We start from the raw sequence: 57,671 nt of genomic DNA on the forward strand, positions 1-57,671 counted from the left end.
GATCTGCCGTTTGCGCTGCCGACGGCGGTGGCGGGCTTAACCCTCGCGTCGCTTTTCTCCGTGAACGGGCTGTACGGCGAGTGGCTGGCGAAATTTGACATCAAAGTGACCTACACCTGGCTCGGTATCGCGGTGGCGATGGCCTTTACCAGCATCCCGTTTGTGGTCCGTACCGTGCAGCCAGTGCTGGAAGAGTTAGGTCCGGAATACGAAGAAGCGGCGGAAACGCTGGGCGCCACGCGCTGGCAGAGCTTCCGCAAGGTGGTTTTGCCTGAACTGTCACCGGCGCTGATGGCGGGCGTCGCGCTGTCGTTTACCCGCAGCCTAGGTGAGTTTGGCGCGGTGATTTTTATCGCCGGGAACATCGCCTGGAAAACAGAAGTCACCTCGCTGATGATTTTCATCCGTTTGCAGGAGTTTGATTATCCGGCGGCGAGCGCGATTGCTTCGGTGATCCTGGCGGCCTCGCTGCTGCTGCTGTACTCGATTAACACTCTGCAAAGTCGCTTTGGTCGACGTGTGGTAGGTCACTGATGGCGGAAGTTACGCAATTGAAGCGATACGATGCACCCCGTATTAACTGGGGCAAATGGTTTCTGATTGGGGCGGGCGTGCTGGTTTCCGCCCTCATTCTCGTCGTGCCGACGATCTATATCTTCGTTCAGGCGTTCAGCAAGGGCCTGATGCCCGCGCTGGAAAACCTGGCGAACCCGGATATGCTGCATGCCATCTGGCTGACCGTGCTGATTGCGTTGATCACCGTGCCGGTGAACCTCGTGTTCGGTACCCTGTTGGCCTGGCTGGTGACGCGCTTCAACTTTCCGGGACGTCAGCTGCTGCTGACCCTGCTGGATATTCCTTTCGCCGTATCGCCGGTGGTGGCGGGTCTGGTGTACCTGCTCTTTTACGGCTCCAACGGTCCGCTGGGCGGCTGGCTGGACGAGCATAACCTGCAAATCATGTTCGCCTGGCCGGGCATGGTGCTGGTCACCATCTTCGTGACCTGTCCGTTTGTGGTGCGTGAGCTGGTGCCGGTGATGTTAAGCCAGGGGAGCAACGAAGACGAAGCGGCGGTACTGCTGGGCGCGTCAGGCTGGCAGATGTTCCGTCGCGTGACGCTGCCGAACATTCGCTGGGCGCTGCTTTACGGCGTGGTGCTGACCAACGCCCGTGCGATTGGTGAGTTTGGTGCCGTGTCCGTCGTCTCCGGCTCCATCCGGGGTGAAACCCTGTCGCTGCCGCTCCAGATTGAGCTGCTGCAGCAGGACTACAACACCATCGGCTCGTTTACTGCCGCAGCGTTGCTGACGCTGATGGCCATTTTGACCCTGTTTTTGAAGAGTGTGGTGCAGTGGCGTTTAGAAAATCAGGAAAAACGTCAGCATCAGGAGGGAAATCATGAGCATTGAGATTGCCAATATTAAGAAGTCTTTTGGTCGCACCCAGGTGCTGAATGATATCTCGCTGGATATCCCTTCCGGACAAATGGTGGCGCTGCTGGGGCCGTCCGGCTCGGGCAAAACCACGCTGCTGCGTATTATCGCCGGGCTTGAGCATCAGACCAGCGGGCACATCCGCTTCCACGGCACCGACGTGAGCCGCCTGCACGCCCGCGATCGTAAAGTAGGTTTTGTATTCCAGCATTACGCGCTGTTCCGCCACATGACCGTGTTCGATAACATCGCGTTTGGCCTGACCGTGCTGCCGCGTCGCGAGCGCCCGGATGCGGCAACCATTAAAGCGAAAGTGACAAAACTGCTGGAGATGGTGCAGCTGGCGCATCTGGCGGACCGTTTCCCGGCCCAGCTGTCCGGCGGGCAGAAACAGCGCGTGGCGCTGGCGCGCGCGCTGGCCGTTGAGCCGCAAATTCTGCTGCTGGATGAACCCTTCGGCGCGCTGGATGCGCAGGTGCGTAAAGAGCTGCGTCGCTGGCTGCGTCAGCTGCATGAGGAGCTGAAATTCACCAGCGTCTTCGTGACCCACGACCAGGAAGAGGCGATGGAAGTTGCGGATCGCGTGGTGGTCATGAGCCAGGGCAACATTGAGCAGGTTGACGAGCCTGAACAGCTGTGGCGTGAACCGGCGACCCGCTTCGTGCTGGAGTTTATGGGCGAAGTGAACCGTCTGCAGGGCACTATTCGCGGCGGCCAGTTCCACGTTGGCGCGCATCGCTGGCCGCTGGGCTATACCTCCGCGCATCAGGGGCCGGTCGATCTGTTCCTGCGTCCGTGGGAAGTGGACGTGAGTCGCCGAACCAGCCTGGATTCACCGCTGCCGGTGCAGGTCCTGGAAGCTAGCCCTAAAGGTCACTACACCCAATTGGTGGTACAGCCGCTGGGCTGGTATACCGAGCCGCTGACCGTGGTCATGCGCGACGACGTGCCGCCGCACCGGGGCGAGCGTCTGTTTGTCGGGCTGCAGCATGCCCGTATTTATCACGGGAAGGAGCGTATTGAGACGCGCGAGGATATTGCTCTGGCGGAGTCAGCCTGATAGGTTAATGCGTATGTTTTTCGCCCGGTGGCGTAATGCTTACCGGGCTTTTTATTGAGCAAAAATCGTGAATACACTCGAACACACCATCGGCAACACTCCTCTGGTCAAACTTCAGCGCATGGGGCCGAACAACGGCAGCGAAATCTGGGTCAAACTCGAAGGCAATAACCCGGCGGGATCGGTAAAAGACCGTGCGGCGCTGTCGATGATTGTCCAGGCCGAAAAACGCGGAGAAATTAAGCCAGGAGACGTGCTGATTGAGGCTACCAGCGGCAACACCGGTATCGCCCTGGCGATGATTGCGGCGCTGAAAGGCTACCGCATGAAGCTGCTGATGCCGGACAACATGAGCCAGGAGCGCCGTGCCGCGATGCGTGCCTACGGGGCAGAGCTGATTCTGGTGACCAAAGAGCAGGGGATGGAAGGCGCACGCGACTTAGCGCTGGAGATGGCCGAGCGCGGCGAAGGTAAGCTGCTGGATCAGTTCAATAACCCGGACAACCCGTACGCGCACTACACCACCACCGGCCCTGAAATCTGGCAGCAGACCGACGGGCGTATCACCCATTTTGTCTCCAGCATGGGCACCACCGGCACCATTACCGGGGTATCGCGTTTTCTGCGCGAGCAGGAAAAAGCCGTCACCATCGTTGGCCTGCAGCCGGAAGAGGGGAGCAGCATTCCGGGCATTCGCCGCTGGCCGGCGGAATATATGCCGGGCATCTTTAATGCGCAGCTGGTGGATCGGGTGCTGGATATTCATCAGCGCGAGGCGGAGAATACCATGCGTGAGCTGGCCGTGCGTGAAGGCATATTCTGTGGGGTCAGTTCGGGTGGTGCTGTAGCAGGGGCAATCCGCGTTGCAAATGAAAACCCTGGCGCGGTTGTCGTGGCGATTATCTGCGATCGCGGCGATCGTTACCTGTCTACCGGCGTCTTTGGTGAAGAGAGTTATTCGCAGGGGGCGGGGATTTAAGCGTCATGGAGATGATTTTATTCCGGGATAACACCCGGGCGCAGCAAACCGATATTGTCGCGGTTCAGTCGCAGGTGGTTTACGGCAGCGTGGGGAACAGCATTGCGGTACCGAATATTCGTACCCACAGGCTGAACGTCACCGCCGTGCCGACGGTGCTGTTTAGCAACACGCCGCACTATGACACCTTCTACGGCGGCGTGATCCCCGACGAGTGGTTCAGCGGTTATCTTAAGGCGCTGGAAGAGCGCGAGATCCTGCGCGAGCTTAAGGCGGTGACTACCGGCTATATGGGCAGCGCCAGCCAGATCGTCCTGCTGGCGCAGTGGTTGAAGGCGGTCAAAGCGCAGCATCCTGACCTGCTCGTGCTGGTCGACCCGGTTATCGGCGATATCGACAGCGGTATGTACGTGAAGCCCGAAATCCCGCAGGCGTATCGGGAGCATCTGCTGCCGCTGGCGCAGGGGATTACGCCAAACGTCTATGAACTGGAAGTGTTAAGCGGCAAACCGTGCCGTACGCCGGAAAGCGCCATCGCTGCGGCGCAGGGACTGCTCTCAGATAGCCTGAAATGGGTGGCGATCACCAGCGCACCGGTGGCCGATGACCCGGAAAACATCCACGTGGTGCTGGTGACGAATGAAGGCGTGACCGTCAGCGCGCATCCGCGCGTAGAAACCGATCTGAAAGGGACGGGCGACCTGTTCTGTTCAGAGCTGGTGAGCGGAATTGTTGAGGGGAAAACCGTTGCTGATGCCATTCACATGGCCGGCGATCGGGTGACCGACGTGATGCTTTATACCCAGTCGAAAGGCTACGACGAGCTTATCCTCCCGGCATAAACAAAAATGGCGCCCGAAGGCGCCATTTTTCTGTGCGGCAAGAATTACTTCTTGATGCGGATAACCGGGGTTTCACCCACGGTGACGCTGCCAGACAGTTTGATCAGTTCTTTGATTTCGTCCATGTTGGAGATAACAACCGGCGTCAGGGTAGACTTGGCTTTTTCTTCCAGCAGTGGCAGATCGAATTCAATTACCGGGTCGCCAACTTTAACACGCTGGCCTTCTTCCGCGATACGTTTGAAGCCTTCGCCTTTCAGTTCAACGGTGTCGATACCGAAGTGAACGAACAGTTCGATACCGCTATCAGATTCGATAGAGAACGCATGGTTGGTTTCAAAAATTTTACCGATGGTGCCGTCAACTGGAGCAACCATTTTGTTGCCAGTTGGTTTGATAGCAATGCCATCACCAACGATTTTCTCAGCAAACACTACATCCGGCACGTCTTCGATGTTGACGATCTCGCCGGAGAGCGGAGCAACAATCTCAATAGTTCCGGAGTCTTTCTTATCATCAGAAACCAGAGATTTCAGTTTATCGAACAAACCCATGATCTTCTCCTAAGCAGTAATTTGGGCCGCATCTCGTGGATTAGCAGATTGTTTTTTCTTCAATGAACTTGTTAACCAGCGTCATTAACTCGTCCGTTGTCGGTTGAGCAAGAGCCTGCTCTGCTAACACCTTCGCATCTTCGAAGTTCGTGTTACGGATAATCTTCTTAATGCGCGGGATGGAAATGGCGCTCATAGAGAATTCGTCCAGACCCATACCCAGCAACAGAAGTGTAGCACGTTCGTCGCCTGCAAGCTCACCACACATGCCAGTCCATTTACCTTCTGCATGAGAAGCATCAATAACTTGCTTGATCAAGTTCAGTACGGACGGTGACATTGGTTGGTAGAGATGTGAAATCATATCATTACCACGGTCAACTGCCAGGGTGTACTGCGTTAAATCATTGGTACCGATACTAAAGAAATCAACTTCTTTGGCTAAATGACGCGCAATGGTCGCCGCCGCAGGTGTTTCCACCATCACGCCGATCTCGATTGACTCGTCAAACGCTTTACCTTCGTCGCGCAGTTCCTGTTTGTAGATTTCGATCTCTTTCTTCAGTGCACGCACTTCTTCAACAGAGATGATCATCGGGAACATGATGCGCAGTTTACCGAACGCAGAGGCACGCAGGATCGCGCGAACCTGGTCACGCAGGATCTCTTTACGATCCATCGCGATACGGATTGCACGCCAGCCCAGGAACGGGTTCTCTTCTTTCGGGAAGTTCATGTACGGCAGCTCTTTGTCGCCACCGATGTCCATGGTACGGACGATAACCGCCTGAGAGCCACAGGCTTCAGCCACGGCTTTATAGGCAGCAAACTGCTCTTCTTCCGTTGGCAGCGCGTCGCGGTCCATGAACAGGAATTCTGTACGATAGAGACCGACGCCTTCCGCACCGTTGCGCTCAGCGCCATCAACGTCGCGGACGGTACCGATGTTTGCGCACACTTCTACCTGATGGCCGTCCAGGGTGATGGCTGGCAGGTCTTTCAGCTTAGCGAGTTCCGCTTTTTCAGTCGCAACCTGCTCCTGAACCGCGCGCAGTTTATCGATCTCTTCATTGGTTGGATTGACGTAAACCAGATTGTTTACGGCATCCAGAATCAGATAGTCGCCGTTTTTCACCTGAGAGGTGACGCTACCGGTACCCACGATGGCAGGCAGTTCCAGAGAGCGCGCCATGATAGAGGTGTGGGAGGTACGGCCACCCGCGTCGGTGATGAAACCGAGGACCTTTTTCAGGTTCAGCTGTGCGGTTTCAGACGGGGTGAGGTCAGCGGCAACCAGGATGACTTCATCCTGAATCGCGCTCAGGTCGATAATGGCCAGACCCAGGATGTTGCGCAGCAGGCGCTTACCGATGTCACGTACGTCAGCCGCACGCTCTTTCAGATATTCATCATCCAGTTCTTCCAGGGCAGTTGCCTGACCTTCGATAACTTCATGTGCAGCCGCGTCGGCCGTCATGCCTTTATCTTTAATCAGGGCTATGATTTCCTGCTCCAGCTCCTCATCTTCGAGCAGCATGATGTGCCCTTCGAAGATGGCTTCTTTTTCTTCACCGAAAGTTTCGCCAGCTTTAGTTTTGATTGCTTCCAGTTGCGCAGATGCCTTGGCACGACCGCTCAGAAAACGTTCAACTTCCTGATCAACCTTGTCGGCAGAAATTTTTTTCCGGTCGATGACGATCTCGTCTTCTTTCAGCAGCAGTGCTTTGCCGAAAGCGATACCCGGGGATGCTAAAATGCCTGAAATCATAACCCTACCTTACTTGTGACTGATATTTAAAAGAACCCGGAAACTTACTCGAGCTCAGCCATCAGTTTTACCAGATGCTCAACTGCTTTCTGCTCGTCTTCACCTTCTGCAGAGATGGTGACAACGGTGCCCTGAGTCAGGCCCAGAGTCTGCAGTTTGAACAGGCTTTTTGCGCTCGCGCTTTTGCCGTTGGAAGTCACAGTGATTTCAGAAGTGAAGCCTTTTGCTTCTTTAACAAACTGAGCAGCAGGGCGGGTGTGCAGACCGTTCGGAGCGGTAATGGTAACTTCTTGCTGGAACATTGTATTTCCCCAACTTATAGGTTTAGTGTTGTGGAACTAAAGTCTAGCCTGGCGACTGAACTTTAGCCTGTATTGTTAGCGCTGACGTTTCGATCGTCATTAAACATTATGCAGCGAAAGCAAGACTTGAACCAAATCATAAAATCGATTCAGCAAGGCTATTTCATTCACCGATTAATTTCACGCATCAAAATAATTGCTGGTTTAAATACCAGACCCAACGGGGTGAAGCAATGCCAGGAGGGGTAAAAGTTTGAAGCAGGCCACAAAAAAGCACCTGAAAAGGTGCTTTTTTACGCGTTATTAACATGCTGGCACTACTGTTGCAGTTCTTTTTCGGTAAACAGATCGGCAAACAGTGCGGTGCTCAGGTAACGCTCGCCCGAAGAAGGAAGGATAACCACAATATTCTTGTTGGTAAAGGCTTCATCTTCCAGAAGCTTGAGCGCTGCCGCAACGGCCGCACCGGAAGAAATACCCGCCAGAATGCCTTCTTCATCCATCAGGCGACGTGCGGTAGAGATGGCTTCTTCGTTAGTGATGGTCACCACTTTATCGATCAGCTTCAGATCCAGGTTGCCCGGAATGAAGCCTGCGCCAATACCCTGAATTTTATGCGGGCCTGGTTTAAGCTCTTCACCCGCCAGAGCCTGGGTGATAACCGGTGAGTCTGTTGGCTCAACGGCAACGGTGATCAGGTCTTTTTTACCTTTTGTGCCTTTAATATAGCGTGACACGCCGGTCAGCGTACCGCCGGTACCCACGCCGGAGATAAAGACGTCAACCTGGCCGTCGGTATCTTCCCAGATTTCCGGACCGGTGGTCTTCTCGTGAATTTCCGGGTTAGCCGGGTTGCTGAACTGCTGCAGCAGCAGATATTTCGCCGGATCGCTGGCCACAATCTCTTCAGCTTTCTGAATGGCGCCCTTCATGCCCTTCGCGCCCTCGGTCAGCACCAGGTTTGCGCCCAGCGCTTTGAGCAGCTTACGACGCTCGATGCTCATGGTTTCTGGCATGGTCAGCGTCAGCTTGTAGCCACGCGCGGCAGCCACATAGGCCAGAGCGATACCGGTATTACCGCTGGTCGGTTCCACCAGCTCAACGCCAGGCTTCAGTACGCCACGTTTTTCAGCATCCCAAATCATGTTTGCACCGATACGGCATTTTACGCTGAAGCTCGGGTTACGTGATTCGACCTTCGCCAGAATGCGTCCATTACCGATACGGTTCAGTCGAACCAGGGGCGTATGACCGATAGTCAGCGAGTTGTCTTCATAAATCTTACTCATGGCCTGTCCTTAACTGTATGAAATTGGGATACCGACCCAGCATACCTGCTAAGCAGGTAGGGGGAAGTAAGGAATTCGCATATCTATATACTGCAAGGAAATAATGGGGATCAGTATGGAATAAGGGGCGGCATAAGCCACCCCTGCTTTACACATTTTTGCATTATTTCCATAACGCGTGCTTAGCACGGTAGCAGTCGACCCACATCGCCGTCGCGCCACAGACGGCGACGGGCATGATGAACAGATTCAGGAAGGGAATCATGGTGAACAGGCTGGTCAGTGCGCCAAACTGCATATTGGCGACCTTCTGGCTGCGCAGGGCGGTGCGCATCTCTTTAAACGGCACCTTGTGGTTATCGAACGGATAATCGCAGTATTGAATAGCCAGCATCCAGGCACTGAACAGGAACCACAGCACCGGCGCCACCGTCTGGCCGATGCCTGGCACAAAATAAAGGATAAGCAGCACGACCGCGCGGGGCAGGTACCAGGCAAACTTCTGCCACTCGCGCTTCATGATGCGTGGCAGGTCTTTCATGATCCCCAGCACGCCCGTGTCCGGCGGCGTCGCGCCGGTAAGCCGCGCTTCAAGCTGTTCCGCCAGCAGACCGTTAAACGGCGCGGCTATCCAGTTGGCAATCGTCGAAAAGAAGTATCCAAACACCAGCAGCACGGAGATCACCGCTACCGGCCAGAGTAGGTAGTTAAGCCACTGCAGCCAGTCCGGCACGTAACTCATCAGCGACGGGATCCAGCTCTCCAGCTTTGTGAACAGCCACCAGAACGCGCCGCCCATCAGAATAATGTTGATCAACAGCGGCAGAATGACGAAGCGTCGAATCCCCGGCAGGGAGACCAGTTTCCAGCCCTGAGAAAAATACCAGACGCCGCTGCGCGGGGGAGAAGAAGATGTTGAAACCATAGCCAGGCTGTACTCCTTTTTACACAACCAGTGGAATTGCCCGCCTATATTATCCACTTATGGAGCAATGACCAGTTCGGAAATGTTCGAAAAACCAGCAAAAAGCACGATTTCCTTCATCTTTATGCTGTGAATGCTCTGCACACACTTGCACTTGACGTAAACGGCAAATACTCTTAGTGAGTAAATGTTTGCCGTGGTGGCAAGGTGTTAGAACAACAGAGAATATAATGATGCAGGATTTGCGTCTGATATTAATCATTGTTGGCGCGATCGCCATAATCGCTTTACTGGTACATGGTTTCTGGACCAGCCGTAAAGAGCGTTCCTCGATGTTTCGCGATCGCCCACTGAAGCGCATGAAGTCCAGTCGTGACGACGATGACAGTGAAGATGACATCGACGGCAGCGACGACGACGGCGTGGGTGAAGTTCGTGTTCATCGGGTCAATACTGCGCCCGGCGCAGGCCATGGGGAGCATGAAGCGCCTCGTCCTTCGCAGCACCAGTATCAACCGCCGTATGCTTCTGCACAGCCGCGCCAGCCAGCGCCGCAGCCAGTGGAAGAGCCGGTGCGCCAGCCGCCGCAACAGCCTGTTTATCAGCAGCCTGCAGCGCCACAGCCGGTTCAACAGCAACCGGTGCAGCAGCCCGTGCCGCAACAGCCTGCTCAGCCGGTACAACAACCGCAGCAGCCTGTTCACGTACAGCCTGCGCCTCAGCCTGCTCCGGCCCCGCACGTTGAGCCTGAGCCCGTTGTAGAGCCAGAGCCGGTTGTTGAAAAACCGCAGCGTAAAGAAGCGGTGATCATCATGAACGTGGCCGCGCATCACGGCAGCCATCTCAACGGTGACGTGTTGCTCAACAGTATTCAACAGGCAGGATTCAAGTTTGGCGATATGAACATTTTCCATCGCCATCTGAGCCCTGACGGTAGCGGTCCGGCGCTGTTCAGCCTGGCCAACATGGTTAACCCTGGCACCTTTGATCCGGAAATGACCGGTGATTTCGTGACCCCGGGCGTCACTATCTTTATGCAGGTGCCTTCTTACGGCGACGAACTGCAAAACTTTAAGCTGATGCTGCAGTCCGCTCAGCACATTGCTGACGAAGTCGGCGGTGTGGTGCTCGACGATCAGCGTCGAATGATGACCCCGCAGAAGCTGCGCGAGTATCAGGACCGCATCCGCGAAGTTAAGGAAGCTAACGCGTAATCGTTGCGTTTACTTCGACTCCTCCTCAACCCCCGCCTGTCGGGGGTTTTTTCTCATTGATGGTGCGATATGGACTCAATCGAACAACAACTCACTGAACTGCGAACCACGCTTCGCCATCATGAATACCTCTATCATGTTATGGACGCGCCGGAAGTACCGGATGCCGAATATGACCGCCTGATGCGCGAGCTGCGCGAACTAGAGGCGCAGCATCCGGAGCTTATCACGCCGGATTCCCCCACCCAGCGCGTCGGCGCTGAGCCGCTGGGCGCTTTCAGCCAGGTGCGCCATGAGGTGCCGATGCTGTCGCTGGATAACGTCTTCGATGAAGAGAGCTTCCTTGCGTTTAACAAGCGCGTGCAGGATCGCCTGAAAAGCAGCGACTCCCTCACCTGGTGCTGCGAGCTCAAGCTGGATGGCCTGGCGGTCAGCCTTCTCTATGAAAACGGCGTGCTGGTGCGTGCCGCAACGCGTGGCGACGGTACGACGGGCGAAGACATCACTACCAACGTGCGTACCATCCGCGCGATCCCGCTGAAGCTGCAGGGTGACAACATTCCCGCGCGTCTGGAAGTGCGCGGCGAGGTGTTCCTGCCCCAGGCGGGCTTCGAGAAAATTAACGAAGAGGCGCGTCGCACGGGCGGTAAGGTGTTTGCTAACCCGCGTAATGCGGCGGCAGGCTCTCTGCGCCAGCTTGACCCGCGTATTACAGCGAAGCGACCGCTAACTTTCTTCTGCTACGGCGTCGGTATTCTGGAGGGCGGCGAGCTGCCGGATACGCACCTGGGACGTCTGCTGCAGTTTAAAGCGTGGGGCCTGCCGGTGAGCAACCGCGTTCAGCTCTGCGACTCGCCGGAAGCGGTGCTGGCGTTCTACCACAAGGTGGAAGAGGACCGTCCTACGCTCGGTTTTGATATAGATGGCGTCGTCATCAAGGTGAATTCACTGGCGCTGCAGGAGCAGCTGGGCTTTGTTGCTCGCGCGCCCCGCTGGGCGGTGGCGTTTAAGTTCCCTGCTCAGGAGCAGATGACCTTCGTTCGCGATGTGGAGTTCCAGGTTGGTCGTACAGGGGCGATTACCCCGGTCGCCCGTCTGGAGCCCGTGCAGGTTGCGGGCGTGCTGGTGAGTAACGCCACGCTGCATAACGCCGATGAAATAGAACGTCTGGGCTTGCGTATTGGTGACAAAGTGGTGATTCGCCGCGCCGGCGACGTTATCCCGCAGGTGGTTAACGTCGTGGAGTCAGAACGTCCTGCCGATACGCGCGAGATCGTCTTCCCGACCCACTGCCCGGTGTGCGGCTCCGACGTTGAGCGTGTGGAAGGTGAAGCGGTGGCGCGCTGTACGGGGGGCTTAATCTGTGGTGCGCAGCGTAAAGAATCGCTGAAACATTTCGTCTCCCGTCGGGCGATGGACGTCGACGGCATGGGCGACAAGATTATCGATCAGCTGGTTGAGAAAGAGTATGTCCACACGCCAGCGGATCTCTTCAGACTGACGGCAGGTAAACTGACCGGCCTGGATCGCATGGGGCCAAAGTCAGCCCAGAATGTGGTTAACGCGCTGGAAGCCGCCAAAGAGACGACCTTTGCCCGCTTCCTGTATGCGCTGGGCATTCGTGAAGTGGGTGAGGCGACGGCGGCGGGCCTGGCGGCGTACTTTGGTACGCTGGAGGCGCTGGAAAAGGCAAGCATCGACGAGCTGCAGAAAGTCCCTGACGTTGGCATTGTAGTCGCCACGCACGTCTTTAACTTCTTCGCCGAAGAGAGCAACCGTGAAGTCATCGGCAAGCTGCTGGAAGAGGGCATCAAGTGGCCCGCGCCGGTGGTGGTTAACGCCGAAGAGATCGACAGCCCGTTCGCCGGTAAAACGGTGGTCCTGACCGGCAGCCTGAGCCAGCTTTCACGCGACGATGCGAAAGCGCGCCTGGTGGCGCTGGGGGCCAAAGTGGCGGGCAGCGTGTCGAAGAAAACCGACCTGGTGATCGCCGGGGAAGCGGCGGGCTCTAAGCTGGCGAAAGCCCAGGAGCTCGGCATTGAGGTTATCGACGAAGCGGAAATGATGCGTCTGTTAGGAGAGTAACGTGGAGAAAGAACAGCTCGTTGAGATTGCCAATACGGAGATGCCGTTCGGTAAATACAAGGGCCGCAGGCTGATTGATTTGCCGGAGGAGTATCTGCTGTGGTTTGCCCGCAAGGATGAATTCCCGGCAGGGCGACTGGGCGAGCTGATGGCTATCACGTTACTGATCAAAACCGAGGGGCTGACCCAGCTGGTTCAGCCCCTGAAACGTCCTTAAGCCTTCGCGGCGCGGGTCTCTTCCTGCGCCAGCTTTTCGGTCTGGCGCTTGTAGCGACGCGCCAGCACCGCGCAGACCATCAGCTGGATCTGGTGGAAAATCATCAGCGGCAGCACCATCATCCCAATCACCGAGGTCGGGAACAGAATATTGGCCATCGGGATACCGTTAGCCAGGCTTTTCTTCGAACCGCAGAAGACAATGGTGATTTCATCCGCTTTGCTGAAGCCGCACCTGCGTGCCACAAAGACGTTTACCGCAATCACAATCGCCAACAGCACGAGGCTGACTACCACGATAAACAGCAGCGAGCCTGCGCCTACCTTATGCCAGATCCCGTTCACGACCGCTTCGCTGAAGGCGGAATAGACCACCAGCAGAATCGATGACTGGTCGGTTTTGGAGATCCATTTTTTGTGCTTCGCCACGAACGCCCCGGTCCATGGACGGGATAGATGTCCCAGGACAAACGGGAGCAGCAGCTGCAGGCAGATTTTTCCAACCTGCTCGAGATTGCCTTCCGCGCCGTGCATGTTCATCAGCAGGCCCACCAGCAGCGGGGAAACGAAAATCCCAAGCAGGCTGGATGCCGAGGCCGAGCAGACCGCGGCCGCAACGTTCCCTCCGGCGAGAGAGGTAAAGGCAATGGCGGACTGTACGGTAGCCGGCAGAATACAGAGATACAGGAAACCGGTGTAGAGCGCCGGGTCGACGTTAACCGGCGCCCACCAGGCAAACAGCACTCCGAGGATTGGGAACAGAATGAACGTGCTGCACATCACCCAGAGATGCAGCCGCCAGTGGCTACCGCCGGCAATAATCGCTTCGCGCGAGAGCTTTGCGCCATGCATAAAGAACAGCAGCGCGATGGCGGCCGTCGTCAGCCCTTCAAAAAACGGGACAAAGCTCCCGCGGGCGGGGAAGAACGAGGCCAGTAAAACGGTAACCACCAGGGTGAGCGTAAACGGATCAACAATACGAAATAGTTTCATAATGACTCCTGAAAACAGATGTCGCTATTGTGCTTTTTTCCATTTGAGAAATAAAATTGATTTATTGCATCCATTCATGAATAAAACAGATGAATTACTCCTTACGCCAGCTTCGTATTTTCGTCACCGTCGCCCACGCCCGCAGCTTTAGCCGGGCAGGGGAGACGATTGGCCTGAGCCAGTCGGCGGTCAGCCACAGCGTGAAAGAGCTGGAGAATCAGACCGGGGTGAAGTTGCTTGACCGCACCACGCGTGAAGTGGTGCTGACCGAAGCGGGGCAGCAGCTCGCCCTGCGTCTTGAACGATTGCTGGATGAGCTGAACAGCACGCTCAGAGACGTGGGGAGGCTGGGGCAGCAGCTTTCGGGGACCGTGCGCGTCGCGGCCAGCCAGACGATATCAGCGCACCTTATCCCGCAGTGTATTGCCGAGGGAAATCATCGCTACCCGGACATTGATTTTGTCCTGCATGACAGGCCGCAGCAGTGGGTGCTGGAAAGCATCCGCCAGGGCGATGTGGATTTTGGTATTGTTATCGATCCCGGCCAGGCGAGCGATCTGGCGTGCGAAAGCGTACTTTCCGAGCCATTCTTGCTGCTCTGCCGTGACGACGACCCGCTGGCCACGTTGCCGGAAGTCAGCTGGCAGTCCCTGACCGGCGCGAACCTGGTTTTACAGGATTATGCCTCGGGCAGCCGTCCGCTGATTGATTCCGCGCTGGTGAATCAGGGCGTAAAGGCAACGATCGTGCAGGAGATTGGGCACCCGGCAACGCTGTTTCCCATGGTGGAAGCAGGGATTGGCATCAGCGTGTTGCCCGCCCTGGCGCTTCCCCTGCCGCAGGGGAGTCGACTGGCCGTCAGGCGATTAACGCCCGTTGTTGAGCGAAAGCTGATGCTGGTGCGGCGAAAAAATCGTTCACTCTCGGGGGCGGCGCAGGCCATCTGGGAAGTGGTGCGCATCCAGGCACAGCGATTAACCGAGGCCCGCATACGCGACCCACTGTTTAATGCATCAGACGATTAGATGTAGATATCGATCTGATGATCGCCTGACGGGTTATTCACACCTTCGACCTTGCCCAGATTTAGATCCTGCTTCTTCTGGGCCTCTTCGGCCTGCTGGCGCTGCAGCGCGGCGAGTTGCGCCTGCAGCACTTTGATCTGGGTCTGAATAAGCTCCTGCTGCTTCTTCTTCTCATCAGCGCTGCCGGTGTTGTTCGCCAGTTCTTTTAGCTGCTGAGTCAGCTTATTGATCTTGTCAATAATACTGCTGATCTGGGAAGCGATGTCGTTGCTGCCAGAAGCACCACTCCCACCGCTGCTGGTTTGAATCATTTGGGTTGAAGCCTGAATGGTCGTCATAGTATTTCCTCGCGTTATAAAACAGAGGTATCGACACCAACGGGATTAGCTTGAGCAAAACTGCCATATCTGGCAGGGAGTTACATCTATACATAATCAGTATTATTGATGCGGTAAAAGTGTACTGGAAGGCGAAAGTAGACAAACTGCAGATAGCAAAAAAGCGCCTTTAGGGCGCTTTTTTACATTGGTGGGTCGTGCAGGATTCGAACCTGCGACCAATTGATTAAAAGTCAACTGCTCTACCAACTGAGCTAACGACCCGAAATGGTGGGCGATGACGGGCTCGAACCGCCGACCCCCTCCGTGTAAAGGAGATGCTCTACCAACTGAGCTAATCGCCCAATCTCAATTCTTATCTACACTGCGAGTCTACCGAAGTAGATGGTGGGTGATGACGGGCTCGAACCGCCGACCCCCTCCGTGTAAAGGAGATGCTCTACCAACTGAGCTAATCACCCCCGCTGTGTGGAGTCGCATTATAGGGAGAGTTGAAAATGAGTCAACGCATTTTCTAAAGTTTTTATTCGTTCGTCGTAAAATTAAACAAAACGATCGCGAAACGGGCAATGGCGCATGATTTCTAAACAAAAATCGCAAACTCGGTCACGATAAAGGGATCAACATTGAGGAATCCCCCCACAGTGATAGAATATTGCCCATCGTTTTTTCCCCAGGATTTGCCGATTACCGGCATCTTTATAACGTAAGGCCATTTCATGAAAATCAAAACTCGCTTCGCGCCGAGCCCGACAGGCTATCTGCACGTCGGTGGTGCACGTACCGCTCTCTATTCCTGGCTTTTCGCACGCCACAACAAAGGTGAGTTCGTGCTGCGTATTGAAGACACCGATCTTGAGCGCTCCACGCCAGAAGCAATTGAAGCCATTATGGATGGGATGAACTGGCTGAATCTGGAATGGGATGAAGGTCCTTATTTCCAGACCAAACGCTTTGACCGCTATAACGCTGTCATTGATGAGATGCTGGTCGCGGGCACGGCGTATAAATGCTACTGCTCTAAAGAGCGTCTGGATGAACTGCGTGAAGCGCAAATGGCTAACGGTGAAAAGCCGCGTTATGACGGCCGCTGCCGACACGACCATAGCGAGCATGCTGCAGATGAGCCTTGCGTGGTGCGTTTTGCTAACCCGCAAGAGGGATCGGTGATCTTTGACGACCAGATCCGTGGCCCAATTGAATTCAGCAACCAGGAGCTGGACGATCTGATCATCCGTCGTACCGACGGTTCCCCAACCTATAACTTCTGCGTTGTGGTTGACGACTGGGATATGGAAATTACCCACGTTGTCCGTGGTGAAGACCATATCAACAATACGCCGCGCCAGATCAACATCCTGAAGGCGCTGAACGCCCCTGTGCCAGTTTATGCGCACGTTTCCATGATCAACGGCGATGACGGGAAAAAACTGTCTAAACGTCACGGTGCGGTAAGCGTTATGCAGTATCGCGACGACGGGTACCTGCCGGAAGCGCTGCTGAACTATCTGGTGCGTCTGGGCTGGGCCCACGGTGACCAGGAGATCTTCAGTCGCGAAGAGATGATCGAACTGTTCTCTCTGAGCTCTGTTAGCAAATCAGCGAGCGCCTTTAATACCGATAAGCTCCTGTGGCTGAACCATCACTACATCAACACCATGCAGCCAGAATATGTGGCGACGTATCTGCAGTGGCATATTGAGCAGGCAAATATTGATACCCGCACTGGCCCTGAGCTGGCGGACCTGGTGAAACTCCTCGGCGAGCGCTGCAAAACGCTGAAAGAGATTGCCGAAAGCTGCCGCTACTTCTATGAAGAGTTTGAAGAGTTCGACGCGGACGCCGCGAAGAAACACCTCCGTCCGGTTGCCCGTCAGCCGCTGGAAGTGGTGCGCGACAAGCTGGCGGCCCTTACCGAGTGGACCGCTGAGAATGTGCATCAAGCGATTCAGGCGACGGCAGACGAGCTGGAAGTCGGTATGGGTAAAGTCGGCATGCCACTGCGCGTTGCGGTGACCGGGGCGGGGCAGTCTCCGGCGCTGGATGTGACGGTTCACGCGATCGGCAAGTCACGCAGCGTGGCGCGCATTAACAAGGCGCTGGACTTTATCGCTGAACGTGAAAATCAGCAGTAATTAGGCCCCAGATAAAAAACGGCAGGTTACCCTGCCGTTTTTTATGCCTCTTTTTCCGCGATACCGAGCCGCGTAAGAAAACCGTGAATGCCTTCTCGTTTCAATAACGCGTCCAGACGCTTCTGCTCTGACGCAGTCATACTCTCCAGCGTCTCAATAATGCCCGGAGACAGGTTTGAAGAGGGTTCACTGTATGACGCGGTGACCTCAGCGAGATGGTAAACCGCCTGATGGTTACGGATCGCCGGGAGGCTCATAATATGTTCCTTCACGCGCGCATCGACATGAATGAGCCGCGCGCGACCGCCTTTCACGCCGTTGAGCCCTTCAGTTTTCCACCCCTGCTGGCGTATCCAGCGATTAACCGTTTGTCTGGCAACGCCCAAACTCTCCGCCAGCTCTTCCGTGGTCATTTTGCTGCGTAATCTTTTCATATCAGTCCCGATCGCGTATCCCTAAACGTTGCAACAAGCCGGTAATCCCTTCCCGTAATAACAGTGATGTCATCTGCTTCTGCTCTTCCGGCGTCATTTCATTGGCCAACGTCAGGAGCAGCGTGTGAAGCGAACTGTCATGACTGACGCCTTCAGGCAGTTCGGACGTTTCACTTGCCCGACGTGCGCTGCGGATAAAGTCACGGACTTTTTCGTTCACATGTACCAGGCGAGCTTTCCCGCCCTGGACGCCTGGTTTTGGTGATGTAATCCAACCCTCTTTGCGTACCCATTTATTGATGGTCTGGCGGCTATAGCCAGTGAGGAGGGCTAACTCTTCTGGCGTCATTCGTTCCTTGATCATGCAATTTCCTGAATATCAGTGGGGTTAATTAACGGCTCATTTTATAGCACCGTTTTACGTGAAAACGTGACAGGCTTAACTCCTGACTGCGAGCAGGCTCGCAAAGTGATTCATTTGCATGAATTTTCGGCGATTGAATGGCTGGGATTGATTTTGCCGTTGACACTCCGCGGCGGAATTCATATTATGCCGCCCGTCAACATGACAGCTTTACGATGGGGCTATAGCTCAGCTGGGAGAGCGCTTGCATGGCATGCAAGAGGTCAGCGGTTCGATCCCGCTTAGCTCCACCAAACTCTGAACCCAACAGAGTGCGGTCAGTAAAGTCACATGTGGGGCTATAGCTCAGCTGGGAGAGCGCTTGCATGGCATGCAAGAGGTCAGCGGTTCGATCCCGCTTAGCTCCACCAAAATTGTAAACCCTCGTCAAAAGACGAGGGTTTTTTTTATGTGTTTGTAACACACTCTCCCGCATTTTGTTATCAAAAAGAAGGTATTCCCGTACCTCACCTCAATCGGCATCAATTAACCAGTCTAAAAATAGACTTGAACTTGATTCGCGCAATTAATAAACCTATTATCCATCCGGTCAATAATTCTCTCGGAAAATAACGCCCAGGTTAATGAATAGAAAAGCTTACAATAATGTAAAGATATTTATGATTGCTCTGGCTTTATGCCTGATTGCGGTACCTGTCTCCCGTTATCTCTCTCCCCGCGCAATTGTTAATGGTCACGACGTTTATTTAGCATGGTTACCTTTAAGCGTGATGCTGGCGGTAATCCTGCTATTTGGACGCAGGGCTATTCTTCCCATTTTGTTAGGTTTTACTGTCACTAATTTATTCTATGTAAATTTAGCACCGCTACAATATTTAGTATTACTGTTCTGTCAGACCTTTGCGTTGTTCGCGGCGTGCGGCCTTCTGCGTATCATGCTGGGTAAGCGTTGGCGTTACTGCATCCCTAACAAGCACATCGGATTACGGATATTCTGGCTCGGTTTTATGGTGCCAATAGGGATTAAGCTGTCAATGTATTTGGCAGGCTATTTGTTTGATTTTCCGGTGACAATTTCGACATTTTTCGGCGAAGGAACGGTAATTTATAACGTTGTGGATATACAAAGCCTGATATGTGCGGCATTGATTTTTACCATGATGTTCTATTACCCGTTAAGAATGATAATTAATCCTCGTTATGCAATGAGTTTCTGGCAACGAAGCGTGAAGCCCGTGTTTTTTCACAAGAATTCATTATATATTTTTGCCTGGCTGGTGCTTTTAAGTTTCATTCTCATCATTTTATGTGGTCCTTTTGAATCTCCCGTCATTGCGGGCTATTTGATGCCGCTGATTTTTATTCTTTTTACCTTAGCGATAAGCCGACTGACCTATGCGTTGATTTCTCTGCTCTGGGCTGTATCTGCGCTCCTGCTATTGACCTACAACTACAACTTCCTTAACGGGGTGGAATCGGGCCATTCGCTCTCTTTTATTCTGTCCGTGCTTATCTCGTTCGCGATCTGCCTGCTTTACATGTCGCGTATTTACCAGCGCAGCGAGTGGCTTAAGCGGGGCTGGCAGGGGAGGGCGCTCACCGATCCGCTGACCGGATTGCCCAATATTCGTGCGCTTGAAGATTATCTGGAGATTCACCCGGATGCAAAAGTGAGCATTCTGCGTATGGATAACCTGGAATTTTTGAGTCGCCACTATGGGATCCTGATGCGGGTACACTGCAAACGCACGATCGCCACGTCGCTGCAGCCTCTCCTGCAAAAAGATGAGACGCTCTTCCAGCTCCCTGGAAGCGAGCTTGTGCTGGTATTACTGGGCCCGGGAACCGCTGAGCGCCTTCAGCATATGGTTGATCGGCTGAACAGCCGTAAGATTTTCTGGAACAACACCGGGCTGGATATTGAATTTGGCGCGTCCTGGGGAATGGTGGAAAACGGCGAAAAGTTGCACCACACGCTGGGGCAACTGAGCTGGCTGGCCGAGCAATCCTGCGGAACAACAAACAACGTGCTTGCGCTCACGAATAGCCTCGAGGCGGCATCAGGGCAAACGACAGAGCGAGTCCTGATGCTGGCGCGGATTAAGCATGCCCTGGAGGCGGGCCAGTTCCATTTGTACGCGCAACCGATCCAGAAGGCGGACGGGAGCGGCTACTACGAAATTCTGGCGCGTATGGAGAGCGAGGGAGAGATCTTCACTCCTGACCGCTTTATTCCGTTGATTGCCCAGTTCAACCTCAGCCACCGGTTTGATATGTGCGTCATGGAGAAATTACTGCTGTGGCTGCGCGATCACCCTTCAACGCAGGCTGGCGCCCGTTTCTCCGTTAATCTGATGCCGCTCACGCTGATGCAAAAAGAGGTGGCGACCGAAATTTGCTCGCTTTTTGAACGCTACGGCGTTGCGCCTCAGTCTGTCGTGATTGAGATTACCGAAGAGCAGGCCTTCTCAAATTCAGGCTGCAGCATCCACAATATTCAGCAGCTGCGGGATTACGGTTTCCGGATTGCCATTGATGATTTTGGTACCGGCTACGCCAACTACGAGCGCCTCAGACGTCTGCAGGCGGACATCATTAAAATTGACGGCTGCTTTATTAAAGACATTTGTACTGATGATATGGATGCGATGATCGTGCAGTCGATGTGTAATCTGGCGAAGACGAAATCGCTGTGCGTCGTAGCGGAATACGTCGAAACACCGGCGCAGCGGGAGATGCTGCTTCGTTTCGGCGTGGATTATCTGCAGGGCTACCTGATAGGCAAACCCAAGCCGCTGGAAGAATTGCGGGCATAAAAAAACCGGGAGCCAGGCTCCCGGTTTTTTGTTTAACGCTAAAGGTTAGAGCACCAGTGCCGCGATAGAAGCAGACAGGACGCTCACCAGCGTAGAGCCGTAAACCAGCTTCAGGCCAAAGCGGGAAACCACGTTGCCCTGTTCTTCGTTCAGACCTTTAATCGCGCCCGCGATAATCCCGATGGACGAGAAGTTCGCGAAGGAGACCAGGAACACGGACAGAATGCCTTCCGCGCGCGGAGAAAGCGTGCTGGCAATTTTCTGCAGATCCATCATCGCAACGAATTCGTTAGAAACCAGTTTGGTTGCCATGATACTGCCCACCTGCAGCGCTTCGTGAGCTGGCACACCCATCACCCATGCAACCGGGTAGAAAATGTAGCCCAGAATACCCTGGAAGGAGATACCCAGCACCGCTGCGAACAGGGCGTTCAGCGCAGAAATCAGCGCAATAAAGCCGATCAGCATGGCGGCAACGATAATCGCCACTTTGAAACCGGCCAGAATGTACTCACCCAGCATTTCGAAGAAGCTCTGGCCTTCGTGCAGGTTAGACATCTGGATGTTCTCTTCGCTGGCATCAACGCGGTACGGGTTGATCAGCGACAGAACGATAAAGGTGCTGAACATGTTCAGAACCAGCGCCGCAACAACATACTTTGGCTCCAGCATGGTCATATACGCGCCCACGATAGACATGGAAACGGTAGACATTGCGGTTGCCGCCATGGTGTACATGCGGTTGCGGGACATTTTGCCGAGAATATCTTTATACGCGATGAAGTTCTCAGACTGACCGAGGATCAGGGAACTGACGGCGTTGAAGGATTCCAGCTTGCCCATGCCGTTCACTTTGGACAACAGGAAACCAATTCCACGAATAACGAACGGCAGAACGCGGATGTGCTGCAGAATACCGATCAGCGCGGAGATGAAGACGATAGGGCAGAGAACCTTCAGGAAGAAGAACGCCAGGCCTTCGTCGTTCATTTTACCGAAGACAAAGTTGGTCCCTTCATTGGCGAATCCGAGCAGTTTTTCAAACATTTCGGAGAAGCCTTTCACGAAGCCGAGGCCTACGTTGGAGTTCAGGAAGAACCACGCAAGTAAAACTTCAATGACCAGCAGCTGGACAACATAACGGATACGAATTTTTTTGCGGTCTGTGCTGACCAGCAATGCAAGTGCAGTAACGACAACAAGTGCCAGGACAAAATGAAGGACGCGGTCCATATTTGCTCCAAATATGAGGCAGGTTTAATTTTCGTGCACATTCTATGTAACAAGCGAAAAGAAAACGAGATCGAGGACACACTATAGTTACATCCTGTGACGAGTCTCAAAAATAGTGATCCACAATACATTTTTGTTATGTTAGGTAAATGAGTGAAAAGTTAAGTTTGTGTGCTAGTCTTCACAAAAGCGCGCGCAATTCAGTTTCTGTTTGAACGCCCACTTACCCGCCCGTCTATCGTTCAAAGCTATCAGAGAAATCACTGTAAACATCATAAATGATCTTGATAATCATTCTCATTTTGATAGCATTAAACATAGCAAAGGCTATATTTCAGAGGCAGAAATGACAAACAGTCGCGTAGAGGGTAGCAGTGGCAGAGCCGCGCGCAAGTTGCGGTTCGCATTAATGGGACCTGCGTTCATCGCTGCCATTGGCTATATCGATCCAGGTAACTTTGCGACCAATATTCAGGCCGGGGCCAGCTTCGGCTATAAGCTGCTGTGGGTGGTCGTCTGGGCTAACCTGATGGCGATGCTGATTCAGATGCTCTCTGCAAAGCTGGGGATTGCCACGGGTAAAAACCTGGCAGAGCAAATTCGCGACCATTACCCGCGTCCGGCCGTCTGGCTCTACTGGGTTCAGGCGGAAATCATTGCCATGGCCACAGACCTCGCTGAATTTATCGGCGCAGCGATCGGCTTTAAACTGATTCTGGGCGTGTCGCTGTTGCAGGGGGCTGTGCTGACCGGGATTGCTACTTTCCTGATCCTGATGCTGCAGCGTCGTGGTCAAAAACCGCTGGAGAAGGTCATCGGCGGTCTGCTGCTGTTTGTCGCGGCGGCCTATATTGTCGAGCTGATTTTCTCGCAGCCGAACCTGGCGCAGCTCGCTAAAGGAATGGCAATCCCAAGCCTGCCAACTTCGGAAGCAGTGTTCCTGGCCGCTGGGGTACTGGGGGCGACCATCATGCCGCATGTGATTTACCTTCACTCCTCGCTGACCCAGCATCTCCACGGTGGAACGCGCAAAGAGCGTTACTCCGCTACCAAATGGGACGTGGCGATTGCCATGACCATCGCGGGGTTTGTCAATCTGGCGATGATGGCTACCGCTGCCGCCGCTTTCCACTTTAACGGCCACACCGGTATTGCCGATCTCGACCAGGCCTATCTCACGCTTGAGCCCTTACTGAGCCATGCTGCCGCCACGATATTTGGTCTCAGCCTGGTGGCTGCCGGTCTTTCTTCTACGGTGGTGGGCACGCTGGCAGGACAGGTGGTGATGCAGGGCTTTGTCCGCTTCCATATTCCGCTGTGGGTTCGTCGCTCCGTTACCATGCTGCCGTCATTTATCGTGATTCTGATGGGGCTCGATCCTACGCGAATTCTGGTTATGAGCCAGGTGCTGCTGAGCTTTGGTATCGCGCTGGCGCTGGTGCCGCTGCTGATCTTTACCAGCAACAAAAACCTGATGGGCGAACTGGTTAACTCAACGCTGGTGAAACGGACCGGGTGGGCCATTGTGGTGGTGGTCGTTGCGCTGAACCTGTGGTTGTTGGTGGGAACCGCACTGGGTCTTTAACAAAAAAAGGAGCCTCGATGGCTCCTTTTTATTAGTGGTGATGGCCGTGACCATGACCTTTCCCGCGACCCCAGCCGCCGCGGCGGTCGTCACGGTCGTTCCAGCCTTCACGGTAACCGCGCTCGTATGCGTTGTCTTTATACCAGCCGCGGTGTCTGCCGTTATCATGTTTCCACCAGCGGTCTCCGCGCCACTCATAGTGACGGTTCCAGTAGTCACGGTCGCGCCAGTAGCCACCGTCCCAATATCTGCCGTAGTCGTCACGATCGCCAATTTGTAATTTTACTGATGGCAACAGGGTGATTTCGCCCGCATTGGCGACCAGCGGGGCTGAAGCCAGTAATACCGCTGCAAGAATCAGTGACCTGAACATACTCTTTCTCCTTCACGATCGGGGCCCTTGTGGGACCTGTTAACGCAATATTACGAGTTGGTAAAGCCTCGTTTCATCGCCTCAACTCCGAATTCCTGGGTGGGAGCACTTTTTGCTAAAAGTGATTCTATTTTGAGCTGGTCAGGATCATGTCAATACGGACAAGTTCTTCTGCAGAGAAAAGGCGGTTTTCCAGCATCCCCACGGCATCATCAATCTGCGCCGTTTTACTTGCTCCAATCAGCACTGACGTCACATTCTCATGGCGTAATACCCAGGCCAGCGCCATCTGGGACAGCTTCTGACCGCGCTCTTCCGCCATGGCATTCAGCTTTCTTACCTTCTCCAGCTTCTCTTCGGTGATCTGGTCAGGGTTCAGGAACTGACTGCCGCTTGCCGCGCGTGAGTCTGCCGGAATGCCGTTGAGATAGCGGTTGGTCAGTTGTCCACCAGCCAGCGGCGAGAAGGGAATGCAGCCGACCCCTTTTTCCTGCAGCACGTTCAGCAGCCCCTCTTCCGGCGCACGCTCAAACATAGAGTATTTCGGCTGGTGGATCAGGCAGGGGGTACCGAGATCGTCAAGGATATCAATCGCCTTGCGGGCCAGTTCTGCAGGGTAGTTGGATAACCCGACATACAGGGCTTTTCCCTGGCGCACCGCATGGTCAAGCGCTTTCATGGTTTCCAGCAGCGGCGTTTGTGGGTCAGGACGGTGATGATAGAAGATATCCACGTACTCCAGCCCCATGCGCTTCAGGCTTTGATCGAGGCTTGCCAGCAGATATTTACGTGACCCCCAGTCGCCGTAAGGGCCTTCCCACATGGTATAACCTGCTTTGGTAGAGACGATCAGCTCGTCGCGCCAGGGCAGGAAATCCTCCTGCAAAATACGGCCGAAATTACGTTCGGCCGATCCCGGCGGCGGGCCATAGTTGTTGGCAAGGTCGAAATGCGTAATGCCCAGATCGAACGCGCGCTGTAAAAGTTGACGGCTGTTTTCGATAAGCGTGGTGTCGCCAAAGTTATGCCACAGCCCAAGCGAGATGGCGGGCAACCTGAGTCCGCTTCGCCCACAGCGACGATACTCCATTGTCCGATAACGATTTTTGTCCGGCTGATACCCCATTCTCATGACCTCTGGCGCTGAAGAAAAAAATCAGTGTATGCGTTTACATTAACGTGAAAAAAAGCAGCATAGCGCAGCCTTTTTTGTAAAGCATTCTTTCCATGCTCTTCTTATCGCCAATTCTGGACAGTCATCACGCTTATTTAATACTCAAGGTGAGGTCAACATTAGAAGGATACCTGTTCATGCGTACCCCATACTGCGTCGCCGATTACCTGCTGGACCGTCTTACAGATTGTGGAGCCGATCATCTGTTTGGCGTGCCGGGCGACTATAACCTGCAGTTTCTCGACCATGTGATAGACAGCCCGGATATCTGTTGGGTGGGCTGTGCCAACGAGTTAAACGCCTCTTATGCCGCGGACGGATATGCCCGATGTAAGGGCTTTGCTGCGCTGCTGACGACATTTGGTGTAGGGGAGTTAAGCGCCATGAATGGCATTGCGGGCAGCTACGCTGAGCACGTTCCGGTACTGCATATTGTCGGCGCGCCGGGTACGGCGTCGCAGCAAAGAGGAGAGTTGCTGCACCATACGCTGGGCGACGGTGAGTTTCATCATTTTTATCATATGAGCGAGCCGATCACCGCAGCACAGGCGATTCTGACTGAACAAAACGCCTGTTACGAGATTGACCGGGTATTAACTACCATGCTCCGGGAGCGTCGCCCCGGCTATCTGATGCTGCCTGCCGATGTGGCAAAAAAAGCCGCCACGCCTCCTGTAAACGCTCTCACTCTCAAACACGCGCATGCCGATAGCGCCTGTCTGAAAGCGTTCCGGGATGCCGCTGAGAACAAGCTGACCATGAGCAAGCGTACTGCGCTCCTGGCCGATTTCCTGGTCCTGCGCCACGGCCTGAAGCATGCCCTACAGAAATGGGTCAAGGACGTGCCGATGGCGCACGCCACTATGCTGATGGGTAAAGGCATATTTGACGAGCGTCACGCCGGTTTTTACGGCACATACAGCGGTTCGGCGAGCGCCGGTGCGGTAAAAGAGGCGATTGAAGGGGCAGACACGGTGCTGTGCATCGGGACGCGATTTACCGATACCCTGACCGCCGGCTTCACGCATCAGCTAACCCCGTCACAAACAATTGAAGTTCAGCCTCATGCCTCACGCGTCGGTGACGTCTGGTTTACCGGCATCCCCATGCTTCAGGCAATCGAAACGCTGGTAGATCTCTGTAAACAGCACGTGCACGATATGCCGGTACCGTCGTCTCAAAGCGCGATGGAATATCCGCAGCCGGATGGCTCGCTGACGCAGGAGAATTTCTGGAAAACGTTGCAGACGTTTATCCGCCCGGGAGACATCATCCTTGCGGATCAAGGCACTTCGGCCTTCGGCGCGATCGACCTTCGTCTGCCGGCTGACGTGAATTTTATCGTCCAGCCCCTGTGGGGATCGATTGGCTATACGCTGGCGGCGGCGTTTGGCGCACAAACGGCCTGCCCGAACCGGCGCGTGATTGTCCTGACGGGAGATGGCGCGGCGCAGCTCACCATACAGGAGCTTGGCTCGATGCTGCGGGATAAACAACACCCGATCATTCTGGTCCTTAACAACGAAGGGTACACGGTGGAAAGAGCGATCCACGGGCCGGAACAGCGATATAACGACATTGCGCTATGGAACTGGACGCAAATCCCGCAGGCCCTGAGCCTTGATCCTCAGGCCCAGTGCTGGCGGGTCAGTGAAGCTGAGCAACTGGCGGATGTACTTGAGAAAGTGGCGCACCACGAGCGGCTCTCGCTGATTGAGGTGATGCTGCCGAAAGCCGATATCCCGCCGCTGCTGGGGGCGATTACTAAAGCGCTGGAAGCGCGCAATAGCGCCTGATTACTTGTCGTTTCGCCAGGCCATCATCATCGGTTTGCCCGCCAGCAGGAGCCAGGCGGGCAACATCACGATGCATAGCAGGGGGAAAAGCGTCGAATCGGGTACCACGACCGCCGCCATAAACAGGCTGAGCCAGGCGTCGCGCGTGACCACCAGAACCAGCCCCAGAATAGAGCAGGAGACGGTAATGGCCGCAGGCACCGCATCGACGTGTTCGTGCAGCATCAGCCCCAGCGCGACGCCGACAAAGACCGCCGGGAAGATGCGTCCACCGCGGAAACCGCAGGCGGCCGCCACCACCAGCGCGGCCAGCTTGATCGCGGCAAACAGCAGATAGTCGGACACGCTAAACACCTGGCTGAAGGCCAACTGCTGCATCTCGTCCAGACCTTTGAACAACGTCACCGTTCCGCCGATTGCCCCTAAGATACCGAGGATCAAACCACCAGCCCCCAGAACTAACACCGGGTGTTTGAGTTTATGCATCAGCCGGTGCAGGCGAGGAAGACACCATACCGCCACCATTCCCAGCGCGATGGCGATCGCGACGACGATGGCGCCGCTGAAAATATCGGCTATCTGCATTTGGCCGTAGTGGGGGAAGGAGAGTGAAAAATGGGGATGGAAAAACAGGCTGGTCGTCAACGCCCCGGCGGCTGCGGCCATCAGCGGGGCAAACAGCTTATCCCACAGCGGGACGTCGTTATTGCTGCTGAGCGTCTGAGAAAAGATCAGTGCGGCAGCGACGGGCGTGCCGAAAAGCGCACCGATGGTGCCTGCAGAGGCGAGGATGGTCCAGTCCAGCGCGCCGACGCGGGGCAAAATCCGTGAGCCGAGGAAAACCGCCAGGCCAATATTCACCGCCATAATCGGATGCTCCGGCCCCAGGCTGACGCCGCCGGCCAGACCGATAATCAACGCAATGAGCAGCCCGGGCAGTGCCGAAGGGGGAACAGGGGCGCCAATCAGCGGTTCCTGCGCCGGGTCTGGCCCTGCATGGCCGGGACTGAAACGGATCACCAGGCCTACCGCAATACCGGTCAACGTCAGCATCACAATGATCCAGGCAGGAGAATCAGTGCTGACGCCCAGTTTTGTCGGAAGCGCTGTCCATAACATGGCTTGCAGCACCGACGCGACTTTCATCACGACAATGAGCACCAGACTTGAGGCCACGCCAATAATTAGCGCCGGAATTGCCAGCAACAGCATGGTTCTGGCTCGCGGGTGGAGCATGATGATTTCCTTGTACAAAACGGTATTACGTTACTTTGCACATTAAGCTTTATGGCAATAGTGCAAAAGGTGCTGAAACGGTAAAGTTATTCTGTGACGAAGATCGATAATCCATGGGCATTCACCTTATGGCCGTTGTTGTTATCACGCCTTGAATTTACAGTGTCCCAAAGATTTATTCTGACTTTAGCGGAGCAGTAAAAGAATGACAAAGTATGCTTTGGTAGGTGATGTGGGCGGCACGAACGCGCGCCTCGCATTGTGCGATGTTAGTAGCGGTGAGATTTCTAGGGCGAAAACCTATTCCGGGCTGGATTATCCAAGCCTTGAGGCCGTTGTCCGCGTCTATCTGGAAGAGCATCAGGTGAGCGTTGAAGACGGCTGCATCGCGATAGCCTGCCCGATAACCGGCGACTGGGTCGCCATGACAAACCATACCTGGGCATTCTCTATCGCCGAGATGAAAAAAAACCTCGGCTTTGCGCATCTTGAAATCATCAATGACTTCACCGCGGTGTCCATGGCGATCCCGATGCTGAAGCCTGAGCATCTGATCCAGTTTGGCGGCGCTGAACCTGTCGAAGGCAAGCCGATTGCGGTCTACGGGGCCGGTACCGGTCTGGGCGTGTCGCATCTGGTGCACGTTGCTCAGCGCTGGGTGAGCCTGCCGGGTGAAGGCGGTCACGTAGATTTTGCGCCAAACAGCGAAGAAGAGGGCATTATCCTCGAAGAGTTACGCGCGGAGATCGGACACGTCTCCGCCGAGCGCGTCCTTTCAGGTCCGGGGCTGGTGAACCTGTATCGGGCGATTGTGAAGTCAGACGGTCGTCTGCCGGAAAACCTGCAGCCGAAAGACGTCACCGAACGCGCGCTGGCGGACAGCTGCATTGACTGCCGTCGTGCCCTGTCGCTGTTCTGCGTGATTATGGGACGCTTTGGCGGCAACCTGGCGCTGACGCTGGGCACCTTCGGGGGCGTTTATATCGCGGGCGGAATTGTGCCGCGCTTCCTGGAGTTCTTTAAAGCCTCCGGCTTCCGCGGCGGGTTTGAAGATAAAGGGCGTTTCAGAAGCTACGTGCAGGATATTCCGGTTTATCTGATCGTGCATGACAACCCTGGACTGCTGGGTTCCGGGGCCCATCTGCGTCAGGTTCTCGGTCAAATCCTGTGATGCAGAGCCCTCTCCCGCAGGAGAGGGCCTTTTCTTTACAGGTGCATCAGCTGACGAAACTCTTTCACCTTGCTGCGACTTACCGGCACCTGAAAATCCAGATCCTTCAGACGCAAAATATAGGTGTTGTTAAACCACGGTTCGATCTCGCGGATCTTGTTTAAATTGACGCAGAACGAGCGGTGGCAGCGGAAAAAGTGCGACGCAGGCAGCTTGCTGCAAAACTCGGTGATATTCATCGCCATCACGTAAGATTCCCGCCGCGTATAGACAAACGTCATCTTTTCGTGCGCTTCGGCGTAATAGATATCGTTGACCGGGGTCACGATGATGCGCTCGTCTTTAACCAGATTTATGGTGTCGTTTTCGCGTACCGTCGGGCTGGCGGGAGCGATTTGCTGCTGCCAGGCGGCCTCCAGCTTTTGCAGCATGCTGACAATCCGCGACTCCTGATAAGGCTTAAGAATATAGTCAAACGCCTCCAGCTCGAAGGCCTCTACGGCGTGCTCTTTCCAGGCGGTAACGAACACAATAAACGGCTTATGGGCAAACTGATTGATGTTTTGCGCCAGCAATACGCCATCCAGCGACGGGATATTGATATCCAGGAAAATGGCGTCGATCCGGTTATGCTGCAAAAATTTCAGCACGTCCAGACCATCATCAAACGTGCCCACAATCTCCATCTGGCTGTGGGTTTTGATAAGCCAGGTGAGCTCCTGCTGAGCCAGGAATTCATCTTCTACGATGATAACTTTCATGGGTCACTCCACCTGGGGCAATAGTGATGTCGTTGTATGCGCGAGAGAGCGCTCATTCGGGACGTAAAAAGCAATTTCTGTGCCCGGCTCAAGACGTTGAATATGCAGCCCGTCGCCATAAAGCAGCTTGACCCGATGGTGCACGTTTAGCAGGCCGATTTTATTCCCCGGCATCTCGTTAGACTCCACGCGCTCAATGACTTTAGGATCAATTCCGTGGCCGGTATCGCGCACGGCAATCCGCACCCGGTTGCCGCTTTCGGTGACGCTGATGGTGACGACGCCTTTGCCTTTACAGGGCTGAATACCGTGAACAATTGCGTTTTCGACCAGCGGCTGAATAAGCAGGCTCGGGATCACGCAGTTGACCTCTTCATCAATATCGTAAATGACCGTGAGCTTGTCGCCAAAGCGGGCCTGCTCAATCGCGATGTAGTCCTTGATCTGATAAAGCTCTTTTTTGATGTCGATCTGCTCGTCATCTTTCAGCTCGATGTTGTAGCGCAGATAGCGCGACAGGTTAAAAATCAGCTGGCGCGCGGTGTCCGGATTAAGGCGAATGGACGAGGAGATAGCGTTCAGCGCGTTAAACAGGAAATGGGGATTGATTTTACTCTGCAGCGCGCGCAGTTCTGCCTTATTTGCCATCTCGCGCAGCTGTTCCGCCCGCGAAACCTCAAGCTGGGTGGAGATAATCTGCGACAGGCCGATGGCCATCTCCTGCAGCGTTGAGGTGATCTGATGCGCGTGGCAATAATAAATTTTCAGCGTGCCCGTCACGACGCCTTTCTCCCACAGCGGGATGACCAGCATGGAGTGGATTTCCGGCGTTCGGTGGGCTTCATCATTGTTTTTAATAATGATTTTACCGTAGTTAATCGCCTGTCTGGTGGTCGGGCTTATGGTGTCATCATTGTCGCGATAGTTGTGCTCCCCGACCCCAACGTAGGCCAGCACGTGATCAATATTGGTGATGGCGACGGCGTCAGCGTGGATGTCGTGGCGAATGATCTCGCAGACCTGACGCAACGATTCCGCGTTAACGTGGCGGAAGAGCGGCAGCGTTTTGTTGGCGATATCCAGCGCCAGCTTGGCCTGACGGGCGGCACTGGCCTCTTTTTCCCCTTCAACGCTTTGCACCAGCAGCACGATAAAACCGATGCACACGCTGCCCAGGATCATCGGAATACCGATTTTCGAGACGATATCCAGCCCCAGCGCGGTGGTGGGGGCCCAGACGACGACCAGGATCATGGCCAGCGTTTCGCACACCATGCCTGCGACGATCCCGGCGCGCCAGCGCTGTTTTTTCGGGATTTTGCGGCTGATCCAGCCGGAAAGCACTCCGGCGATAATGCTGGTGATAAAGCACGGCACCGCCGTTACGCCACCGATATCAATCAGGTAGCGGTGCGTCCCGGCAATCAGGCCGGTGATAACGCCGACCCAAGGACCAAACAAAATGCCGCCGGACATGACGGCGATAATGCGCACGTTTACCAGCGAACCCTCTACCGGCACGCCGGACCAGGTGCTGAACAGGGCGAACAGCGAAAAGATGGCGGTAACGGCCAGCAGCTCTTTTGGCGAGTGGGCTGATTTGTGCAACAGCTCGCGAAACAGGCGAATGCGAATGAGGAAGAACAGGCAAATCAGCATTAATGCCGCACGGTCAAAAACCGCCAGCAGCATATTGAATATTTCGTGCACGAGTAGACCTGGGAAAACGGGAAAGAACCATGATAAAAAACCTGACGCGTATTGACCAGCTATCCGTCAGGTTTATCAAATGAGGAAAAACCATAATTTTCAAAGGGGATTATCTGGACATGACCGATGCGTCCTGTTTTGTTCTTAACGGCGTATCCTCAGGTAACTGGTTTGATATCGTCCTGTTAAATAACAGCTACCAGAAAGCCGATCCCGAAACAAAGGCTTCCGCTTTTAGGCTCAGCCGGGTTCCTGTTTTCAGACGATCGCTTTTTTTTCATTTCCCTCTCGACAGCATGATTTTTTTCAGGTTATTTTCTAAGCATGCCACATCGGTGGCAGCGTCGCTCGGACGGTCCGGGCGCTAACGTTAATCTGAGGAATCTATGGCTGAATTCAGTCCTGAACGCCGTTTTACGCGTATCGATCGTCTCCCCCCTTATGTTTTCAATATCACTGCTGAACTGAAAATGGCTGCGCGTCGGCGCGGCGAAGATATTATCGATTTCAGCATGGGTAACCCTGACGGCCCAACGCCACCGCATATCGTTGAGAAGCTCTGCACGGTTGCCCAGCGCCCGGATACGCACGGCTACTCAACCTCTCGCGGTATTCCCAGGTTACGTCGCGCGATCTCGCGCTGGTATCAGGATCGCTATCAGGTTGATATCGATCCGGAAAGTGAAGCGATTGTCACCATCGGCTCGAAAGAGGGGCTGGCACACCTGATGCTGGCCACGCTGGATCATGGCGACACGGTGCTGGTGCCTAATCCAAGCTACCCGATCCACATCTACGGCGCGGTGATTGCCGGGGCGCAGGTCCGTTCTGTGCCGCTGGTGGAAGGTGTCGATTTCTTTAACGAACTGGAACGTGCGATTCGCGAAAGCTATCCGAAACCTAAGATGATGATCCTCGGTTTCCCGTCGAACCCAACGGCGCAGTGCGTGGAACTCGATTTCTTCGAAAAAGTGGTAGCCCTGGCCAAGCGTTATGACGTGCTGGTGGTTCACGATTTAGCCTATGCTGATATCGTCTATGACGGCTGGAAAGCCCCGTCGATCATGCAGGTCCCGGGCGCGCGTGATGTGGCGGTAGAGTTCTTCACCCTTTCGAAAAGCTACAACATGGCGGGCTGGCGAATTGGCTTTATGGTGGGTAACAAAACGCTGGTGAGTGCCCTGGCGCGCATTAAGAGTTATCACGACTACGGTACCTTCACGCCGCTGCAGGTCGCGGCTATCGCTGCCCTGGAAGGCGATCAGCAATGCGTTCACGAGATTGCCGCCCAGTATAAGCGCCGCCGCGACGTACTGGTAAAGGGGTTGCATGAAGCGGGCTGGATGGTGGAAATGCCGAAAGCGTCCATGTACGTCTGGGCGAAGATTCCGGAGCCCTATGCGGCGATGGGATCGCTGGAGTTTGCCAAAAAGCTGCTGCAGGATGCGAAGGTGTGCGTATCACCGGGCATTGGCTTTGGTGATTATGGCGATACCCATGTGCGTTTTGCCCTGATTGAAAACAGCGATCGTATTCGTCAGGCGGTGAGGGGCATCAAGAGTATGTTCCGGGCCGACGGTCTTCTGACCTCAAAGAGCGCCGCTGAACATCCCGCATCGTCATGACATAAAAAAAACAGGAGCCGATGGCTCCTGTTTTTTTGACTGCATGTTCTTCACTAGATCATCAGGGCAAAGGTTCCGGCCCAGACTAAAACAATCACCGACATGCCCATAAAGAAATATTTCACGTTTCATCGCTCCGCGTATCTTGTGGTACGCATTTAAAAACAGAGTCCACCTGATTATAGAGAACTGAAATCCGGTCAAAACGGAAATGAGAATTTTCCCGTTACGCCGCTCACTCCAGCTCAGAATTCTGTGCTTTCCTGTTGCCAGACGGCGCTAATGTACGCTTAAAAATGAGGGGTGACAAGAGGGATTTTTTTAAATAATTTCCGTCACTTACGAGTGTCGTGGAACGGCGACAGTTTGATTTCACTTCGCAATAAATTCACTTTGGGCGACGCAATGAAAGACGATTTCTTAACGGGATGACAGGTGATTGAAAAGGTTAGTTTCTTAGCGAAACTAACCTTAATGAAAGGCTTAAATATAGAGCGAGGCTTCGCCAAGCGGGCGGGTTTTAAAACGACGATGCATCCACAGATACTGCTCCGGCGCACGCATGATTTCAGTTTCGATGACTTTATTAATAAACGCCGCGGCTTCGCACTCGTTTTCCGGATAGTTAGCCATTTCAGGAGAGATGTGCAGACGATAGCCTGATTTATCTGCTTTTCTCACCATCGTTACGGTCAGCATGGAGGCACCTGACAAACGAGAAATGACAAAGGTGCCGTTAGTCGTCGCAACATCTTTAACCGCAAAGAAAGGCGCAAAGCTGCTGCCTTTACGTCCATAATCCTGATCGGGTGCAAACCAGACAGCCTCTCCTTTCTTGAGAGCTCCGACCATACCGCGCAGGTTATTACGGCTGATCATCGCCTTATTGGAACGCATGCGGCCTCGCGTCTGCACCCACTCCATCAGAGCACTGTTGTGCGGTCTATAAGTTGCCATCATTGGCTGACAAAGCCCCATCACGCGGCCGCCCAGCTCCAGCGACATAAAGTGAACACCGACGACCATCACGCCGCGTTTTTGCATCTGCGCGCGTTTCAGATTATCCAGTCCTTCCACGTCAAACCACTTGCGGACACGCTCATCAGGCCAGAACCAGGCCATGCCGGTTTCAAGTAGCGCCATGCCGATAGACTTGAAGTTTTCAGCGATGAGTTTTTCGCGTTCTTCGGCATTGTACTGCGGAAAACAAAGCTCAATATTTTTACGCGCGATGGATTCGCGACGTTTCAGGAAAACGCGGGAAGCGCTGCCCAGTTTCGACCCCAGCAAGCGCAGGACAGGGTACGGAAGTTGAACCAGCAGCCAGAGTACGCCAAGGCCAAACCATGTAAACCAGTAACGCGGGTGTAAAAACGCGCGTTGAAATTTGGATTGAGACAAAATAGTAGAACCTATGTGAAGCCTGTAAAGGTAGCGCAGAGTTTGCGATACGACGTGCCGATAAGACCGTTCTTCAAGGTGATGGTTGCAGGCTTTACCGAACTTTACGGCGGCGTTGCCTGGCCACTGCTGATTTGGGCGGGCGGCGTAATGTAGCACCGTTATACGATATGTGCTATTACTCGTTTTTGATTAAAAAAGCGGCGATCCGGGAGGTGTTTGATTTTACACTGTATAAACTCCAGAAAGGAGAGCAGCTTTCATGCCTGAGAGGAGAACTGAAGTCTTTGCGCAAGGAGGAGTGGGCCGACAAAAGAGCAGCAGTGTTTATTTTCGGACCCGCATCGACATTTTATTTTCCTTCGAATAATAAATAAGAATTTTCTTTGTGAAAATTCTTATTTATTATTCATGTCATCAATCAATTCGTCACTCTTCTTAATTGATTAGCCTCTTTACTTTATCTGCTTACAATAACCTGTTTACGTTCCTTCATCTTTTTTTAATATCATGTTGTGATGCAAGTCAAAATAAGATGGTTTTATTAGCATCTCTCAGGTTACGATCCTTCTTACGGTACAAATATTCACTTTGCGTGAAAAAAGCAGTGTCTTTCCCTGAGGTGAGTGGATAATCCGCAATAATATATTGGTGGAAAATTCTTAAGAAATTTCTCATTGCGGATAAAAGATCTGTGTATTTGATTTTGTGTCGATCATTATTCTAATATTGCGCATCAAGAACGATACCGTGAATTTGGCGTAGCAAAAACAAAGAGGGATGATGAGATGGCTGACAGTTTTCAGAATGAGGTGCCTAAGGCACGTATTAACCTGAAGCTTGATCTGCATACAGGCGGGGCAAGCAAGAAAATGGAATTACCGCTGAAATTACTGGTTGCGGGTGATTTCAGCAATGGGCAAGAGTCTGCTCAAATATCTGAGCGTGAGAAAGTTAACATCACGAAAAATAATTTCGACAGTGTTCTTTCTGAATACTCCCCAAAACTTAATCTAACCGTTAAAAATACGCTCTCTGATGATGGTGGTGAGGAAAATGTTCAGCTGACTTTCCAGAGTATGAAAGATTTTACGCCAGAGCAGGTGGCTGCTCAGATACCGCAGCTGAAGGCTATGCTGGCGATGCGCAATTTGCTCCGCGATCTGAAGGCCAATTTGCTGGATAACCAGACTTTCCGAAAAGAGCTGGAAAAAATCCTTCTGGACCAGTCCCTTAGTGCTGAACTGCGAAATGAACTATCCGCACTTGCATCAAGAAAATAGTAACCATCACGCTGTTTTAACGGATTAATCAAGGAATGCTCATGTCTGTACAAAATAATATTGCCGGTACTGAAAGCGTGGTGCTGGAACGTCCTGCTGCCGGTGGGGTTTACGCCTCCCTGTTTGAGAAAATCAATCTGAACCCTGTTTCTGAGCTGAGCGCGCTGGATATCTGGCAGGATGCGCAGGCGATGTCGGATGCGACCGCTGACGAGCGTCTGACCGCAGGTATGCAGGTCTTTCTGGAATGCCTGACCAAGGCAGGCGCGAAGGTCGAAAAACTGGATAAGAGCTTGATCGATCACCATATCGCTGAGCTCGACTACCAGATAAGCCGTCAGTTGGACGCGGTTATGCATCATGACGAGTTTCAGGCGGTTGAGAGCCTGTGGCGCGGAGTGAAGTCGCTGATTGATAAAACAGATTTTCGCCAGAACGTGAAAATTGAGCTTCTGAGTATGTCCAAAGAAGACCTGCGGCAGGACTTTGAAGATACCCCGGAAGTCATCCAGAGTGGTCTGTATAAACACACCTACATTGATGAATATGATACCCCTGGCGGCGAGCCGATTGCGGCGCTGATTTCCGCTTATGAGTTCGATGCTTCAGCGCAGGATGTCGCTCTGCTGCGCAACATCTCAAAAGTATCTGCGGCTGCACATATGCCATTTATCGGTTCAGCAGGCCCGAAATTCTTCCTCAAGGAGTCAATGGAAGACGTTGCTGCGATTAAAGATATTGGTAACTATTTTGACCGCGCAGAGTACATCAAGTGGAAATCGTTCCGCGATACGGACGACGCCCGCTACATCGGCCTGGTCATGCCGCGCGTACTGGGACGTTTACCGTATGGCCCGGACACCGTTCCGGTTCGCAGCTTCAACTATGTCGAAGAAGTCAAAGGTCCGGATCATGACAAATACCTGTGGACCAATGCATCGTTTGCCTTTGCGTCCAACATGGTGCGCAGCTTTATCAATAATGGCTGGTGCGTACAAATCCGTGGCCCGCAGGCTGGCGGTGCGGTTCAGGACCTGCCTATCCATCTGTACGATCTCGGTACCGGCAATCAGGTAAAAATCCCGAGCGAAGTGATGATCCCTGAAACCCGCGAATTCGAATTCGCGAATCTGGGCTTCATTCCTTTGTCATACTACAAAAACCGCGACTACGCGTGCTTCTTCTCAGCCAACTCCACTCAGAAACCGGCGCTGTATGACACCGCTGATGCGACGGCGAACAGCCGCATCAACGCCCGTCTTCCGTACATCTTCCTGCTGTCGCGTATCGCCCACTACCTGAAGCTGATTCAGCGCGAAAACATTGGTACCACTAAGGATCGCCGACTGCTGGAACTGGAGCTGAATACGTGGGTCCGCAGTCTGGTGACCGAAATGACCGATCCGGGCGACGAGTTGCAGGCTTCTCACCCGCTGCGCGACGCGAAGGTGGTAGTGGAAGACATCGAAGACAATCCGGGCTTCTTCCGCGTGAAATTGTATGCGATTCCGCACTTCCAGGTGGAAGGCATGGACGTCAACCTGTCGCTGGTTTCCCAGATGCCGAAAGCCAAATCGTAAGGCGAGAGGAAATCAGGGATGAAAATTTACCGCCCGCTTTGGGAGGATGGGGCCGCTCTGGCCCCGCAACAGTTCCAGCAGCAGGTTCGCTGGAATGAGCACGTTGCCGACATGGTCGCCCGGATGGGTATTTCACATCCCTGGGGCGTGGTTGTGGCAGAATTTGATGACGCTGCGCTGGCGCTCTCTCGCCTGAATGCCACCCGTCTGGTGGTACGTTTTCAGGATGGTACTCTTGTGGATACCGACCTGGCAGATACGCTTCCTCCGGTCTGTGACTTGTCTGTTGCAGCCGGCAGTGAATCTGTTGATGTGGTTGTCGCACTACCGCTGCTGAGTGCCAGTGGTGGCAACCTCGATAACGGCCAGGACAGTGAGCGTCCGCGTCGCTGGAAAGCGGAGCGTGTGGTAGTGCAGGAACTGGCCGGGTATGAAAGCGGAGAGTTGGCCATTCTGCGTCATGCGTTGACCCTGCGTTTGTCCAGCCAGGAAAATACGGCATACCTGACCTGTCCAGTGGCCCGTCTGGTGCGTAATGCTCAGGGGCAATGGAGCCGGGACCCTGCATTCATTCCGACGATGCTTTCCCTTTCTGCAAGCCCGCTTCTGACCACCGAACTGGGTGACCTGCTGATCCGTTTACAGGCCCGCCGCCGTCGCCTGATGGCCATGCGCCGTGAAAGCAATGAGAGGATGGCCGACTTTGCAGTCGCGGATGTCTCCCTGTTCTGGTTACTCAATGCTCTGAACAGCGCCGAGCCGGTGCTGACGGAACTGCTGCAGACACCGGATCGGCACCCGGAGTTGCTGTACCGCGAACTGACACGTCTGGCTGGCAGCCTGTTGACCTTCTCGCTTGAGCACGATGCCGGGGACATTCCTGCTTATCAGCATGATGCACCGGAGCGGGTATTTCCACCGCTGCTGACACTGCTCGATAAACTGCTGGAAGCGAGTCTGCCGTCGAGGGTGGTGAGTATCCACCTGGAGCATCAGGACCAGATCTGGAGAGGTGCCCTGCACGATGCGCGTCTGCGCGAAGGTGCTGACTTCTACCTTTCAGTACGTGCCTCCATGCCGAACCATGAGCTTCAGACGAAATTCCCGCAGTTGTGTAAGGCGGGCAGCTTTGATGATGTTTCGGATGTGGTGAATGTGGCTCTCAGCGGGATGGTTATCAAACCTCTGACCCATGTTCCGGCGGCTATCCCGTTACGCCTTGAGAACCAGTACTTCTCTCTGGATCTGAGTACCGATGCGGCCCGGGCGATGCTGGAAGCGGGAAGCTGCACCTTCTACACCCCGCGCTCACTGGGGGATGTGAAACTTGAACTCTTTGCGGTGCTGCGCACATGAATAAATCCGATCTCACCCAGTTAGAACGTATCTTCTACCCGGGCTGGCTGATGGTCAGTCAGCTGCGGGGCGGTCAGGAAGTTCGTGATGGTGAAGGGCTCTATCGCCGTGCCTGCCGTCTGGTGCAGGACGCGAAAGCGGCGCTCACGGAAGTCGGCTACAGCGACATCCGCCGTGATCATATGGTGTATGCCCTATGTGCGCTGCTTGATGAGAGCGTGATGAACCGGGGAACCACAGATGATGGTTATCTGACCTGGCGGCGTGACCCGCTGCAGGCACACTTCTTTGGCACTCTCAATGCTGGTGAGGAGTTGTGGGAAAGAATCCGAGACCTGCTGAAAGAAACTGCCCCTGACGCCGCCGTCCTGACCTGTATGTACCGGACCTTGCAACTGGGATTCGTGGGTCAGTATCGCGCCCAGGATGACGAGCGTCGGGAAGACATTATTCGCGCTCTCGCAGAACGGGTGCCCGCTTTTTCGCTGGCCCAGGATGCCCCCATTGTTGCCCGAGTATCACGTCTGCGCAGCGGTTGTCGCTGGTACTGGCTGACCTGGGCTGTGGCTGTTGTCGCCCTGGCAGCGGTCTGGTTCTTCCTTTCGTCTTCGCTTACCGAACTGGTAAGCCAGACCGTCAGGCCGGGGTAAGAGATGCGGGATGCGTACCGAAGTCTGTTAACTGCCCTGGGTGCCGTACTGGCGCTGTGGCTCATTCTGGGATTCTGGGCACTGTCGACGGGAAGCCGTGTAGTACTCAGTCTGCTGGTTGTTGTGGTGTCCGGGCTGATGCTCTGGCGTCAACGCCGGGCTTCTCAGGCGCGGGCAACCGCTGTTCGTGAAATTGTGGATGAAAACCTGCCGCCGGAAGATTTTCAGGGGGCGGTGATCCTCGCCTGTGGCGACAACGCTCCGCTGTTTGCGTCCGGCTTCCATCACCGGGAAACCCGGCAGGGCTGGTATCTGCGGGTGAAAGATGCGGAACAGCTTCCCCTCTTTGCGCAGCACCTGAGTTTGATGCGTCCAGCCCTGGTGTCGCAAATCTCCGTAATGCTGGCGGTGGTGCCTGAACAGCATAACAGCCGTGATGATTTTACCCAGTCTCTGCGGGGCTGGCAGCGGGCTGTCGTTCAGTGCCGCGCGGCATTTGGCACTTTGCCACCGTTGTGGACCGTGACCTGGGTATCGCCCCCTGTGGCCTGCGCAGAGGAAGAGCCTGTCTGGTTTACCACGGTAAGTCAGCGGGGCGGTATTCACGTGTATCAGCCCGGTCAGGGCAGTATGTCACTGACGGAATGGACCCGAGATACTGGGGCAGAAGGGCGTCTTTCTCGTCTGAGTCAGGGCCTGTGGCTGGACAGTCTGCTTGCCTGGCAGAACAGCGCGTTGAATGACCTGTTGTCGGTACGGCGGGGAGAGTTGCCGGTGATGAAGCCCTGCGTACAGGGTATGTGCATAGTTCCGGTGAGTGGTATCGCAGGCAATCTCTGGCAACAGCACATTACTTCCGTGACGGCGCTGCCACCGGATGCCGTTGTGACGACAGAGCCACTGCCGCTGCCTGAGTTGCTGCTGCCAGCGTTGCCGCGCCGACGTGGCGTCAGCCGCAGAATGGTGTTCTGGCGCTACGCCGGATTTCTGGGCGGGATTTTCCTCGCGCTTGCCATGCTGGCGTCCTGGATGAACAACCAGCGCCTCATACGGAATGTTGGCGATCATCTTGCGTTATATCACCAGCTGACGGGTCAGCCTGCTGCTCCGAAACTGCGTGCGCAGCAGCGACTGAGAGCAGATGGCGCATTGCTGGACGACTGGCAGCGCCGCGGGGAGCCACTGCGTTATCGTCTGGGGTTGTATCAGGGTCTGCGCCTGATTCCGCTCGTTGAGGCTGCTCTCAGCGACTGGGCACCTCCGCCACCGCCTCCACCGGTCATTAAGAAAATCATTCAGGGTCCGAAAACACTTCGCCTCGACAGCATGTCGCTGTTCGATACCGGCAAGTTCGTGCTGAAAGCGGGCTCCACCAAAATGCTGGTGAATTCACTGGTTGGCATTAAAGCGAAGCCCGGCTGGCTGATTGTCGTGTCAGGGCATACCGATAACACCGGCAATCCGCAACTGAACCAGACGTTGTCCCAGAAACGTGCCGAAGCGGTACGCGACTGGATGCGTGACACCGGTGACGTGCCGGAAAGCTGTTTTGCGGTGCAGGGCTATGGCGAAAGCCGCCCTGTCGCAACCAACGACACCCCGGAAGGGCGTGCGCTTAACCGCCGTGTCGAAATTAGTCTGGTACCGCAGGCGAACGCCTGTCAGATACCCGGCAAAACCCCAGCGTCATCGCAGGATGATGGCGTATCACAACACAATGGAGAGTAATTCCATGGCAATTCCTGTTTATCTTTGGCTGAAAGACGACGGCGGCGCGGACATCAAGGGTTCTGTTGACGTTCAGGATCGTGAAGGCAGCATCGAAGTGGTGGCGCAGGAGCATAACCTGTACATCCCGACTGACAACAACACCGGCAAGCTGACCGGTACCCGTATCCACACCCCGTTCCTGTTCACCAAGGAAATCGACTCGTCCAGCCCGTACCTGTACAAGGCGGTGACCACCGGTCAGACCCTGAAATCCGCTGAATTCAAGTGGTACAAAATCAACGACGCGGGTCAGGAAGTGGAGTACTTCAACACCAAACTGGAAAACGTGAAGGTAGTGAAAGTGAATCCTGAAATGTATGACATCAAGGATCCATCTAAAGAGAAGCACAACCACCTTGAACGCGTAGAACTGCGTTACGAAAAAATCACCTGGACCTACAAAGACGGCAACATCATTCATTCCGACTCCTGGAACGAACGCGCCACGGCGTAATCCTGATGCGGGCAGGTTTTCCTGTCCGCAGTTTTTTGCTGAGTGCCTGAGATGCGGGTACTCAGCAAAGAAAAAATCTGCCTGCCTGACCTTATGCGCTTTGGTGAACAGCGAGGGGCGGTAGCGTGTCCAGGAACCGATAAAGAGAGAATCTCATGGAAAATCCAGCCATCCTGTTACGTCGTCTGAACCCTTACTGTGCCCGAGCGATGGAAGGCGCAGCTTCGCTCTGTCAGACCCGTGCCCATGCCGAAATCCTGCCGGAGCACTGGCTGCTGAAGCTGCTGGAGCAGGGGGAAGGTGACCTGACGGTGTTGGCGCGTCGCTATGAATGGGATATGGATGGCATCTGGCAGGATTTGCTTGGCTGGCTCGACAGACAACCTCGCTCCGTGCGCCATCGGCCCCAGCTCTCAGAGGATATCCAGACTCTGATGCAGCAAGCCTGGCTACTTGCCTCACTCAATGGCGAGGAGCACATTCGCAGCGTCCATCTGCTGATGGCCCTGGTGGAAAAACCAAAACTAGCGCGTTGTGACGGCCTGTGGCCGTTGTTAACGCTTGGTCAGAGCCAACTGGAGCGCCTGCGACCTTTGCTGGATGCGCAATCGGATGAACGTCCGGAAATGCAGCGCGAAGCCGAGCTGGCACAGAGCCACGGTGGTGAGGTGGAGTTTGTCGGGCGCCCGGCTGGTATGGAAATGGAAGAGGGGGAGCTGAGCCCTGCTCTGCAGAACGCGCTGGATAAATTTACCCTCGATGTCACCGCCAAGGCTAAGGAAGGGAAGATCGATCCTGTGTTTGGCCGTGACACGGAAATCCGCCAGATGGTGGACATCCTTTCTCGTCGTCGCAAAAACAACCCGATTCTGGTCGGCGAGCCGGGTGTGGGGAAAACCGCACTGGTTGAAGGTCTGGCGCTGCGTATTGCCGAGGGTAATGTGCCTGAATCCCTGAAAACGGTCACTCTCCGCACCCTTGATCTGGGTCTGCTGCAGGCTGGCGCGGGCGTGAAAGGTGAGTTCGAACAGCGGCTGAAAAACGTCATCGATGCGGTGCAGCAATCACCGTCCCCGGTCCTGCTATTTATTGATGAAGCGCATACTATCATCGGCGCGGGCAACCAGGCGGGTGGCGCAGATGCGGCCAACCTGCTGAAACCGGCGCTGGCGCGTGGCGAACTGCGTACTATTGCGGCCACCACCTGGTCTGAATACAAACAATATTTCGAACGCGACGCGGCCCTGGAGCGTCGTTTCCAGATGGTAAAAGTGGATGAGCCTGACGATGACACCGCCTGCCTGATGCTCCGTGGACTGAAATCCCGCTATGCCGAACACCACAATGTGCATATTACCGACGATGCGGTTCGTGCGGCAGTTACGCTTTCGCGTCGTTATCTGACGGGCCGCCAGTTGCCGGATAAGGCGGTTGACCTGCTCGACACCGCCGCAGCGCGCGTCCGCATGTGCCTCGACACGGTGCCGGAACAGCTGACCTGCATTCGCTCGCAGATTACCTCTCTTGAAATGGAGAAGCAGGCACTGCTGGAGGATATTGCTGTCGGCAATCAGAGCCATGGTGAACGCCTGACCGTCATTGAGCAGGAAGAGAACGCTCTTATCGTTGCTCTCGATGAGCTCGAAACTCAGTACGGGCAGGAACTGAAACTTACCGAACAACTGCTGGAAAGCCGCCAGGATATCTCCCGTCAGAGCGAGATGCGCATGCTGCAGCAGGAACTGAACGGCATTCAGCACAGCAATCCGCTGCTTTCCGTGGACGTGGATGTACGAACGGTTGCCAACGTGATTGCGGACTGGACAGGCGTGCCGCTGTCATCGCTGATGAAAGATGAGCAGACCGAACTGCTGACCCTTGAAAATGAAATCGGTAAACGTGTGGTCGGGCAGGATGTGGCGCTCGAGGCCATCGCCCAGCGTCTGCGTGCGGCAAAAACAGGCCTTACGTCCGAGAACGGTCCGTTGGGCGTATTCCTGTTGGTTGGACCGAGCGGCGTGGGGAAAACCGAAACAGCGCTTGCGCTGGCCATGTCATGTACGGCGGCGAGAAGTCACTCATTACGATTAACCTTTCTGAATACCAGGAGCCGCACACGGTTTCCCAGCTGAAAGGCTCGCCGCCGGGCTACGTGGGTTACGGCCAGGGCGGTATCCTCACCGAAGCTGTGCGCAAGCGTCCGTACAGTGTGGTGCTGCTGGATGAAGTGGAAAAGGCGCACCGCGACGTGATGAACCTGTTCTACCAGGTTTTCGATCGCGGCTTTATGCGCGACGGTGAAGGGCGTGAAATCGACTTCCGCAACACCGTCATTCTGATGACCTCGAATCTCGGCAGCGATCACCTGATGCAACTGCTCGATGAACAGCCGGAGGCTAGCGAAGGCGATCTCCACGAGCTGCTGCGTCCGATCCTGCGCGATCACTTCCAGCCCGCGCTGCTGGCCCGCTTCCAGACCGTGATTTACCGTCCTCTGGCGGAAGCGGCTATGCGCACCATCGTGGAAATGAAACTCGCACAGGTCAGCAAGAGACTGAACCGTCACTACGGTCTGACCACGCAGATAGATGAGAGCCTGTATGACGCTCTCACTTCTGCCTGCCTGCTGCCGGATGCCGGTGCGCGTAACGTTGACAGTCTGCTCAATCAGCAGATTCTGCCGGTGCTGAGTCAGCAGCTGCTGAGCCATATGGCGGCGAAGCAGCAAACACACAGCCTGACACTTGGCTGGAGTGAGGAAGAGGGGATCGTGCTGGAGTTTGACAGTTTACCCGTTCTTTAATTAAGGGATAGATGATGGACAGCGCAAAAAATATTGCCAGAGATATGCTTGAGGCCATTAATATCGATGGGTCTGGGTTTATCGGTGCTGTGGCGAAAGGTGTTATTTCCTTACCCGTCAGCCTTGCCTATCTTGGCTATGATTTTATAGATACGGAACACCGAAGAGAGAATCAGGATGATAAATTTCGCTTAGCAGCACTGGTTAAAAAAGTAACTTTTAACGATGAGGTTATTTATAAGGTTATTAAACCATTTATAGATGATTTTGTTTCTCATGTAGATATGCATAAAATTTCACATTTCTCAAGAAATATATCTGGAAGTGTTATAGGTAAAATGATGTTCTCGCAGTTTACGGGGGTTAACCTCGGAAGGGCGATTATATCTCAAGGAGTTGGTGCCTTTTTTTCTGGTTCTGTTGCTGGTGGTGTATTGGGAGTTGGTGCTGAAGCATCAAGATCTATTTATACATCACGATACTTGCGTGAAAGAAACCCCATAATGTATGAGAGATTAAACAGTATGGGTGATTTTGATCTTTTTTATTATCTTGTTGAGGACATTGTTAGGCCTTATGAGACGGCTTGTGAAATTGCAAAGATAAATCCTGAAGAATTTAATAATGTCTGCGAATACTTCTTTGGAGGTTTATGAATATAAAAGATTTTATACTTATGATTGTTTCACGGATCGTAGCCAGTATCGGGATGACGCTAGGAACTATCAGTATGATTTACTCTTTCTACTGTTTCTTTTTTTCATCCAATCCATACCGCTTTATTCTAGGTGGGGCAGGTATAGTAGCCTTTCTCATAGGTTATGGACTTTATAAGTTCGCCTTGAAATACATTTATGATGAATGGGAACATTATAGATAATATTCATCATATTTGTTGAGTTTGGTTCTATTTAATATCATTCTAACCCAGGACAGGAATTATAGAAATGGAAAATATATTTAAAATGACAGAGGGTATCCTTAATCGCTATAAACTGGATATTCCTTCCTGCCCTTATCCATTGGATGTGGAACGTTTTGATGGTTTAGAACAAATGAGTGCTCTTTATCATTACACCATTCGTTTTACCAGTTCACATCCGGATCTTACGGCTGAAATGATGTTAAGTAAAACCGCTACGCTGAGTATGGGGGTGGGGAAACTATTAGATTCTGTTGTCGGTAAAATTGTTCATGGCGTGGTGACAAATTTCCGACGCCTGGCCGGTTCACGCGATCAGGTTACGTATGAAATTATTCTGGAACCTTTTATATCCCTACTGGATAAGCAGTTTCGTACTCACCGTTTCTTCGTCAACAAATCAGTGCCGGAAGTGGTAGAGCAAATTCTTGGCGAGCATGGTTTGAAGGGGTGGGAATATGAATTCAAGCTTAAACAAACCTACCCAAAACGGGAACAGATAAATCAGTACCAGGAAAGTGACCTCGCGTTTATCGAACGTCTGCTGGCTGAGGTGGGGATTTTTTACTTCTTCACCCTGCAACCGGATACCCAGACTGAAGTGGTGCACTTTGCTGATAAGCAGAGCGCCTGGACATTCGGTAAAAAACTGCCACTTAACAGCCCTTCGGGCACCAATGACAATGCCGTTGACTCGGTGTGGGATATCCACGTCTGGCACAACGTGGTGGAACATTCGGTCACCGCCAGCGACTATAACCATCGCGAAGCGCAGAATATTCTGACGTCCGTCCCGGCAGACATGACCCGGGGCGACGGTGACGGTATCACTTATGGTGATGTGTATCACTATCGTCCGCGTCACCTCGAGCGAGGTGACAAAATTACCCCTGCAACCGAAACCGGTAACTTCTGGGCTCGTCTGGAGCATGAACGTTTTTTGTCCGCCCAGACTACAGTGACCGGCAGCAGTACGGACCATACCCTGGGCCCGGCGCAGGTTCTTACCATTACTGAAACCGCTATCTCGCCGACACTACCCCGTGAAACGGAGAATGGTGTTGTTATTATCCGCACGGGCTACTACGGCAGCCGTAAGAATGCCTTGAAAGTGACATGGGTAGCGATGCCGTACTACGAGAGCCGCTGCTGGCGTCCTGCGGCCAAAAAGCGTCCGGTGGTCAGCGGCACCCTGATGGCACGAGTGACCAGCGCCAAAGATAACGACATCTACGCCTGGCAGGATGCATCCGGCATGTACCGGGTGAAATTCGATGCTGACCGCGACGATAAACGCCAGGGCATGGAAAGCATGCCGGTGCGCTTTGCCAAACCTTACGGAGGTGACAAATACGGCTTCCACTTCCCGCTGATACAGGGTACTGAAGTTGCCATTGCATTCCATGAAGGCGATCCGGATCGTCCGTATATTGCCCATGCCATGCACGACTCCCGCCACGTTGACCACGTCACTGAACTGAACAGCACGCGTAACGTTATCCGCACAGCTGGCCTGAACAAGCTGCGGATGGAGGACAAACGTGGCGAGGAACACATCAAGCTTAGTACAGAGTATGGCGGCAAAACCCAACTCAATTTAGGCCACAATGTAGACGCTTCTCGCACACTTCGTGGCGAAGGTGCTGAGTTACGCACCGATAAATGGGTGGTCGTTCGTGGCGGAGCCGGTGTATTCATTAGTGCAGACAAACAACCATCCGCTAGTGACAAAATGCTTTCCATGAAAGCGGCTGTAGCACAGCTTGAAAATGCGTTAAGTATCGCGAGAAGCCTTTCAGATGCGGCAGAAAGTGCTCAGGCGTATCCGGCGGATATCCAGAGCCAGAAAATGCTGACGGATGCACTGACGGAACTGGCACAGCCGGGGATGGTATTGAATGCACCGCAAGGCGTTAGCATCAGCAGCCCGGAAGGTGTACGCGTTTCCTCGGGAAGTGCCAGCGTGGGGATCGTCGCGCAAAATAATGTAGATATCAGTGTGATGAAGCGCTTCACGGTGGCGGCAGGTGAAGCTATCAGTATGCTGGCCCGTCAGGCGGGTATGAAGCTGTTTGCGGCGAAGGGCAAAGTCGAAATCCAGGCGCAGGATGATGCGCTGGACGCCATAGCCAAGAAAGACATTACGGTAACGAGCGCCGAAGGCAAAATTAAAATCACAGCAGCAACGGAACTGGTCGTTAACTGTGGTGGTGCCTATATCAAGTTAAGCAACGGGAATATTGAGTTAGGCTGTCCAGGTAATATCTTACTGAAATGTGCCAATGTTCAGAAAATGGGAGCAGCCTCGCTGAACACACCTGCTCCTGAATTTCCAAAAGGGTATGGTGGAATTTACTTACTGACTGACGAAGAAGGGAAAATCATCCCTCAGACTGAATATAAAGTGACGACAGTCGACGGGCAGGTATTCCATGGAACTTCAGATGATAATGGCAAAACACTGCCAATTTATACCTCAATGCCCGGCAAATTAAAAATTGAGATCCTTGGGACCGGTAATTCAGCTACAGGGAGTGAAGAAGCATGAGTGATTATCATGTATGGGAAGCCAGTGAGTGCGAACATTTTACTGATGTGAATGTCACAGAGAAAACAGTTATCTGTAAGCGTAAGCCTGTACCAGGAATCACCCTTACTATTGGGATGTTTTTTGATGGTACAGGGAATAATGCGTTTAATACCCAGAATCGCATCCTGGAGTCCTGTTCTCATCTTGATGTTGGAATGAAACGAGAAGACGCGGAAGCCTGTGCTAAAAAAATGGGAATAAAAATTGATAATGCTGGAAGTTATATTGGATATTATTCTAACATCCACTGGCTTAATACACTTTACGCCACAAATGATGAGGTGGTTGAGGGACAAACAGCTTATCAACGAGCAGTCTATGTACAGGGGATCGGTACCGATAAAGGTAATAGCGATAGCTCGATAAGTATGGGGACAGGGGGGTGGTTTTATGGTGTAGTTGATAAATCTGATGAAGGTGTAGGTCTTATTGCTGAACAAATTTCGAAATTCCTGGCTCTTAACCAAGGGCTCAATTTTGCAATTGAGAAAATCCAGTTTGATGTTTTTGGATTTAGTCGCGGTGCGGCAGCGGCTCGCCACTTTGTTAACCGTGTAAGAAAGAACGATAAAGCCATACAGCAGGCCATAACGGAAGGGCTTGGTGGACGAAATCAGCATGGGAAACCTGCAGGTGAAACCCGCTTTCTGGGGTTATTTGATACCGTATGCGCGGTAGGTACAGTAAGTAATCTATTTGATGTTCATAGTGGTGTGAATCCCGGCGTTGAGCTGGATCTATCTCCAGATATTGCACAGAAAGTCTTTCAGATCACGGCAATGCATGAGTGCCGCTACAACTTTAGCCTGAACAGTATTAAGGAATCCTGGCCGGAACTGACTTTGCCGGGAGCACATTCCGATATCGGCGGTGGCTATAATCCAAAGGAAAAGGAGTATCTTTTTCTGACTCAGCCCCAAAATGAAACTGTCAGTGAGAGTATCCCTCCTGAAGTGACCGATATCTACCGGCGTTCAGCGGCTGAAATACCTGACTTAAAGAGTCTGCCAGCGTTAAGTGCGATAATTCCGAATGGTGAAGTAAAAACAGAAACTTGGTACGACTATCTTGTTAACGAGGATAAAAAACGTGGTGGCATCACGCAAAAGCGTGTTGGGGCGGCAGTCACTATTGAGAGGGTAGTGACTAATGACTGGAGCAAAGTTAGTTTACGGGTGATGCTGGATGCGGCTCAGGAGGCTGGAGGATTGTTCAATCCCATAAGAATCACAGATATGGATCTAAAATTACCATATGAACTTGAGGTTCTGTGCAAAAAAGCAATGGAGCAGGGTAAAGCTGTAAGGAATGGCAGCCCTCTAAAGCCCTTTACTACACCAGAACTACAATTAATTGGTCAATATATTCACTGCTCCGCTCACTGGAACCCTGTGGTTGTAAAAGATGTCTGGCTGGACGGGGACAAAGTGAAAACCATCTACGGGGCAGTGAAATCATCTGATTTGTTTTTTTATATCAATCGCCCAAATCCGGGTTGGCTTCGAGCTGTCTGGAATATGCAGGGAGGTAAATCATGAAATCAATCGGCAGAATAATTTCGATCTTATTTCTTTTGGGCTCTGTTAATGCCTGTGCCAGTGAGAAATCTAACAGCCTCAGAACTCCCTGGGACAAGTGGTATTTCGCTTTTACTACACCAAAAGCTTTACCAGCACAGGTTACATTGTTAAAACTTTTGGATGTTGATGGTTATGCATCGACGTATTGGACTATCGATCAGCCACAAGGGATCAGTGTAGGTAAATGGAGTGAACGTAACTCTGCGGGGAATACCCAGTTTAATAAAGCCGAAAGGCTTCCACAAATAATGATGTTTTGCTGGGACTCAATTATTGACAAGAAAATATATCAGTCAACTTTATTTTTTACGCATGATGCATGGGTTAAAATGATTAGCCCTTACCCTGATGTCTTAGAACCTGGGAAAGATGCATATCGGCAAACGATGCTGATAGGGTTGGCCCCGGAGGGGAAAGTACGAGTCTGGCTAAGACAATATGGCCATTCAGATATCCCATTAAATGATACAAAAATAACGACCGTTTCAGGTAAAGACCTTGATATGTGCAAAGGGGTAACCAAAAGCGATTTTAGTTATGGTTATGATGAAGATATCTTAGGGTTTATAAAAAACAAAAAATATCCTTATGGGTCATGGTGAAAAATCATCTTTAAAAGACGGTAGTGCGCTAAATATCCGCGAATATTTTAAACCTCGCTTGGGGGCGCGTTGCCTGAAATATGCAGTGAGGGAAATCATGAAATCAATAGCCAGACAAATTTCTTTTTTATTACTTGCGGCTTCTGTTAGTGCCTGTGCCACTGAACAACCTAACAGTCTTAAAACGCCCTGGGACAAATGGTACTTTGCCTTTACTACCCCAAAATCTTTGCCAGCACAGGTTACACTGTTAAAACTGTTGGATGTTGATGGGTATGCGTCTACATATCGGACTATTGATCAGCCGCGTGGCATCAGTGTCGGAAAATGGAGTGAGCGGAATTCAGCGGGGAGTACGCAGTTTAATAAAGCCGACAGGTTGCCGCAAATAATGATGTTTTGCTGGGACTCAATAATTGATAAAAAAACATATCAATCAACTCTATTTTTCTCCCAAAATGCATGGGATAAAATGATCGCTCCTTATCCTGATGTCTTAGAACCTGGGGAAAATGCATATCGGCAAACGATGTTAATAGGATTAGCGCCGGAAGGAAAAGTACGGGTCTGGTTGAGACAATATGGCCATTCGGATATCCCATTAAATGGTACCAAAGTAACGACTGTTTCAGGTAAAGATCTTGATATGTGCAAAGGGGTGACAGGGCATCCAGATGGATATATTTACTATGGAGAAACTCCTGATTTTATTAAAGATAAAAAGTATCCTTACGGGAGCTGGTAAATGCACAGTAATGTTTAGTTTTTCAATATATTGCATTCGTGTAGCTTGGGTGTGCAGGGAGGAAAATTATGAAAACAATTACCAGAATAACTTCGGTTTTATTACTTGTGGGTTTTGCTAACGCCTGTGCCAGTGAACAACCCAATAGTCTTAAAACCCCTTGGGACAAATGGTACTTTGCCTTTACTACCCCAAAATCTTTACCAGCACAGGTTACATTGTTAAAACTATTGGATGTTGATGGTTATGCATCGACGTATTGGACTATCGATCAGCCACAAGGGATCAGTGTAGGTAAATGGAGTGAACGTAACTCTGCGGGGAATACCCAGTTTAATAAAGCCGAAAGGCTTCCACAAATAATGATGTTTTGCTGGGACTCAATTATTGACAAGAAAATATATCAGTCAACTTTATTTTTTACGCATGATGCATGGGTTAAAATGATTAGCCCTTACCCTGATGTCTTAGAACCTGGGAAAGATGCATATCGGCAAACGATGCTGATAGGGTTGGCCCCGGAGGGGAAAGTACGAGTCTGGCTAAGACAATATGGCCATTCAGATATCCCATTAAATGATACAAAAATAACGACCGTTTCAGGTAAAGATCTTGACATGTGCAAAGGTGAAACGAACTTTCCTAATGGATATGAATATAGCGAGGGTATAAAGAAATTTATAAATGGTAAAGTCTACCCTTATGGTAATTGGTAATCGTTGTAAATAGTGATTTTTAAAGATGCACATCACAAACCATTAATGTTTTATCATGCTTTTGTAAAAGGTGTTTTTATGAAACCATTTTACGTATTAGTTTCGTTTTTTATCTCCATATCGTGTTTTGCTGAAACTGTCACCATGGACCCAACATCAACAACTAAAGCCGACGATGCAAACTCAATTGCCAATATGTATCGTATGGGCATGGGTGTTCCGAAGGATATGAAAAAAGCATTTGAACTCTATCAGGTCGCTGCTGAACTCGGAAACACGGATGCTCAGGTCGATTTAGGTGATATGTATTATTTTGGTGAAGAAACTTCTCAGAGTTACGAAAAGGCCAATTATTGGTATGAGAAGGCTGCGAAAAACAACAGCGCTAAAGCTCAGATGTATTTAGGTTACGCATACCTTAATGGTAAGGGCGTTGCTGTGGATTATGATAAAGCCAAAAATTTTCTTGAGCTTGCAGTTAAACAAGGCGAGCCTTCAGCCATGTATCATTTAGGCACGATATATTTCGATGGTAAAGGGATAGCTGTAAATAGAAGTAAGGCCATCGCACTATTCCAAAAAAGCTGCTCTAAAGGTGATTCTAATGCGTGTAATAAGTTAAAAGAATTAATATAGATAAATAATTTCTTACCTGCATATAGAAATGAATATGCGAAAATTTAAAAAAATGGAGATTCGTATGTCTAAAGGCTTTGTATTGATTGGTGATAAAACCACGCATGGCGGCCAGGTCATTTCTGCCTCATCAACAATGATAGTAAATGGCAAAAAAGTAGCCCTTATTGGGGATAAAGTTAACTGTCCGATAATTGGCCATGGCATAAACTCTATTATTGAAGGTTCGCCTGAATGGTCCTCAGACGGTAAAGCGATTGCTGTGGATGGTTGCCGCTGCGAATGCGGTTGTCAGCTGATATCCAGTGCGCCGGATTGTGTAATAGGATAAGTAATGAGCTGGGAACGTCAGAAATCGACAATATCGACTAAGCCTGAAGAACCTTCATTCATCTTGTGGATGATGTTCGGGGTTTTCGCGCTGGTTGGTTGTGTACTGCTGTTTGTCCTGCATGCCAATAAACTGGCAGGGCTACTTCAAACATTTAATCTTTGGGCTGTCACCGTATGCCCTGCAGTTGTCTGGTTTTTCTTTCTGTGTCTGCGTGGCTGGATCTATAACAATGCTTTTGACAGACACGAATTTGAAACCAATGAGGCAGCGTATGCGCAACAACAGTGGATGGAGTGGTCTGGACGCAATATCGCAGTATTGCATAGTGGTATCATGCTGCCTGCAAATCTGACACCTCAAAATTTTATTGCAGCCCCACCAACGCTGCAGCAGAACACATCTCTAACTCAACGAATTTGTCTGCCAGTTCATGAGACCTATTTTTCTTTTCTGCTCGCAGGGTTAGGTCCAGTTCTTGCAAAGTTGCCTTCAGATTTAATACCAGCCGTCACGCTGCTGACAGATTCTCACGATGATCTTCTGGTATTGCAGGATTCATTTGCCCATGCCTGGCAGGCAGTCATTCTGGATCGTTCTGTTCCACAGTTGACCGTTCGTACGTCAAAGACCTTCCTCTCACTTGATGAGCGAATTAAATCACCAACGCTGGATGTGGACTTAATCCTGATTCGCCAGACGCAGGGGCGGGACGCGTACAGTGATGCCCTGGCCGTCCTATTGTTGACCTCTGATGACGTCGCCACAAAATATAATCTTTCGCTTAATGCCCGTCTTTTGCGGCCAATGGCTTTTGATATGGCGATTTCAGAAAAATCGCTGGATACATTTTTCTCGACACAAACTCAGGCCTGTGCCACCGCTAGTATTGTCGGCGACAGAGTGGAATGGGGTAATGCATTTTCTGATTTGCTCGCAGCGACACAAGATTATGGCGGTCACTGGAAACCTGAACAACTCCACTGGCTGGAAAAATATGCCGGGCTCAGCGGCCCCTTTTCTCCATGGATAATGGCCGCAGTCGCCAGCGATATTGTGAACATACAAAAAGCAGACTGTCTGATGCTTTCTACAGATGGTGAGCAGAAATTTATTAATACAGTGCAAACAGGGAACCGAAACGATGAGCACGGGTGATTCAGCATGGCGCGGAGGCTGGGGAAGACTGGGCTTCTCCGCGCTTTTAGCAGGCGGAATTGCCTGGTGTATCTGGCACTTTGGCGATCAAATGGGGCTGCATACTCCGTTACTTAAAGGGTTGGTCATTGCTGGCGCCCTGATTTTATTGATGATGTTGCGCCATGGCAAAACCATTACACTTGCCATCAAACAGGGCTGGCATCGCTTTCAGTCAAAACGCAAAAATGTTCTGCCCGTCGATGAGGGACGTGTTGAGCAGACTGCCGCCCGTAACGTTACCGTCGACACCATCCGTGAAGCCATGCGTAACCTCTACGAACGGCGCTGGGGGCGTAAAACTCGTATCCTGCTGATAACCGGTACGGCCGCTGAAGTGGAGCAACTGACTCCGGGCCTTACAACTCAGCTCTGGCAGGAAGACCGCGGCACACTATTGCTGTGGGGCGGTGACCTCAATACACCAGCAGATAGTGTCTGGCTGACCGCGCTGCGTAAGCTGCGCCGTCGTCCGGTGGATGGCATGGTATGGGTCACCTCGGCCTTTGACCAGCTCTCAGCACCTGGGCTGGAGCAGCCGCTACCGGTACCGTCTGAAAGCACCATGGATTCCCTGTCTCATGCCATCAGCGCGCGTATGGAAACGCTTGGCTGGAAACTTCCTCTCTACGTCTGGTCCCTGCACCCGCGCGCCGGCCAGCCGGAAGGGCGCATTACGCAGGCGACTGGCTGCCTGCTCCTTGCCGGTTGTCGTACCGAGGGACTGGCAGAACAACTCTCCGCCCTGACGCCTGATTTGACTTCACAGGGTCTGCAGCAGACCTGCGGTGAGGTGAAGCATAACTTCCTGCTGATGCTTGCCGACCAGCTCATTCGTGAGCCGGAGAGCCTGACCGCACCGCTGTCGGTGATGCTCAACCCGTACCGCCCGCTGCCGCTGGCTGGTGTGGTGTTCAGTCAGCCTTCTGCCGGTGCTGAACGTGCCGTGCCGCATCACTGGGGCATGGATAAGCGCTGGGATGTTCTGCCGGAGTCTGTCCGGATGCTTCCTGCCGGACTGCGTCCGCGCAAACCGGGCATTCCATGGCGCAAAGTGTTTGCGTCTCTCGTCGTCCTGGCGATGGTGGGCTGGGCTGTGTGGATGGGCATCGCGTATGTCACCAACCGCAGCCAGATTGCCGGTGCGAATGCCCAAGCCGCACTTGCCGCCCGACAGAATCAGCCGCTGGAGCATCGCCTGCACGCGCTGTCTGAACTCCAGAAAACGCTGGCCCGTCTGGAGTACCGTTCAGAACACGGCGTGCCGTGGTACGAGAAGGCCGGGCTGAGTCAGAATAACGCCCTGCTGGCCGCACTCTGGCCACGCTATCAGGACAGCGCGTTACCGCTATTGCGGGATGCGGCTGCGGACCATCTGCAGACTCAGCTCAGTGCCTTCAATGCGCTGCCGCCGGGCAGCCCGCTGCGTGAGCAGATGGCAAAAACGACCTGGGAGCAGCTCAAGCTCTACCTGATGCTGGCGCGTCCGGAACATATGGACGCCGCCTGGTTCAGTTCGGCGCTGCTTCGTGACTGGCCAAAACGTGATGGCGTGAAAGACGGCGTCTGGCAGGGCGTGGCACCGTCACTGCTGTCCTTCTATGGCGCGCAGCTGGTTGCGCACACTGAGTGGAAATTGCAGGCAGATGAGAGCATGGTCAGCCAGGTGCGTTCGCTGCTGGTTCGCCTGATGGGCGTACGTAACAGCGAATCGACCCTGTACCAGAATATGCTCTCTCAGGTGGCGCACCTGTATGTCGATATGCGTCTTGAAGATATGACTGGTGATACCGATGCTGCCCGCCTGTTCAGCACCACCGAAATTGTACCAGGCATGTTTACCCGCCAGGCCTGGGAGCAGGCCGTTCAGCCCTCCATCGAGAAGGTGGTGAAGGCCCGCCGGGACGAACTCGACTGGGTGCTCACTGACAGCAAGCGTCAGGTGAATAAACAGGACGAGACCTCACCGGAAGCGCTGAAAAAGCGTCTGACGGAGCGTTACTTCGCTGACTTTGGAGGAGCCTGGCTGGAGTTTCTGAACAGCCTGCGCTGGAACCGGGCGACCACGCTGTCGGATTCCATTGACCAGTTGACCCTGATGGCCGACGTGCGCCAGTCGCCGCTGGTGGCGCTGATGAATACCCTGAATGTACAGGGCCGTACCGGCCAGACCGGTGAGGCGATTTCGGATTCACTGGTAAAATCAGCGAAAAATCTGCTGGGCGGTGACAACAGGGATGCCATTGACCAGAGTGCAGGTGTTCACGGCCCGCTGGATGCGACCTTTGGTCCGGTACTGGCGCTGATGGACAAAAACCGGACAGGTACACAGGAACTGAGCCTGCAGTCGTACCTGACCCGTGTGACGCAGGTGCGTCTGCGTCTGCAGCAGGTGACCAACGCTGCCGACCCTCAGGCAATGACTCAGACCATTGCCCAGACGGTGTTCCAGGGCAAGGCCGTGGACCTGACCGAAACCCGTGACTACGGCAGCCTGATTGCCGCAGGACTGGGACAGGAATGGAGCGGCTTTGGTCGGACGGTGTTTGTGAATCCGATGGAACAGGCCTGGCAGCAGATGCTGACCCCGGCGGCTGACAGCCTTAATGCTCAGTGGCAGCAGGCGGTGGTGGCAGAGTGGAACAGAGCCTTTGGTGGCCGCTACCCGTTCAATAACTCCAGCAGCGATGTTTCTCTACCGCTGCTCGCCAAATACCTCAATGCAGATTCCGGGCGTATCGCGCAATTCCTGCAGACCCGCCTCAAAGGTGTGCTGCATAAAGAGGGTAACCACTGGGTACCGGACAGCATCAACTCACAGGGCCTGGCGTTTAACCCGGCATTCCTCAATGCCATCAACACCCTGAGTCATATCTCAGATGTGGCCTTCACCGAAGGCAATGCCGGCATGAACTTCGAACTGCGTCCGGGCACGGCTGACGGCGTGATGCAGACCGACATGATCATCGACAGCCAGAAGCTGACGTATGTGAACCAGATGCCGGCGTGGAAGCGCTTCACCTGGCCTGCTGATACTGAAGCCCCGGGGGCCAACCTGAGCTGGATTAGCACGCAGGCCGGGACCCGTCAGTACGCCGATATTCCGGGTAGCTGGGGGCTGATTCGCCTGCTCGATAAAGCCAGCGTGAAAGCGTATCCGGGCGTGGGCAGTAGCTACAGCCTGAGCTGGAAAGCCCAGGACGGTCGCTTACTCAATTACACCCTGCGTACCGAAGCAGGAGAAGGTCCGCTGGCGCTGCTGAAACTGCGTAATTTCCGTCTGCCGGAAACCATCTTCAGCACCACCGAAGTTGCACCGTCAGACCAGGTCGCCAGTGCGAACAGTGATGCAGAGGAGGTCTACTGATGAGCACGCTCAATGCCTTACTCAGTGCCTGCCAGGCAGAACAGGAACCATTACTTGTAGCAACCCGTGAGCGTGTGGCGCAGTGGGACAGCTGGCTGCAGCCGCTGTCCGGGCAATCGCCCGCTGGCGAAGACCCGGGCTATGACGATGACTTCCAGCAGATTCGCGAGGAAATTAATAAGCTCTCTGGTGCTAACACCGAGCTTATTTGCCTGCATGCAGAAAAGATTTTAACCACCGTAGCGAAAGATA

The 57,671-nt window shown here is 53.2% G+C and carries 51 protein-coding genes, 5 tRNA genes and 1 pseudogene (1 of these 57 running past the window's edge); 37 read left to right on the forward strand and 20 right to left on the reverse strand.

Annotation, left to right across the window (positions count from 1 at the left end; all coding sequences use genetic code 11):
- From cysT to pdxK, 5 genes are all read left to right on the forward strand, one after another.
- Positions 1–534 (forward strand): sulfate ABC transporter permease subunit CysT (gene cysT / locus NUX24_RS06990; RefSeq protein ID WP_257830522.1); only part of this gene is annotated, 534 nt, incomplete at its 5' end.
- Complete coding sequence (cysW, locus tag NUX24_RS06995; protein WP_028016163.1) at positions 534–1,409, forward strand: sulfate/thiosulfate ABC transporter permease CysW; 876 nt, start codon at positions 534–536, stop codon at positions 1,407–1,409. The genes cysT and cysW, both read left to right, overlap by 1 nt.
- On the forward strand, positions 1,399–2,493 hold the full coding sequence (gene cysA / locus NUX24_RS07000; RefSeq protein WP_008501607.1) for a sulfate/thiosulfate ABC transporter ATP-binding protein CysA: 1,095 nt from the start codon (positions 1,399–1,401) through the stop codon (positions 2,491–2,493). Before cysW ends, cysA begins: the two co-directional genes overlap by 11 nt.
- A gap of 67 nt (positions 2,494–2,560) precedes the next feature.
- Positions 2,561–3,472 carry a cysteine synthase CysM gene (cysM, locus tag NUX24_RS07005; RefSeq protein WP_257830527.1) on the forward strand — a complete coding sequence of 304 codons (912 nt, stop codon included), beginning with the start codon at positions 2,561–2,563 and terminating at the stop codon, positions 3,470–3,472.
- Between the two features lie 5 nt (positions 3,473–3,477).
- Positions 3,478–4,314, forward strand: a complete 837-nt coding sequence (pdxK, locus tag NUX24_RS07010; protein WP_257830529.1) for a pyridoxine/pyridoxal/pyridoxamine kinase — start codon at positions 3,478–3,480, stop codon at positions 4,312–4,314.
- A 44-nt stretch (positions 4,315–4,358) separates the two neighbouring features.
- Here pdxK and crr read toward each other — a convergent pair whose 3' ends face one another.
- The 5 genes from crr to cysZ form a co-directional block, all read right to left on the reverse strand.
- Positions 4,359–4,868 (reverse strand): PTS glucose transporter subunit IIA, encoded by a 510-nt coding sequence (gene crr / locus NUX24_RS07015; protein WP_003861316.1) that lies wholly within the window; start codon positions 4,866–4,868, stop codon positions 4,359–4,361.
- A 40-nt stretch (positions 4,869–4,908) separates the two neighbouring features.
- Positions 4,909–6,636, reverse strand: coding sequence for a phosphoenolpyruvate-protein phosphotransferase PtsI (gene ptsI, locus NUX24_RS07020; RefSeq protein WP_023332954.1), 1,728 nt, complete (start codon positions 6,634–6,636; stop codon positions 4,909–4,911).
- A gap of 44 nt (positions 6,637–6,680) precedes the next feature.
- Positions 6,681–6,938, reverse strand: coding sequence for a phosphocarrier protein Hpr (ptsH, locus tag NUX24_RS07025; RefSeq protein WP_000487600.1), 258 nt, complete (start codon positions 6,936–6,938; stop codon positions 6,681–6,683).
- 317 nt (positions 6,939–7,255) lie between these two features.
- Positions 7,256–8,227 carry a cysteine synthase A gene (cysK, locus tag NUX24_RS07030; protein WP_257830535.1) on the reverse strand — a complete coding sequence of 324 codons (972 nt, stop codon included), beginning with the start codon at positions 8,225–8,227 and terminating at the stop codon, positions 7,256–7,258.
- 163 nt (positions 8,228–8,390) lie between these two features.
- Positions 8,391–9,152: a sulfate transporter CysZ gene (gene cysZ, locus NUX24_RS07035; protein WP_039263698.1), complete on the reverse strand. Its 762-nt coding sequence runs from the start codon at positions 9,150–9,152 to the stop codon at positions 8,391–8,393.
- A gap of 230 nt (positions 9,153–9,382) precedes the next feature.
- Between cysZ and zipA the strand changes: the two genes are divergently transcribed.
- The 3 genes from zipA (at position 9,383) to NUX24_RS07050 (ending at position 12,668) form a co-directional block, all read left to right on the forward strand.
- Positions 9,383–10,366 carry a cell division protein ZipA gene (gene zipA, locus NUX24_RS07040; RefSeq protein ID WP_047652629.1) on the forward strand — a complete coding sequence of 328 codons (984 nt, stop codon included), beginning with the start codon at positions 9,383–9,385 and terminating at the stop codon, positions 10,364–10,366.
- A 69-nt stretch (positions 10,367–10,435) separates the two neighbouring features.
- Positions 10,436–12,451, forward strand: coding sequence for an NAD-dependent DNA ligase LigA (gene ligA / locus NUX24_RS07045; protein ID WP_059446258.1), 2,016 nt, complete (start codon positions 10,436–10,438; stop codon positions 12,449–12,451).
- 1 nt (position 12,452) lies between these two features.
- Positions 12,453–12,668: a DUF3820 family protein gene (locus tag NUX24_RS07050; protein ID WP_003861328.1), complete on the forward strand. Its 216-nt coding sequence runs from the start codon at positions 12,453–12,455 to the stop codon at positions 12,666–12,668.
- Here NUX24_RS07050 and NUX24_RS07055 read toward each other — a convergent pair.
- The gene (locus tag NUX24_RS07055; RefSeq protein ID WP_257830540.1) at positions 12,665–13,660 is read right to left on the reverse strand and encodes a bile acid:sodium symporter family protein; all 996 of its coding nucleotides are present in this window, start codon (positions 13,658–13,660) and stop codon (positions 12,665–12,667) included. The genes NUX24_RS07050 and NUX24_RS07055 overlap by 4 nt on opposite strands.
- 89 nt (positions 13,661–13,749) lie before the next feature.
- On the opposite strand from NUX24_RS07055, the gene NUX24_RS07060 reads away from it, so the two are divergent.
- Positions 13,750–14,685, forward strand: coding sequence for a LysR family transcriptional regulator (locus tag NUX24_RS07060; RefSeq protein WP_047652627.1), 936 nt, complete (start codon positions 13,750–13,752; stop codon positions 14,683–14,685).
- On the opposite strand, the gene NUX24_RS07065 is transcribed toward NUX24_RS07060, so the two are convergent.
- The 4 genes from NUX24_RS07065 to NUX24_RS07080 all read right to left on the reverse strand — a co-directional run bounded on the left by NUX24_RS07065 (position 14,682) and on the right by NUX24_RS07080 (position 15,484).
- Positions 14,682–15,023, reverse strand: a complete 342-nt coding sequence (locus tag NUX24_RS07065; protein ID WP_257830543.1) for a FlxA-like family protein — start codon at positions 15,021–15,023, stop codon at positions 14,682–14,684. The genes NUX24_RS07060 and NUX24_RS07065 overlap by 4 nt on opposite strands.
- A gap of 188 nt (positions 15,024–15,211) precedes the next feature.
- Positions 15,212–15,287 (reverse strand) — tRNA-Lys (locus NUX24_RS07070).
- A 4-nt stretch (positions 15,288–15,291) separates the two neighbouring features.
- Positions 15,292–15,367, reverse strand: a tRNA-Val gene (locus NUX24_RS07075).
- A 41-nt stretch (positions 15,368–15,408) separates the two neighbouring features.
- Positions 15,409–15,484 (reverse strand) — tRNA-Val (locus NUX24_RS07080).
- Positions 15,485–15,742: 258 nt separating this feature from the next.
- On the opposite strand from NUX24_RS07080, the gene gltX reads away from it, so the two are divergent.
- Positions 15,743–17,158, forward strand: a complete 1,416-nt coding sequence (gltX, locus tag NUX24_RS07085) for a glutamate--tRNA ligase (RefSeq protein WP_126329894.1) — start codon at positions 15,743–15,745, stop codon at positions 17,156–17,158.
- 41 nt (positions 17,159–17,199) lie between these two features.
- On the opposite strand, the gene NUX24_RS07090 is transcribed toward gltX, so the two are convergent.
- Both NUX24_RS07090 and NUX24_RS07095 read right to left on the reverse strand, forming a co-directional pair.
- A complete protein-coding gene (locus tag NUX24_RS07090; RefSeq protein WP_257830547.1) occupies positions 17,200–17,592 on the reverse strand; it encodes a YfeC-like transcriptional regulator in 393 nt (130 codons plus the stop codon).
- A 1-nt stretch (position 17,593) separates the two neighbouring features.
- Complete coding sequence (locus NUX24_RS07095) at positions 17,594–17,956, reverse strand: YfeC-like transcriptional regulator (protein WP_257830549.1); 363 nt, start codon at positions 17,954–17,956, stop codon at positions 17,594–17,596.
- Between the two features lie 217 nt (positions 17,957–18,173).
- On the opposite strand from NUX24_RS07095, the gene NUX24_RS07100 reads away from it, so the two are divergent.
- From NUX24_RS07100 to NUX24_RS07110, 3 genes are all read left to right on the forward strand, one after another.
- Positions 18,174–18,249: transfer RNA gene (locus NUX24_RS07100), tRNA-Ala, on the forward strand.
- Between the two features lie 41 nt (positions 18,250–18,290).
- Positions 18,291–18,366: transfer RNA gene (locus NUX24_RS07105), tRNA-Ala, on the forward strand.
- Between the two features lie 213 nt (positions 18,367–18,579).
- On the forward strand, positions 18,580–20,772 hold the full coding sequence (locus NUX24_RS07110) for a sensor domain-containing phosphodiesterase (protein ID WP_257830551.1): 2,193 nt from the start codon (positions 18,580–18,582) through the stop codon (positions 20,770–20,772).
- Between the two features lie 45 nt (positions 20,773–20,817).
- Here NUX24_RS07110 and NUX24_RS07115 read toward each other — a convergent pair whose 3' ends face one another.
- Complete coding sequence (locus tag NUX24_RS07115) at positions 20,818–22,005, reverse strand: NupC/NupG family nucleoside CNT transporter (RefSeq protein ID WP_008501591.1); 1,188 nt, start codon at positions 22,003–22,005, stop codon at positions 20,818–20,820.
- 346 nt (positions 22,006–22,351) lie between these two features.
- Between NUX24_RS07115 and NUX24_RS07120 the strand changes: the two genes are divergently transcribed.
- Complete coding sequence (locus NUX24_RS07120; RefSeq protein ID WP_047652621.1) at positions 22,352–23,590, forward strand: Nramp family divalent metal transporter; 1,239 nt, start codon at positions 22,352–22,354, stop codon at positions 23,588–23,590.
- A gap of 31 nt (positions 23,591–23,621) precedes the next feature.
- Here the strand turns inward: NUX24_RS07120 and NUX24_RS07125 are convergent, their stop codons facing one another.
- Both NUX24_RS07125 and mgrA read right to left on the reverse strand, forming a co-directional pair.
- Entirely contained in the window at positions 23,622–23,963 is a 342-nt protein-coding gene (locus NUX24_RS07125; protein WP_047652620.1) for a DUF2502 domain-containing protein, read from the reverse strand.
- Between the two features lie 127 nt (positions 23,964–24,090).
- On the reverse strand, positions 24,091–25,089 hold the full coding sequence (gene mgrA / locus NUX24_RS07130; protein WP_257830555.1) for an L-glyceraldehyde 3-phosphate reductase: 999 nt from the start codon (positions 25,087–25,089) through the stop codon (positions 24,091–24,093).
- Positions 25,090–25,274: 185 nt separating this feature from the next.
- On the opposite strand from mgrA, the gene ipdC reads away from it, so the two are divergent.
- Positions 25,275–26,933 carry an indolepyruvate decarboxylase gene (ipdC, locus tag NUX24_RS07135; protein ID WP_257830558.1) on the forward strand — a complete coding sequence of 553 codons (1,659 nt, stop codon included), beginning with the start codon at positions 25,275–25,277 and terminating at the stop codon, positions 26,931–26,933.
- Here the strand turns inward: ipdC and NUX24_RS07140 are convergent, their stop codons facing one another.
- Positions 26,934–28,169 (reverse strand): ion channel protein, encoded by a 1,236-nt coding sequence (locus NUX24_RS07140; RefSeq protein ID WP_126329884.1) that lies wholly within the window; start codon positions 28,167–28,169, stop codon positions 26,934–26,936. It abuts the gene before it with no gap.
- A gap of 205 nt (positions 28,170–28,374) precedes the next feature.
- Here NUX24_RS07140 and glk point away from each other — a divergent pair, with 205 nt between their 5' ends.
- Entirely contained in the window at positions 28,375–29,340 is a 966-nt protein-coding gene (glk, locus tag NUX24_RS07145) for a glucokinase (RefSeq protein WP_045285807.1), read from the forward strand.
- A 35-nt stretch (positions 29,341–29,375) separates the two neighbouring features.
- On the opposite strand, the gene NUX24_RS07150 is transcribed toward glk, so the two are convergent.
- Together NUX24_RS07150 and NUX24_RS07155 are read right to left on the reverse strand one after the other, a co-directional pair.
- Positions 29,376–30,101, reverse strand: coding sequence for a LytTR family DNA-binding domain-containing protein (locus NUX24_RS07150; protein ID WP_257830561.1), 726 nt, complete (start codon positions 30,099–30,101; stop codon positions 29,376–29,378).
- A 3-nt stretch (positions 30,102–30,104) separates the two neighbouring features.
- Positions 30,105–31,811 carry a sensor histidine kinase gene (locus NUX24_RS07155; protein WP_257830563.1) on the reverse strand — a complete coding sequence of 569 codons (1,707 nt, stop codon included), beginning with the start codon at positions 31,809–31,811 and terminating at the stop codon, positions 30,105–30,107.
- 119 nt (positions 31,812–31,930) lie between these two features.
- On the opposite strand from NUX24_RS07155, the gene NUX24_RS07160 reads away from it, so the two are divergent.
- On the forward strand, positions 31,931–32,179 hold the full coding sequence (locus NUX24_RS07160; RefSeq protein WP_126329878.1) for a hypothetical protein: 249 nt from the start codon (positions 31,931–31,933) through the stop codon (positions 32,177–32,179).
- A gap of 18 nt (positions 32,180–32,197) precedes the next feature.
- Positions 32,198–33,436: an alanine transaminase gene (gene alaC, locus NUX24_RS07165; RefSeq protein WP_090420042.1), complete on the forward strand. Its 1,239-nt coding sequence runs from the start codon at positions 32,198–32,200 to the stop codon at positions 33,434–33,436.
- Positions 33,437–33,489: 53 nt separating this feature from the next.
- Here alaC and ypdK read toward each other — a convergent pair whose 3' ends face one another.
- Both ypdK and lpxP read right to left on the reverse strand, forming a co-directional pair.
- On the reverse strand, positions 33,490–33,561 hold the full coding sequence (ypdK, locus tag NUX24_RS21900; RefSeq protein WP_126330041.1) for a membrane protein YpdK: 72 nt from the start codon (positions 33,559–33,561) through the stop codon (positions 33,490–33,492).
- A 358-nt stretch (positions 33,562–33,919) separates the two neighbouring features.
- Entirely contained in the window at positions 33,920–34,840 is a 921-nt protein-coding gene (gene lpxP / locus NUX24_RS07170; protein WP_024907634.1) for a kdo(2)-lipid IV(A) palmitoleoyltransferase, read from the reverse strand.
- 12 nt (positions 34,841–34,852) lie between these two features.
- Between lpxP and NUX24_RS07175 the strand changes: the two genes are divergently transcribed.
- The 19 genes and pseudogenes from NUX24_RS07175 to tssA all read left to right on the forward strand — a co-directional run.
- A complete protein-coding gene (locus tag NUX24_RS07175; RefSeq protein WP_162531704.1) occupies positions 34,853–34,993 on the forward strand; it encodes a hypothetical protein in 141 nt (46 codons plus the stop codon).
- A 632-nt stretch (positions 34,994–35,625) separates the two neighbouring features.
- Positions 35,626–36,120: a type VI secretion system contractile sheath small subunit gene (gene tssB / locus NUX24_RS07180; protein ID WP_126329876.1), complete on the forward strand. Its 495-nt coding sequence runs from the start codon at positions 35,626–35,628 to the stop codon at positions 36,118–36,120.
- Positions 36,121–36,155: 35 nt separating this feature from the next.
- Positions 36,156–37,700: a type VI secretion system contractile sheath large subunit gene (tssC, locus tag NUX24_RS07185; RefSeq protein WP_193805996.1), complete on the forward strand. Its 1,545-nt coding sequence runs from the start codon at positions 36,156–36,158 to the stop codon at positions 37,698–37,700.
- An 18-nt stretch (positions 37,701–37,718) separates the two neighbouring features.
- Positions 37,719–39,056 carry a type VI secretion system baseplate subunit TssK gene (gene tssK, locus NUX24_RS07190; protein WP_257830570.1) on the forward strand — a complete coding sequence of 446 codons (1,338 nt, stop codon included), beginning with the start codon at positions 37,719–37,721 and terminating at the stop codon, positions 39,054–39,056.
- The gene (gene tssL / locus NUX24_RS07195; RefSeq protein ID WP_257830572.1) at positions 39,053–39,706 is read left to right on the forward strand and encodes a type VI secretion system protein TssL, short form; all 654 of its coding nucleotides are present in this window, start codon (positions 39,053–39,055) and stop codon (positions 39,704–39,706) included. Before tssK ends, tssL begins: the two co-directional genes overlap by 4 nt.
- A gap of 3 nt (positions 39,707–39,709) precedes the next feature.
- Positions 39,710–41,434: an OmpA family protein gene (locus tag NUX24_RS07200; RefSeq protein WP_257830574.1), complete on the forward strand. Its 1,725-nt coding sequence runs from the start codon at positions 39,710–39,712 to the stop codon at positions 41,432–41,434.
- Between the two features lie 4 nt (positions 41,435–41,438).
- Complete coding sequence (gene hcp, locus NUX24_RS07205; protein ID WP_023325816.1) at positions 41,439–41,930, forward strand: type VI secretion system effector Hcp; 492 nt, start codon at positions 41,439–41,441, stop codon at positions 41,928–41,930.
- A 155-nt stretch (positions 41,931–42,085) separates the two neighbouring features.
- Positions 42,086–44,733 (forward strand): annotated as a pseudogene (gene tssH, locus NUX24_RS07210) (type VI secretion system ATPase TssH).
- Positions 44,734–44,747: 14 nt separating this feature from the next.
- Entirely contained in the window at positions 44,748–45,389 is a 642-nt protein-coding gene (locus NUX24_RS07215) for a hypothetical protein (protein ID WP_374693101.1), read from the forward strand.
- A 291-nt stretch (positions 45,390–45,680) separates the two neighbouring features.
- Positions 45,681–48,203 carry a type VI secretion system Vgr family protein gene (locus NUX24_RS07220; protein WP_257830580.1) on the forward strand — a complete coding sequence of 841 codons (2,523 nt, stop codon included), beginning with the start codon at positions 45,681–45,683 and terminating at the stop codon, positions 48,201–48,203.
- The gene (locus NUX24_RS07225) at positions 48,200–49,783 is read left to right on the forward strand and encodes a DUF2235 domain-containing protein (protein ID WP_257830582.1); all 1,584 of its coding nucleotides are present in this window, start codon (positions 48,200–48,202) and stop codon (positions 49,781–49,783) included. Before NUX24_RS07220 ends, NUX24_RS07225 begins: the two co-directional genes overlap by 4 nt.
- Complete coding sequence (locus tag NUX24_RS07230) at positions 49,780–50,427, forward strand: DUF2931 family protein (protein ID WP_257830584.1); 648 nt, start codon at positions 49,780–49,782, stop codon at positions 50,425–50,427. Before NUX24_RS07225 ends, NUX24_RS07230 begins: the two co-directional genes overlap by 4 nt.
- Positions 50,414–51,172 carry a DUF2931 family protein gene (locus tag NUX24_RS07235; RefSeq protein ID WP_257830586.1) on the forward strand — a complete coding sequence of 253 codons (759 nt, stop codon included), beginning with the start codon at positions 50,414–50,416 and terminating at the stop codon, positions 51,170–51,172. The genes NUX24_RS07230 and NUX24_RS07235 overlap by 14 nt, the downstream gene beginning before the upstream one ends.
- Positions 51,173–51,240: 68 nt before the next feature.
- Positions 51,241–51,888: a DUF2931 family protein gene (locus NUX24_RS07240; protein ID WP_257830588.1), complete on the forward strand. Its 648-nt coding sequence runs from the start codon at positions 51,241–51,243 to the stop codon at positions 51,886–51,888.
- A gap of 78 nt (positions 51,889–51,966) precedes the next feature.
- On the forward strand, positions 51,967–52,524 hold the full coding sequence (locus tag NUX24_RS07245; protein WP_257830590.1) for a tetratricopeptide repeat protein: 558 nt from the start codon (positions 51,967–51,969) through the stop codon (positions 52,522–52,524).
- Between the two features lie 64 nt (positions 52,525–52,588).
- A complete protein-coding gene (locus NUX24_RS07250; protein ID WP_257830592.1) occupies positions 52,589–52,855 on the forward strand; it encodes a PAAR domain-containing protein in 267 nt (88 codons plus the stop codon).
- Between the two features lie 3 nt (positions 52,856–52,858).
- Positions 52,859–54,013 carry a hypothetical protein gene (locus NUX24_RS07255; RefSeq protein WP_257830594.1) on the forward strand — a complete coding sequence of 385 codons (1,155 nt, stop codon included), beginning with the start codon at positions 52,859–52,861 and terminating at the stop codon, positions 54,011–54,013.
- Positions 54,000–57,419: an ImcF-related family protein gene (locus tag NUX24_RS07260; RefSeq protein WP_257830596.1), complete on the forward strand. Its 3,420-nt coding sequence runs from the start codon at positions 54,000–54,002 to the stop codon at positions 57,417–57,419. Before NUX24_RS07255 ends, NUX24_RS07260 begins: the two co-directional genes overlap by 14 nt.
- A protein-coding gene (gene tssA, locus NUX24_RS07265) for a type VI secretion system protein TssA (protein WP_257830598.1) crosses the window boundary here: on the forward strand, positions 57,419–57,671 show its 5' portion. Its footprint extends 1,343 nt past the window's final position; only the first 253 of its 1,596 coding nucleotides appear in the window; it begins with the start codon at positions 57,419–57,421; the stop codon falls past the right edge of the window. The genes NUX24_RS07260 and tssA overlap by 1 nt, the downstream gene beginning before the upstream one ends.

Source organism: Enterobacter sp. HG048, assembly GCF_024702055.1.
Taxonomy (GTDB): Bacteria; Pseudomonadota; Gammaproteobacteria; order Enterobacterales; family Enterobacteriaceae; genus Enterobacter; species Enterobacter dykesii.

Bases quoted from the DNA above. Each gene is read 5' to 3' on its own strand.
- ptsI (WP_023332954.1), bottom strand. From the start codon at position 6,636: ATGATTTCAGGCATTTTAGCATCCCCGGGTATCGCTTTCGGCAAAGCA.
- NUX24_RS07150 (WP_257830561.1), bottom strand. From the start codon at position 30,101: ATGAAAGTTATCATCGTAGAAGATGAATTCCTGGCTCAGCAGGAGCTC.
- tssC (WP_193805996.1), top strand. From the start codon at position 36,156: ATGCTCATGTCTGTACAAAATAATATTGCCGGTACTGAAAGCGTGGTG.
- mgrA (WP_257830555.1), bottom strand. From the start codon at position 25,089: ATGGGGTATCAGCCGGACAAAAATCGTTATCGGACAATGGAGTATCGT.
- NUX24_RS07200 (WP_257830574.1), top strand. From the start codon at position 39,710: ATGCGGGATGCGTACCGAAGTCTGTTAACTGCCCTGGGTGCCGTACTG.
- NUX24_RS07215 (WP_374693101.1), top strand. From the start codon at position 44,748: ATGGACAGCGCAAAAAATATTGCCAGAGATATGCTTGAGGCCATTAAT.
- cysW (WP_028016163.1), top strand. From the start codon at position 534: ATGGCGGAAGTTACGCAATTGAAGCGATACGATGCACCCCGTATTAAC.
- cysA (WP_008501607.1), top strand. From the start codon at position 1,399: ATGAGCATTGAGATTGCCAATATTAAGAAGTCTTTTGGTCGCACCCAG.
- NUX24_RS07240 (WP_257830588.1), top strand. From the start codon at position 51,241: ATGAAAACAATTACCAGAATAACTTCGGTTTTATTACTTGTGGGTTTT.
- ligA (WP_059446258.1), top strand. From the start codon at position 10,436: ATGGACTCAATCGAACAACAACTCACTGAACTGCGAACCACGCTTCGC.
- NUX24_RS07120 (WP_047652621.1), top strand. From the start codon at position 22,352: ATGACAAACAGTCGCGTAGAGGGTAGCAGTGGCAGAGCCGCGCGCAAG.
- NUX24_RS07250 (WP_257830592.1), top strand. From the start codon at position 52,589: ATGTCTAAAGGCTTTGTATTGATTGGTGATAAAACCACGCATGGCGGC.
- NUX24_RS07090 (WP_257830547.1), bottom strand. From the start codon at position 17,592: ATGAAAAGATTACGCAGCAAAATGACCACGGAAGAGCTGGCGGAGAGT.
- NUX24_RS07230 (WP_257830584.1), top strand. From the start codon at position 49,780: ATGAAATCAATCGGCAGAATAATTTCGATCTTATTTCTTTTGGGCTCT.
- pdxK (WP_257830529.1), top strand. From the start codon at position 3,478: ATGGAGATGATTTTATTCCGGGATAACACCCGGGCGCAGCAAACCGAT.
- hcp (WP_023325816.1), top strand. From the start codon at position 41,439: ATGGCAATTCCTGTTTATCTTTGGCTGAAAGACGACGGCGGCGCGGAC.
- NUX24_RS07255 (WP_257830594.1), top strand. From the start codon at position 52,859: ATGAGCTGGGAACGTCAGAAATCGACAATATCGACTAAGCCTGAAGAA.
- gltX (WP_126329894.1), top strand. From the start codon at position 15,743: ATGAAAATCAAAACTCGCTTCGCGCCGAGCCCGACAGGCTATCTGCAC.
- NUX24_RS07110 (WP_257830551.1), top strand. From the start codon at position 18,580: ATGAATAGAAAAGCTTACAATAATGTAAAGATATTTATGATTGCTCTG.
- NUX24_RS07065 (WP_257830543.1), bottom strand. From the start codon at position 15,023: ATGACGACCATTCAGGCTTCAACCCAAATGATTCAAACCAGCAGCGGT.
- NUX24_RS07060 (WP_047652627.1), top strand. From the start codon at position 13,750: ATGAATTACTCCTTACGCCAGCTTCGTATTTTCGTCACCGTCGCCCAC.
- NUX24_RS07160 (WP_126329878.1), top strand. From the start codon at position 31,931: ATGACCGATGCGTCCTGTTTTGTTCTTAACGGCGTATCCTCAGGTAAC.
- NUX24_RS07055 (WP_257830540.1), bottom strand. From the start codon at position 13,660: ATGAAACTATTTCGTATTGTTGATCCGTTTACGCTCACCCTGGTGGTT.
- NUX24_RS07140 (WP_126329884.1), bottom strand. From the start codon at position 28,169: ATGCTCCACCCGCGAGCCAGAACCATGCTGTTGCTGGCAATTCCGGCG.
- glk (WP_045285807.1), top strand. From the start codon at position 28,375: ATGACAAAGTATGCTTTGGTAGGTGATGTGGGCGGCACGAACGCGCGC.
- cysZ (WP_039263698.1), bottom strand. From the start codon at position 9,152: ATGGTTTCAACATCTTCTTCTCCCCCGCGCAGCGGCGTCTGGTATTTT.
- NUX24_RS07245 (WP_257830590.1), top strand. From the start codon at position 51,967: ATGAAACCATTTTACGTATTAGTTTCGTTTTTTATCTCCATATCGTGT.
- tssL (WP_257830572.1), top strand. From the start codon at position 39,053: ATGAATAAATCCGATCTCACCCAGTTAGAACGTATCTTCTACCCGGGC.
- cysK (WP_257830535.1), bottom strand. From the start codon at position 8,227: ATGAGTAAGATTTATGAAGACAACTCGCTGACTATCGGTCATACGCCC.
- NUX24_RS07115 (WP_008501591.1), bottom strand. From the start codon at position 22,005: ATGGACCGCGTCCTTCATTTTGTCCTGGCACTTGTTGTCGTTACTGCA.
- ipdC (WP_257830558.1), top strand. From the start codon at position 25,275: ATGCGTACCCCATACTGCGTCGCCGATTACCTGCTGGACCGTCTTACA.
- alaC (WP_090420042.1), top strand. From the start codon at position 32,198: ATGGCTGAATTCAGTCCTGAACGCCGTTTTACGCGTATCGATCGTCTC.
- ptsH (WP_000487600.1), bottom strand. From the start codon at position 6,938: ATGTTCCAGCAAGAAGTTACCATTACCGCTCCGAACGGTCTGCACACC.
- NUX24_RS07125 (WP_047652620.1), bottom strand. From the start codon at position 23,963: ATGTTCAGGTCACTGATTCTTGCAGCGGTATTACTGGCTTCAGCCCCG.
- tssK (WP_257830570.1), top strand. From the start codon at position 37,719: ATGAAAATTTACCGCCCGCTTTGGGAGGATGGGGCCGCTCTGGCCCCG.
- zipA (WP_047652629.1), top strand. From the start codon at position 9,383: ATGATGCAGGATTTGCGTCTGATATTAATCATTGTTGGCGCGATCGCC.
- NUX24_RS07260 (WP_257830596.1), top strand. From the start codon at position 54,000: ATGAGCACGGGTGATTCAGCATGGCGCGGAGGCTGGGGAAGACTGGGC.
- crr (WP_003861316.1), bottom strand. From the start codon at position 4,868: ATGGGTTTGTTCGATAAACTGAAATCTCTGGTTTCTGATGATAAGAAA.
- NUX24_RS07220 (WP_257830580.1), top strand. From the start codon at position 45,681: ATGGAAAATATATTTAAAATGACAGAGGGTATCCTTAATCGCTATAAA.
- NUX24_RS07095 (WP_257830549.1), bottom strand. From the start codon at position 17,956: ATGATCAAGGAACGAATGACGCCAGAAGAGTTAGCCCTCCTCACTGGC.
- NUX24_RS07225 (WP_257830582.1), top strand. From the start codon at position 48,200: ATGAGTGATTATCATGTATGGGAAGCCAGTGAGTGCGAACATTTTACT.
- NUX24_RS07235 (WP_257830586.1), top strand. From the start codon at position 50,414: ATGGGTCATGGTGAAAAATCATCTTTAAAAGACGGTAGTGCGCTAAAT.
- tssB (WP_126329876.1), top strand. From the start codon at position 35,626: ATGGCTGACAGTTTTCAGAATGAGGTGCCTAAGGCACGTATTAACCTG.